A 57,671-nucleotide genomic window follows, 5' to 3' on the forward strand; every position below is an offset into this window, starting at 1 on the left:
TGGGTAAAGACATCCAGCGGTGCCAGCAATCTGTCCAGCGCCTGCACGCCCAGCTGTACAAATGAATCCAGCGTGGCTTTCAATTTACCAAATGCCAGAATACCCAACTGCGCAAAGAAATTCAGGCTCGCTTTTAATTCAATAAAAGCCCGAATTCCTATCTGGGCAAAGAGATCTAAACTGGTACTTAATTTATTCAGTGCCTGAATGCCAATCTGAACAAATACATTTAGACTGGCTCTTAATTGCACAAAAATGCTAAGCCCTAATTGAGCAAATAAATTCAGTTTTGCACTGAAATTTGCAAACGCTTGAATGCCTAATTGGGTAAATATTGCCAGACTGACTTTTAATGAATTAAATGCTTTGATACTAATATTGCCAAATATTTGTATATTATTAATTAATGTTTGGAATGTTACCTGTACAAAACCCGTCGTTAAATTCAAAACCCCATTAATTTTATTCAACATACCAAATAAAATTGTTATCTGAGGATTAATATTAATAACTAGCTTATCTAACAATTTAAAATTGTTAGTCATATTACCCGTCACACCCAGATTAAATTCACTCTTTTTACTGGATGAATTTTCTTGTCTAATATTCTGTGTAATTTGGGTGATATTGGCTGATTGGCTAGCAGCGCTGACTTGCACCACTCCAGTGGCGTTTTTCTGCGCAGAGAAAGATTGTTTAATGGTTTGATTATAGGTTTTAAGCTCGGCACGCAGACGCGCAGTTTCCTGCGCATAGCCTACAATGGGTTTTAATCCTTCAACAGTCTTATTAAGTTTTTTAAACTGGTTATAAATTTTATCAACTGAACCTACCAGTTTTTTCTGATGCTGTTGAAAAGATTTAAAGGAACTGGTCAGCTTTCCAACGGTACTCAGTACCTTGTTGAGCTGTGACTGTATATTACTCATTTTCTGCACCACTTCTTAAAATGGCCCGATGCCGCCAGTCCAATAGTTCCGAGAGTGACATTTCATCTGTGACTGTCGGTGACCAGTGAAAAACGGTGGCAATATCTGCCACCAATTCATCAACGGTTAATCGTTCTGGGAATCGGACTTGACCGACTTCGGCAACAAAAAATTGACCACCTCCACACTGAGATTAATCAGATCACCAGGTGACATCATCATCAGGTCATTTTTGGTCAATGCAGGGGTGGTCACACGCGGCAGGACAAGCAGCATAGAATCCACATCCATTTCCAGCAGTGCCTGTAAACGTGCACCGCGCAACGCACCGCTGTTAGGTTTGCGTACCACCACTTCCGTGATTTCGCCGTTACCTCGCGCCAGTGGTGCTTCCAGTTCAATGGTGCGCAGATCGTCATTTTGAGTATTCAGTGTTTCTGTCATGGTTCAACCTTGTTTATCCGATTAGAAACCTGTCTCAACAGGTATGATTCACGCCTTGAAGAGACAGGAAATAAGTTTTAAAAAAGTTAATTGCTAAAAGAAGCGATTAAAAAAGACCGATAGCGCGGCGATGTTGCTCCAGACGATCTTCCCCACCGACTTTTTCAACCATGTTGATGGTGTCGATTTCAATCAGTTCTTCACCACCCCATGTCAGTTTGAAATAAGTGTTTTTGGCGGTGATTTTGGTCTGAGTGTTATCACCCTGTTTATACGTGCCGTGATCAAACTCCTGGAAGCGACCACGCATCACAACTTCAACTGCAACTACGTCACCCGTATCTTCGCGCTCAAAAGAGCCGGCAAAGCGCAGCATGACGCCATCCGCTTTCGCTATGCCCCACTGTTTGTACAGTTGAGATTCAACACCGCCCAGAGTGAATTCAGCATCCAGTGCGCCTTCATCCAGACCCAGATCCACCATTGCACTGCCGTTCATGCCGGCGCCACGGTAGGCTTCCAGCTTGCGGCTCAATTTAGGAAGAGTCAGTTCTTCCACAATGCCCTGATAGTTGTTGCCATCGTTGAACAAATTCAGGTATTTAAGTTTGCGAGGTAAAGCCATCAGTCAGCCCCTTATTTATTAATACTTTTAGCGAAATCCATCAGGTAACTATCTGTAATGCGCTGGCGTAACATCATGTCTTCCAGTGGCGGTACAGGGGTATAGTCGTAATCGATGGTCAATTTGCCTGCTTTCAGGGTGTCTTTATCGTTGATTTTGTCGTCATACCAGCAACGACCATCAATGATGTAACCACCGGCTTTCAGCTCGCGGAACTTGGCATTGATACCTTCGATAATATCGCGTACCAACGATGGGGTCAGCGGCTTGTCGATTGCCCACATATGCGCGTCAACCATAGTGTCAGCCAGAACCTGAGCTGTACGAGTGTAGCTTTCGAACGGAAACAGTGAGTCCTCAGAATCAGAGCCAGCACAAGTGCGTGAACCCCAAAAACGAAAACCGTTTTTGCGGATCAGTGTTGTGATGTGATTCTGGTTCAGCAGATCAGCCTCAGTTCCAGTCGCCTGCAGATCCCAGAAGACATCGGCAGACAGGCCCGTTACGCCGTTAACACCTACGTTGGACAATGTTTTGTGCCAGCCGGTCTCTTCGTCAATTTTGGCGCGCAAGCCCAGTGCATAAGCAGTTGCAGGTGCGATAACTTCACCTTTATCCCATCTCAGGAAATCAGGCCAAATCAGCATTACCTCACGCTGACCGAAGTTTTCACGATATTTGATCGCTTCAATGTAGGTCTTGCAGCCATAAGCGCTCACATATGCCATTGCTTTCAATTTCTCGGCAATAGAGGCCAGTTCAATAGCCACAGCTTTTGAATCCAGACCCGGAACCCCCAGAATACGGGGCTTAACACCGAGCTGGCTTTGCGCTGCCAACAGTGCCTGCATACCGGTTTTCTTACCTTCATTAGTGACACCACCGATGATGTTAGAAGCGGTTATTTCTTCAGTTTCACCCTCTTCTACACGAACAACCACAGTCACAGGCTGAGCCTGCGCAGCGATAGCTTTCAGTGAAGCGAACAAAGTGCCTTTTTTCCCTGCTTTGCCACTGGCGCTCATAACGTCAGTAATCAGAACTGGGGTGTTTAATGGAAATGTTTTTTCGTCTGCGTCAGGGGCAGTACAAACCATACCTACGATAGCGGTGCTAACGGTAGTGATGGTGCGTGTACCTTCTTTGATTTCCTGTACACGGACGCCGTGGTGATAATCTTGTGCCATGTTAGCGTTCTCTCCTGTTAAGGTGTGGGAGTATATTGACGCAATAGGCTTTTAAAATCATGTGGTTGGCAATGTGTGGTGGATGGTACAAATGGGGTGGATGTAAGGTGTTGTTCTGGTTGGGGAACGCCGTTGGAAAGAATTAGATTTTAGTGTTTAGTGTTTAAAAAGATTTAACTGATCAATCTTGAACATGTTCTGGATTTCAGCATCTGCTACAAAAAAGTCATTATCCATAGCAATGAGTTTCTGGTATCCGCCGGAGTCTCTGTCATTGGGTATTGCAAAAAGTGGCTGGAGATCGCCGTCGATAGCTTGATCTGCATTTGCCTGTGTGGTCACAAAATTGTCTCTGCTAGCTAACTCCTCGACATGATGCTGTAAATAAAAGTCGCCGTCAAAGAATACCGGATATGGTTTTCATCTCTCTTTTTCCGGTTAGGAATTTGTTTTTTTCCGCATTATTCAAGTCAATTTTGGTGATTTTTCGGTGGGAGAAAAAGATACTGAATATGATTAAGGCCACACAATGTGTAGCCTTAACAAACTAATTCAGAATTGGATTACTTCCAAACACAGTAAAAACGCTTAGTTTCACCTACTTGCTGTAAAACTTTAATCAGTTCATCAACGGCTGGATTTTGCTCATTACTATATGTAGCCATCCATCCCAACTCTCCGTCGAAAGGAGCTGTAGTAGGCTTTCCTAAATTATAGGTAACGTTATCGACGCTTACCTGTAGAGTTTTTTCCTTTATCTCGCTGTCATACCGCAAATCATTCATTTTTTCAGAGAAGAAATGAAAGTGGATATATTGGAACTTTTGGTAAATATCAGCTATATCGCTAACATAGAATGCCGTAACGGTTTTAATATCAGTGTTATTTCGAATCATATTTAAGCTACCAAAAAGTGAGTTATTATAAGCAGGCCCCCCTTTCTCACCTCTATACCCCCAAGTTCTTTGAGCTCCCCATGAAGATATGATTATGTCTAATTTAAGATCAAAAACCAGATTTCCGCTTTCTAATCCGGGTTCAGGTTTTATCGCATCTTGCATCAACGCCCAATCGCAAGCCATTAGGTCTTCTTGCATCGGCTGCCAAGGTGCCCAATTGCCGTATTTATTGCTCTTATCAATATGGGATAAATAATCAAACTTGCCTTCGGTGTCGGTACGGCGTGGGACAAAGTTTAGCTGTTCCTTGTCAGCCCAGTCACTGCGGTGCACTTTCTTGCCCAGTTTCAATTGAATCAGCGCCCAATAGAAAGAGCCTTCTGGGGCAACAATCTGCTCGCCTTTATAATTATTGGGATCAAACGGGCATTCATGCTCAGGGTTCTGGTTTCCTGTTTTAATTGTTTCAGACATATCTTTTTCCTTATGGTTGAAAATTAATCAGAAAGCGAAACCTTGAAAATTTCGCTTTCCTCTGCGGATAAGCAGTCTGCACAGATTAATAAATGCTGGGATGGATTTTAATTGATTGACCTTGTAAGTCTCATCGTACAAATGATGACTGTGAAAGGTGTTATTTTTTTGCGGATTAACAGGGAGAGATAATATTTGTTATTCTGCTTCCAAATACCAACGTCATTATCATGTTTCGGGCAAATACATTACGTATGCGCTTAATACGTTAGCCCAGCTGTAGCTGGTCAAAAAATTTTGGGGAAGGATTAATTGAGAGTCAATATTTCGGTTCAAAATTTACCCTTTTTAGTATTATTCGAGGCAACCCTGGGTTTTGGTTATTTTTTGATGTACTAAGACGGTCTATTTTCAGTATTGAACTTTGGTTTTTAGGGTATAAGGGCCACGCTCTTGGCTAGGATCATTAAGATCCAAGATTTGTAAAAAACCACCGGTTAACCAAACATTTTTTGGATACATCAACGGGCATAACAATGGGGGCGTTTCCGGGCCAGGGGTACATTTTTCTGGATTGTACAACGCATATAACATCATGATACAGGCGAATCATCACAGTGGTGGTCGCAAATTGATATTTAGGACGCGTGATGGTGATAAGGGGATATGGAATCCGTGGTGGATGATTTGGCACACAGGTAACACCACCACAGATACGAACGGTTATCTGAAAAAAGCTAGCCCCATTATCCAAATCTACCCCGATGGCAAATTCATCACCAACAACGAATCAGAGGATGCGATTGTAGAGCGTCTATCAGAGGGCGTTTATCTCATCAAAAACGTTTTGGGATTCAATGCTGCCGCTGCATGGGGCGGTGTTGATGGCGGTGTCGAAATACCGATGTGCAAAAATAAATTGCCGCTGATTTGGGTGGATTATAGGGTTCAACCCGGCGGTTCTATCAAAATCATGACCTATCACCGTGAGCATGCAGATACACCCGCATTCGCCAGAAATGTACGCGAGGGTTACGCTGACGGTGACCCGATTGATATTCCTGGTGGCAGGTTTATTTCCGTCCGTGTCCAGATGCCAGAAAATTCTATTTGGAATCAACAGCAACAAAAATTAGCTGAATCAAAATAACAATCAGGGGCACTTCGCCCCTTTCATCATTCCGGCTGCTCCGGCCATTGGATATCAGGGGCGGTAGCGCAATCCACCCGATTGAGCAGCACCCGATATTTGCGCCATGTGGTTAATGCGGATTTTTCGGCGTCGGTTGCCATATCGAGGTCAATGGCGTCCTGTAACGGGGCAATAGCATTCGCAGCCTGCGTCATTAAATTCTGTTTTTGCTCTCCTGCCCGTTTAACATACCACCGCGTTGCCTCCTCCATATCCGCTACCCATTCGCTCCCGTTCCACGTATGAGCGGGTGTTGGGGGTTGTGCGACGGTAATCGGATAGCCGTTTGTGTCGGCAACAATCGTTTTTCCCGTAGCCTGATCCTGAAATAGCTGATTACAGAGTTCGTCAGTAATTTCAATCGCCGTGTCAGGAATAGCAGTGTTGATCTCGCTATCATAAAATGCATAGGTTGGTGCATTGAAAAATTTCATCAGTAATCTCCTACCGCGATAAATCGAATCACGTCACTATTGACCGCCCGCGATACCTCAATTTGGTTCAACCCTACCAGACTCACCCCTGCATTGACCGACGATCCACTGCCAACCCCGACGCCGCCAACAACGTACGCGAATGTTTTGAATGCCGAGGGTAGTGAATAACGTGCTGTCGTTCCTGCTGGGGCAAATACAGATCCTGCCTGAATCAGCATCCCGTTTAGAATTAATGCGGCCATACCGTCCCTACGGGTTTGTTTAATTTTTGATGATGAAACCGTCAAAACTTCCTCCCACATTGACCAGAGATTATATGAGGGATGAAACGCACGCTGATATTTCGTGCCAATACCGTACTCAATAAATTCCTGAATCACGCCCACACTGCGATAGACAATCAGCGTTCCTGCCAATGTTGATGGGTAATTTTCACCCCGTTCCTCCGCAATACTGGACGTCTGCACATAAATACCTGGTTGGGTAATATTGTTGAGGTCAATTTTATTGAGCAATTCAATCTGACTAAATACGTCCTGAGATGAAATTACAACATCCTGTGTCAGTGGTTTCCCATTGATTTTCCGGCCAGTACGCACCGTATCCGTTAAACCGAGGTTTTTTACAAACTCATCTTTGTTTGGAATATCCGCACCATTCTTGTTTTTTTCCAAGCGGGAATTAGCATTTTCGTTAGCAGCATTCACACGAGCATCTGTTTCGTCCTTGGAATAAGCACCAACTTCACCAGCAGTCGGTTTATTGGCAGTGTTATAATCCCTTCTCCAGCTCGGTAGATAATCCTTACCATGGTTTCCATAGGTAAATTGCGCATTCGGGATACAACCATTAACTGATGTAGGTGCAGTCGTCACTCGAATCGTCATAACACTTTCGATACCCATGACTTCCACAACTGCACCAGCCAAATGAATTGAACCACAGCCAGTATCAGTGATCATTCTATTATTGGCATATGCCCATGTGCTTTTACACATCCAATACGGATGGTTAAACGCTCCCTTACTCTTCAGCCATGCAATGAATTCTTCCGTTGTCCAAGTACCAGCTCCACCGATAGAAACTTCTCCGCTGAATGCTCTGCCTGAACCAATATTACGGTTAAATGCACCTTTATCAGCCACATCAGCACCGTTCTTATTTTTCTCTAGACGAGTATTTGCATTTTCATTTGCTGCCTTGGCATTATTCTCCGCCGCCTTCGCCAAATCATACGCCGCCTTTACCGCTTTCGGGGTTGCCGCATGCGTTTCGCTATTGCTGTCCACTGCGCTGCTCAGGATCACAAAACCCTTCTCATTCAGCGTCGCGTCAGGGTGGTTACGGCTGTTGGCATGTTTATTAATGGAATCATCCACATACTCACGCGTAGCCAGAATCACAGACGGGTCAACTTTCAATGTCACCGAATCCGCGCTGCTGACAATCAAAATCATGCGAATAGTCTGGGTGCGGCCGGAACCTTCCTGCAACTGGGGTTTGTAGGTTTCCGCACAGTTACCTACGGCAATCAGAATGCCGTCTTTGTCAAACAGGCCAATCTCACGGATCCACCAGCCACCTTCGTTTTCAGGAATAACCTGTTCTGCAACAATTTGGTTGGTGTTTTTGGGATCAATGCTCAGCGTGTTAATCGCTGCACGACGCTTTTCATTAATCAATTTGGTTTGTTTAGTGTCCGGCGTCGGCAGGCTGCCGCCGCCATCACCAACGGCCATATGGGTAATTTCAATTTTAGTACCCAATGCCGCAGCATTTGCTAACTTATCTGCGCCTAACTGCGTCAATAGCGCAAAATATTTGGTACTCATGATCTAATCCTCATGTCATCAATAATATGTATGCCCGCGCCCACAACTGCTGAGCCGGAGATTGTTACTTGTTCCGGGAAATAAGGATAAACCGTCAGTTCGTCACCACTGTAAGTCGCCGCCGAATAGTGATATCCACCGCGGGTATCCAGGTTGATGTCCAACCCAATCAAATGTCGGCTCACTGGCTTGGCATCAAAAATCAGGTTTTCCAGCTCCTCGAACATTTCATGGGTGATACCGCTTTCCAGTACACCGATATCCAACCGGAAGGTGCCCGGAGCATCGTTGGTCTGCCACCACTCTTTTACGCGGATGAGATAACCCAATGGCTCGACAACCCGCCGGATCGCACCAATCGTTCCTTTATGTTTATGCAGGAATAGCGAGCTTTTGATCACTTCCCTTTTGGTACTCTCAGACCAACGTTCGTCCCAGCGATCAACTGACCACGCCCAGGCCAGATAAGGCAGTAGTGATGCCGGACACGTGTCTGGGTTCCACAGTTCACGTAACGGAACCTTGACCTTCTGCAATTCAGCGCAGGCTTTGGCCGCCGCAACTTCTAGCTGAGTCGAACCCATCGGCAGAAGGCGATCACTCATCCGAACCTCCCATCGTCAGGGTAGTTTTGGTGCAGTAAGACGCCTGAGTTTTATCCAGCACGACGTCTTTCACCGGCGCTTTCAATTCCACGCGCTGGACACCTTCCACATGCAGTGCGGCATAAATCGCTGACAAACGAATGTCACGCCCCAAACGGTGCTGGGCTTCAACATAGTATTTCAGTCGCTGTTCTGCCGCCTTGCGGATCGGTTCTGATTCTGGTGTAGGGAAGATGTACAACACCGCATCAATTTCATATTCCACAATGTTCGCAGACTGGATTTTCAGGCGATCCGCCACTGGTCGCACGTTTTCGTCGTTCAGCGCTTTTTCGACTATTTCCAGCAGCGCTTTGGAAGCAACCCCCTTGTCTTCCCGCGACATAATGGTCACGGTGACGTTAGCGGGCGACGGGCTGATTGCCGAAGCGTCAGCGACACGACCATCCGCACTGCGTGCATGGTATTCATACGCCCCAACCGGACCGGCAACACTCAAACCTTCAAAAGCCTGTGGGATGCGCACGCGGTAGTCGTTGTCAGATTCCATCACCGCCGGTGTCGGTGGCACGGTAGAATTATCCGCAGGATGCAGAACCATACGGGAAACGTTGTTGTTCGCTCCCAACTGATCCAAATCGCTGCCTGTTGAATAGGCCACCATCACCGCCCGCGCCGCTTCGTTAACCCGTTGACGCAAGAGCAGCTCACGATAAACGTTCTCTTCCAACAACTTGACCAAAGGTTCAGATTCCAGCTGCAAAGTACGTGCAATGGCGTCTTGCTGATCTTCTGGATAGAGCGAGATCAAGCCTTTTTTACGCTCTTCCAGCAGTTGTTCGTAATCCAGTGGCTCAACCACATCCGGTGGTGGCAACTGGCTTAAATCGATTGTTGGCATGACTTATTACCTCACCGGGAATGGCTCACCGGAATAGAAAGTGAAAATTCCTTGGCGGATTGATGATAAGTACCCGTAATATCCACCACCATTTTGCCGTCCTGCCGGGTTTCCATCGTGATGGAGGTCAGCATCACGCGTGGCTCCCAACGGCTGATTGCGGTATAGCTGGCCGCCATAACCTGAAGCCGAAGCGCTGCGTTTTGTGGCCAGTCAATCAGTTCTGGCAGCAAAGAACCGTAGGTACGGCGCGCAATACGGCTGCCCACAGGGGTTAATAAAATATCGCTGACGGATTGCCGGATATGGGCCAAATCTGTCAGCTCTCGGCCCGTCTGCCGATTCATTCCCAGGTACATCATACGGGGCCTCCTGATGTGTCACCGCCTGACCGGATGCCGGTGTGTTTATGGGAATCCACGACCACGCCGTTGGAACTGAATGTGCCTCCGGTGTGTTCAATATTGCCCGTCATTTTGCCGCCGTTGCGCACGATCAAGTTGCCTGTGCTCATTAGCTGCGTGCAGATGACTTCCGGTGTATCCAGCGTAATTCGGGTGCTGGCGACACAGGTGATTTCCGGCGCGGTAATATGGACGGAATCCGAAGCAGTTACTGTCGCGGTTTTGATACCAGTCACAGTCAATGCGCCAGATTGCGGTTCATATTCCATCACGGCACCATCGGGAAACTTGATATGCGTCGCTTCAGGTGATGTTGATGGTGCCGGAAACTCATCTGAAAAAATCGCAGGCAATACAAAGGCGGTGGTCAGCTCTCCGCCTATGGACAGTAATAAAACCTGCTCACCGACACTGGGTGCCCACCATGTGCGGGAGTTTCCCGCTCTGGATGTCAACCAGTGCAGCCAGTTGGTTTCAAGATTGCCTGTCGCTACTCGGCACATTCCCTTTGTGGTATCCACTTGGGTAATAACGCCGGTTCGGATCAGGTTGCGCAATAAGCGCGTCAGTTCAGTGAGTTGTGTGTTCATGACGTAAGAATGCCATGAAACAGCAGGCCGGACATTAAACTGTGTTTGTAAGAAACAGCATACAAATCCAGAATAAAAATCTTTTTAAATCAATAAAATAAAAGGCCTTCTTTGGAATGAAAGAAGGCCTTGAAAGCCGCATTGCAATAAGATGCGCTCATTCCGATTGACACTGCCGAACAACATCCCGTACATACTGTTGTAAATAATCTAATTTGGCCTGGTCTTTGATGATGCCGGTTCGGATATCGTAAATAGCGTGTCCAGCGTTTGCAGTGAGTTCGACTTGGGTTCCATCGCCCATGCGGCGGGTGCCGGTATCTCGGTTTTGGGTGAGCTGACAGGTAGCAAGGTTGGCGGCGGCGATTTGCACCCGCCGATGACCAGCCATAATGTCAGCACGCAAAGCCGCATTTTTTTCGGTGACATGAGCTAATTTTCCTGAATAGTATTCATCCAATTGTGCAGCCCGGTTTTGCGCATTTTTCATTTGCCCAATAGCCGCCAACGTTTCTGAATAGGCTTTTTGGTTGATGGCAGCAAGCTGCGCAGCCTGTTGCTGTTTCAAACCCGCCACTTCGCTGAGAAACAGGGAGCGATGCCCCCACCAGCCAAGGCTTCCGCCAATGACCAGGCTCATCATTAAGGGCATCGTTTTTAGTGTATTAATTCCCAACAAACCCGTTCAACCTCCCCTTAATCCCAAAGCTGGATAATAGGTTTACTGGCGACCGGCATAAATTCTGGCATTTCAACTTTCGTTCCATGCGGCAGTACCGCGCCAAAATCAGCCAATCCCGGGTTTGCCAGCAACACACGCTCAGTCATTCCCAATGTACGACCATAATGACGCCAGCAAATGGCATCAACTGTCTCATTTTGTTGTGCGATAACTTGCATACACTCTCCTTCCTCTTTGCAAAAGTCAGTTAGTAAATCGGAGAGTTATGATCAAATAATTAGCGAAATGCCTCAATGCGGTGGGATTGTCAGGTGAGTGGTACATAAACCAAGGGGCAGGAAATCATTTCCTGCCCCTTGGCGATTATCTCTTATTACAATGACTACTATTCATTGGAGGATATTGCCCCTTTGTCAGCGTTAATCAGATAGCCAACTATCATCCTCCCAAACCTCTTGAATGAGTTCCATTATGTGGTCGTGTTCACTACTTTTTTTAGTTCCTGTCACCCTCACGGAGGTGCTGCTGCTAATTCCAACTCTAAAATTCGTATCAGGATAGTGTGGTAATATTCTTTTTTTTAGTTCACTTTCTAATGAAGATATGACTGATTCAGAAACATTAGCTCGTTTATCGAAAAGTATCTCTACTCGCATGATTTCCCCCGCTGCCAAATCTATTCTTCTATTATTGCACCCGAATTCCCTAACATTTTGTTTCTGCTCACCTCATTACCTAACAGATCGCTTTCCTGTTTACTCTGGTAACTGTTAAACCTTTTTTCATAAGGTGCAGATAGCTCTGCTATCCAAACCAGTGCCAGCTCTTTGTCTTCCGCATGATTGCATTCGCAACTTGTTGCCATTCTAGCAATGAAATTGATACGTTGTGCTACCAATGATTCTATAAGAGGTTCCACTGATCTATCTGCCTCCATATAATAAACTGTATGTATATACAGTACACGTAATAAGACTAAAATTAAAGTATTTTTTACCTGTTTTAGTCATTAAATTTAATAGTTAGTAACTATTGTTTGTTGTTTTAGCAGAAATATTTGCCAATTTGATTGATTTTTCTGCTACGACAATTCTATGGTCTGTATAACCCGCTCTCTTTCTACTTCCCTGTTCATCCGTACAGTTATTGACAGAACTCCAAGAGGAAAATTTTATGCGTCTTTTATAGACAATTCGTTCAGAGGTAGCCGTCGATTCTGATTTTGGCACGAGGGTCCATTGGTGGGTCCGCGTACAAATAAATTCGGCGTGGGACAAAAATGGTGAGGTCACACCTTGTATGGATTGAACATCCTCACCGTAAGGACTGCCAAAAGGGATATTTTTGTAAGATAAACGAATAATTAAATCACGACGTGAAACCCAAGGTCCGCCCTGTGCTTGGGTATAAGCAGCCCAATTTCCTTCATCTGCCGCTTGTAACACTGCATTTATCTTGTGGTCAGACAGGCGTACTTCCCTGAGCCGACGCAATTCGCGCCAAACCGAAACGGGAGCGCCACCGATTTGTTGAAATTGGCGAATACGCCAGCGACTCGCCCAGGCAGTCACTGATTTTGCCATATCGCGCAGGGGTTCGCCGGTTTCATGGTCTTTTTCTTCTTCCAACGCATAACCGTCAATGTTTTTGGAAATGTACTTGGCAATATAGCCTGTTGCGCTGCCTTTACTGGGATCGATCGCCCGATAATTAAAACGCGCTTTTTTGGCTTCATCGTCCTGTAATTCGCCCTGTTCTTCCTGACAGGCGTAATGCTCAAGGAGCCTTCTGACTTGCTGCAAATGCTCCGGCAACATAAACAGCACCATATGCCAATGAGGAGTACCATCATGATGTGGTTCCACCACACGGAAACCAAATAGGTTAATACCTGCCCGTGCCAACGCAGCCCGAGCTTTTGCCCAGACACCGCATAAATAACGTTGAGTATCACGTGGTGTTGCGCCATTCCAGGATTTGACAAACCCGCCCTTATGCTGGACAGCATGATATTTTGCAGGTGCCGTGATGGTATAAAATTCCCCAACACATTGCATCTTGTCGGCAATATCTTCGAAACCGCGCATTCTGACCATCAATTCACAACGTCGGATTGCCGGATTTGCGTTGCTATGAACAACGGTCTCTGCCAGTGAAATTCGCTCCCCTTTTTCATTTTCCAAATCAAAATGCTTGAAAAATTCACGATTGTGCCGTTTTTGTTCCAGCCATTCCCGTAACGCCTGGCGTGAAACATAAGGAGAAGCGACTTGCTGTACCTGCCCAACGGCAATGGCCATATGTTCAGATCGGATATCACGCAGGCGTTTTAACCGAAAATACCACCAGCGGGCAGACATCATGCGCAACATGCCAGAACAGAGTTGATCAACTGATGGCTGTTTGCGGCCATGATTGAAACGCTGCCAATAAGGCGGATGAGTACCACATTGCAAAGTCAGCTTTGCCAGTAATTGATACAACTTAGCGACACGGGAAAATGACTCATCTTTGCCACCAACAGAAGTTGATGAGTGTTTTTGGGAAACACACAAAGAATAGTGCTCATAATTATCCGCAATAAAAACGGAGATATCGTGAGCCAGTTTCAAGAGCTGTTTGCGACCATACGTTGCTACATTTTCCAATTGTTCAATAAAAGGAAAAGGTGCCATACCAGCAATATGGTGGTTAAACTGGTATCTTTCTTTTACTAACTGCAATCTTGGCAAGACCTTCTGTCCAACCGCTTTTCTCAGGAAAGAATTTGCATCACGGCGCCCTGAACGATGAAAAATATCGATATAACGGTGACTAAAATATTTCGCCAGAAAATCCGGCAGTTGTCCTATATATTGGTGACGCCATTGATGATCTTCCGCGTTAACGTCCCATAACAGGCGCTCCGCCATTGAAACACCCAGCGGTATGTTTTGTTCATAAGTGATAATGTTACTATTCATCAATTTCACCATATTCAGGACGAGTAAGAGCCTGGCGTATCCATGCCATTTGTTCAAAAAAGAGAGAGAACATATTTATACCCATCCAACTTCAAGATGCGTGTTATATTTCTCCACGCAGCGGGGAAATATAAGGCCTCGCGTCGTCTTGCGGATTGCAACCTGAAATTTATCGAGTATAGAAAGCTGTCATTAATTAGGTAATGTCAGGTACTTCGGAAATTGACTGACAACAACCTTAATATGATTCATTGCCTTGATCAGCGCCTGCTTTTCCTCTTGGGTAAAATGGTTGAATTCACTATCGTGGCGGGAGTGCGGAATATTCGCCAGATAAAAAATGGCAGATAGCGCCCGTTTATTTTGTTCGTAGTAATGGTCTCTTTTGTCACGCATATCAGCCAAAAACCGCGCCAACTCCTTTTCATTGTCACCCCAATATGTCGCCCTAATCCTCGACAGATGATTCAATCCTTCCAGCCGCTGGCCGAGGTTAATCTGGGCAAATTTTTCCTTCTCAGTATTCGCCATATTTTCCCTCAACATTTTCCTACCAAACGATCCCTCTGCTATTTCCTACGGTTCCCCCTATTCCAAGCTCTCTGACTATTCTCTGAATGGCCTTCCCGAAATATTTTGATATCAGGTATAAAGATTGAAATCTGGGCGTTCATGATGCAATATCTCTCAATGGTTTTCAGCTTAACCAATCCGGGCTTATCACAGGTCTCATATCGAGAACCTTGATGGGATACTAATAGCTATTATCTGTACTGTCAATGAAAAATACCAATATTGAGATCAAAATGGGGGCCGATAGTGGGGGGAGACCTGCTATTGAACGTCTTGTCCGCGCGTATGGATTTAAATCACGTCAGGCCCTAAGTGACCATTTGGGCGTTTCCAAAAGCACGATGGCAAACCGCTACCTTCGTGATAGCTTTCCGGCGGATTGGATCATCCAGTGCACTCTCGAAACTGGCGCTTCACTGCTGTGGCTGAGCACGGGTCAGGGGGAAATGTTCCCAGATGGAGAAAGCGGCAAAAAAGCGGAACGATTGGAAGATATCATTGCCCCATCCATTTCTCGTGTAAAATTATCGGGCGGTAAACTCAATGACGTTAGTCCCGTGATTTTGGACAGCGAATTGATTACCAGGGAACTCAAAAATCCACTGATTGTCGATGATGGTGCCTCATGGTATCTGCTGGATACGCAGGAAGATAATATTCAAGATGGTTTATGGCTGGTGGACATTGAAGGTATGCACAGTATCAAAAAGATTGCCAAAATCCCAATCAGCAAGATTCGGGTCAGCGATAGCGACGTCACTTTTGATTGTGCAATCAGCGATATCAAATTCATTGGCCGCGTCGCTCTGGTCATATCCAGACAATAACATAAGGCAATTTTCATCAAGGTTATCCCTGTCCATAAGGATAACCTTGATGACATGCAGCATTCTCATACAAAATCTGAACGCCGGAGGCGATACAGAACATGCTCCCTCAATGGGTGGTTTTCTTCCAATCCCGGATGGAGAAAGGTTTTTTCATCCCTGACCATACCCAATTTTTTCATGACATTTTCCGAGCGATAATTAGAAACTGTGGTAAAAGCGACAACCTCTTCCAGCCCGATTTCGGTAAATGCAAAGTCAAAAATTCTGTGGGCGGCTTCACACGTATAACCTTGTCCCCAAAATGGCTTGTCCAGACGCCAGCCTATCTCAACAAAAGGCGAGAATGGAAATTTGAGGTTCGGGATATTCAGCCCCACAGAGCCAATAAATTCACCATTCTGTTTTAATTCAACCGCCCATAATCCCCAACCACCCTGTGTTTCAAACTTGCGGATACAATTATCGATAAAAGTATCGCTCTGCGCTTTAGTCAGTATGTCAGGGAAAAATTTCATTACGTCAGGGTTGCTATTTAAGCGAAAGAAAGGTTCTCTGTCTGAGGCTTTCCAGGCACGGAGTCGTAACCGTTCTGTTTCCAATTCAACAATCACAACGTCTCCTTGATTATCAAGCGTTGCTTTTCACTTTTGGTTTATCACCCTGATTGTCTCTAATAGAAACAACGCGTTCTATTTCTGATTTTTTCTTATTATCAACCTGTTCAGACTGACCAAAAAACAATCCACCACGTCGAATTGACATACTGCCGCAACGGCTAATACCCCGTAACTCGCCATGTTCAAGGATATCTAATGTCTCCGCACAGCACGTGCCTTCAACATGACCATCAATGATAATTTCAGGGGCATTCAGCTCACCCTCTACTTTACCGGCATGCATAATCCGAATGGCCCCTCCTTTTACGCGAATATTGCCAATAACTTTACCCCAGATCTGGATATCCCCGTCCATTTCGACATCCCCTTTGAAGACAGAGTTTTTTGCAATAATGGTATTGGGACGGATCTCGGCTTCAGGTAATTTTTTCTCTTCAGGCTTGATGCCCATAGCGGGAGTCGCAGAACTGGCAGTCGCTGCCTCGGTTGTTTTTTTTCCAAACATAGCGTTTATTCTCAATTTCATTTTCATAAAGTAAAACACTAAGGCTAAAAAAGATAAAATTGCTGTCATAGTGCAGCTAAAATGCGCACCATACAGATACAGTCCCAATGCAATTCCCCAAAGGAGCCATACACTGCATAAAAAAGCGTTATCTGAAAAACGATACATTTTCATATTGTTCTCGTTTTTGTGGTTTTTTCTTATATTTCATCAGCAAAATATATCTATACATATGCCTTAGCAGGTAACAGCAACAGGCTGTGGAAGCACATCCTACCATTGTACAAGTATAAAAAACAATCTACGATGCTATAACAGAGTGATTTATAGCGTTATTACACGGATAAAGCTTCTATTTGAGTTTAATCCTCTGATTTGTCATTTAATTTTCTCACATTGATGAAATAAAAAAATACATAAATTTAATTTCTTATTTAATATATGCCAATCACATAAACCCACAATTTATTGACAACACATACAATGCATTAATAAAAATGCATCATGGTTAGATGCCATGAAAAACACATTATTCTCAATGGCTATTTAGTTTATGTTTAGTTATATAATGCCAGCGGTTATTTAAATAATAAAAAAACACTTCATGCACTCATCAAAAAATGATTACTCACGATACGGAAAATTAGGAGTATTAGATGAAAAGGACGACGGGCTTAAACCAAAAGAGTATTTGCACAATCCAGTTGACTATGCCGGATTTCAATATCCTGGAGCATAAACAAAGAGGGCTATATATTTTACTTGATGGCGAAATGGTGTGGAAAGATTGTATAAACACTTATCACATTAAATCGAATGAAATCCTTTTTACCCACCCCGGAAGTTATGCAGCTAAAACCCGGACAGAAAGTTGTCAGCTCTTATGGTTGCCCTTACACATGGAGTTTTTACGTCGTTTTTTACAACGTTTCGGCTCATTATTAAGTCAGTTAGAGCGACAGGAGTTCCCTGCGTCCAGATTGATTCCGTTTAATCAGTTTCCCTTGTTAACGGAAAGCATTCGCGGGCTGGCGAACGTACTGGCGCATGATTCCCCTCCGGCTTTGGTTCAGCTAAGAGTTGAAGAGTTATTGTTACTGCTTTCCCTGGGTAAACAAGGCGCATTGTTAATGTCTATTCTACGGAAATTAAGCAACCGGCCGGTAGAACGCCTGCAAACATTTATGGAGGCCCACTATCTCAAAGAATGGAAATTGAATGACTTCGCACGTGAATTCGGTATGGGGTTAACTTCTTTTAAGGAGCTTTTTAACAGTGTCTATGGCACTTCACCCAGAGCCTGGATTAGTGAACAACGCATTCTTTATGCTCATCAATTATTACTCAATAGCGAAATGAGCATCGCCGATATTTCATTGGAATCGGGTTTTTCCAGTCAGTCCTATTTCACTCAAAGCTATCGCCGACGTTTTGGCTGTACACCTAATCGTTCCAGATATGGCAAAGATTAATGATTCATTGAATAGCTAATAGTTAGTGCTATCTTCCATAAATCAAGGCTTTCCAGTTTTATATAAACTTGTTTAGGTCAAACTGAAAAGCCGCAACCACAATTAGGCTAAGATATTGCCTAAATCATGTATGATCGTTTTTATCGATCAATATCCTCTTATTGATCTGTGCAATCCATTGGACGACGCCGTCTCATCTCGCATATAGTCATGGTGACTCATCACTGTTTAGAGCTAATCCGACTAAGTGCTAAGTCACCACCAGGGACTTTTATATTTGCCGTATTTTTGGCCTGCTTCCGCGCAGGCTTTTTTTATTCTTTTTGCTTGCTATCTGCACTATAAAAGACTGTACCTAATTTAATTCTTTCACGGCCGGTAGCCAGACGATGGCGATTAGTATCCCGCAACGAGTAAATACAGCCACAATATTCCTGCTGATAGAACGCTTCTCGTTTACTGATTTCTATCATACGGGCAGATCCGCCCCCTTTACGCCAGTTATATTCCCAATACATTAAGTCAGGGTAACGGGACGCCGCACGAACCCCACATTCATTGATTTGTTGCATATTTTTCCAGCGAGAAATACCGAGTGAGCTGGTAATCACTGGGAAACCATGTTCGTAGGCATAAAGTGCTGTTCGTTCGAAACGCATATCAAAACACATTGTGCAACGAATACCGCGTTCAGGCTCATTTTCCATTCCTTTCGCGCGTTCAAACCAATTATCACGGTCGTAATCGGCGTCGATAAAAGGAATGCCCATTTCCTGCGCAAAACGGATATTTTCATCTTTACGTAACTCGTATTCTTTCAGAGGATGAATATTCGGGTTATAGAAAAATATTGTGAAATCAACGCCTGAAGCCAACATGGCTTCCATCACTTCCCCAGAACACGGCGCACAACAAGAGTGCAACAAGACTTTTTTGTTCCCATTTGGCAGTGGAAGAGGTTTACGCTCATCATTCAGTGACATAATATTTCTTACCTGATTCAGACAATAAAAAATCAGGAAGAGAACAAATCCCCCTCCCTGTGTTTACTGGATAGACATTTTACCTTCTTCTACTGTCTTACGACAATCTTTGTCACATAATCAGGCTTCCTGTACTTCTGGCAAAACCTGTCCACCATCAACGACTATTGTTTGTCCGGTAATATATTTCGCTTCATCGGAAGCCAGGAAACAGGCGGCATAGCCGATATCTTCAGGCGTACCCAAAGCCCGCATTGGCGTGATATCTTTCGCATAACTGAGGAATTCATCACCAAATGACGTTAAACCTTCCGTCATGATCATACCTGGCATAACGGCATTAATGGTGATACCTTGCCCCGCATATTCCAGCGCGGCACTGCGCATAAACCCTAGTTGCCCCGCCTTACTGGCACCATAGTGACTGTAACCCTGAATACCCGTTATCTCACCCGTTATTGATGAAGTAATCACAACGCGCCCGTAACGCTGCTTTTCCATGACATTCAATGCCGCTTGTACCAGAAAAAATGTCCCTTTAAGGTTGACGCTGTGCACTAAATCCCAATCCTCCGCAGTCATATCTTTCAGATAATGCTGTGGAAAAATACCGGCATTGGAACAGAGAATATCGAGCCGGCCGTACTTTTCAACAATCCGGGTAATCACGTTTTTACAGGCTGCTTGATCAGTCACATCAAGAGGAATGAAATCAACTTCCAGCGCTTTGGCAATGGCTTTCCCTCTCACCTCATCAGTACCGGCAATAATAGTCACCGCACCCGCTTGCTTCAATACCTTGGCAATTCCCGTGCCAATACCTTTGGTGCCACCTGAAATAAAAGCAATTTTTCCGGCTAAATTGAACATCGCTTTTCCTTTTGTATTAGTGGTTAACGTTTTTTTATTATCTAACATAGAACTCTTCGATTTATTTTTAAACCGTGACTTTATCAAGTTTAATAAATGAAAGCAGCATATTAAAAAACACAAAATAAAGTCACATTATTTACATGAAAAATAGAAATAAAGCATCTTCCTTAAATTTTTCCGACATTGCTTATTCTGCTGCCAGAGATTACTTTTAAAGTACATAACATTTTGTTAACGATAATAATATGGAGTGAAGAGTATGATCCTCGATAATTCATTCTTACATGAATATACCGGCACTGCATTATCACCGCTTTTATTTCTTAAACGGGCTGTATTGAGCAATGGTCATGATACCGCCATCATTGATGGAAAACAGCGTTGGACCTGGCACCAATATGCCAATCGCTGTGAAAGGCTTGCTATCTCTCTCCAACAAATGGGGGTGGATAAAGAAAACGTCGTTTCGGCTATTTTACCCAATATCCACGAATTGCTTGAATTACATTTTGCCGTTCCTTTGTCCGGCGGCATTCTTAATGCCTTGAGTACCCGAACAGACGCAGCCACATTAAATTTTGTTTTTGAAAAACTGCATCCAAAAATATTATTTATCGACAAAAATTACCTTTCACTATTAAATAATGTCGCTTTCAAGCAGCCAATTAAGATAATCATTGTTGATGAAAACAACTCAGCTATTCCTATATCTCCTGCCGGACATGAATTTATCTCTTACGAATCACTGGTAACCGAACACTCATCAAAGACACTCTCATTTATCCAGATTGACGAACAAGCCGCTATAAGTATCAATTGCACTTCGGGCACCAGCGGGCAACCGAAACTGGTTGTGTATTCTCACCGTGGGGCATTTTTAAATGCCATTTCCAATATTCTGGATTGGGACATGCCCAAGAACCCCATCTTTTTATGGACGCTTCCCATGTTTCACTGCAATGGCTGGTGTTTCCCCTGGACAGTTGCGGCACGGGCTGGCACACACATCTGTATAAGGAAATTTGATGCAGAAGATGCAATGCAACTCATCCAGCAACATCACGTCACCCATTATTGTGGTGCCCCGATTATTCACTACGCTTTAGGCAAGATAACGCAAAAGCATAAAAAGCATTTTAATGGTCGCGTTTATGGCCTGATTGCCGGTGCCCCACCGACAGAAATGATGTTTTCGTTGCTGAACGAAGTCGGTATCAATGCAACGCATGTTTATGGATTAACTGAAACTTATGGCCCTGTGGTCGTTTGTGAAAATAAGCATGAATGGAACGCATTGCCAGAATCAGAAAAAGTCTTAAAACGGATGCGTCAGGGAATTGTCTCTAATTTACAAGGTCAGGTAAGCGTTATTGATAAAAATAACGCGGAAGTTCCTTTTGATGGCAAAACCCTCGGTGAGATCGCAATCCGCGGTAATATCGTAGCAGCTTATGATCCGGTACGTCATGTGACACCGGAGATCACTAACCAATGGTTTTATACAGGTGATTTAGCCGTCGTCGATCCTGATGGCTATATCAAAATCATCGACAGGGAAAAAGATATCATTATTTCCGGGGGTGAGAATATTTCCAGCCTTGAACTGGAAAATGCCTTATCCAGTTACCCAAATGTATTAGCGGTTGCTGTTGTGGCGAAACCCGATCCCTATTGGGGAGAAGTTCCCCATGCTTTTATTGAACTCGATGAAAATACAACAATCACGGAGCAGGAGTTAGACGATTATATTTGTACGGTAATAGCACGCTATAAACGCCCTAAAGGATATACTTTTTTAACTTTACCGCGAAATGCCAATGGCAAAGTTGTAAAAGATCAATTGAGAAAACGTGTCAAAGACTGATATACCCCGCATAAAGACAATAACGATAAATGAGTCCCCCGGACTTAATTTATATGTTTAAAGATGGTGCGATGACGTGCGGCCTTTCTGACGCCGGTAAATTGATCCCACTACTTGCCAATTTCCCCATATGGCAATACATCGAGCAGGCTGCATCAATCAGGGACATCGCCATAGCCGCACCGCTACCCTCGCCAAGACGCAAATCTAAATGCAGGTAGGGTTGCAAATGCAAATATCGTAGCGCCAGCGCGGCACCTTTTTCTGCCGACATATGGGAAGGGATGCAATAATCCCGTGCTATGGGGGATATCTGACAGGCGGCTAATGCGGATGCATAGGACAAGAAACCATCAAGTATCACAGGTACACCAGAAGCTGCCGCTCCCAGAATCACACCAGCCATGCCGACAAGTTCAAATCCGCCCACTTTTGCCAATACATCAATGGCGTTATTGCGATCTGGCTGATTGATGGCAATAGCCTGCCGTACAATGAACTGCTTATGTGCCAGCCGCTCAGAAGGAAAATTAGCGCCTAACCCGACCACATCACAGGGATTATTTCCTGTCAGGACACAGATAACCGCAGCGGCGGCCGTCGTATTGGCAATCCCCAGCTCCCCAATACCCAATACCGTTATTCCTGCTGCAATACGCTGTTGCACCAGTTGTGCGCTTGCCAACAACAACATTTCAGCGTGTTCATAATCCATCGCAGCCCCTTTGGCAATATTGCCGCAGCCCCGTGCAATTTTAAGGGACAACATGTGTTCGATAGGCTCACAATCAATGCCAATATCCACGGGCAAAACATGCGTTCCACTGTTTTTCGCCAGCACACAAACACCGGTTAACCCTTGCAACATATTGCGTGCCTGTATGGCTGTAACGTTTTTAGGTGAAATAGCCACACCTTCGTCATAGACGCCATGATCAGCACACATGACGATAATCTCTTTTTGCAGGTTTTGTAGACCAACAATGCCCGGCATGCCCGATAATTGTATCGCCAACGCTTCAAGACGCCCCAAACTTCCCAATGGCTTGACTAAACTGTCAATGTGCTGTGCCGCTTTTTCCATATTTTCCCGATCCAGAGGTCGGATAGCATCGAGCAATGATTTTAGTGTCATGTTTATTCATCCCATGCCGAACGAGAAACAATCGCAGCTGATTATTCTCTCCTGATTGGCTTCGTTTATTGCCAAATCATCTATTGCCAGATCATTGCCAGCAAAAAAGCAATTTCCCCTACCTCAATGGAAGCGCCCAGCGTATCGCCCGTTTGTCCCCCAAGACGATAATTGAAATAGAGGGCAAGCCCATAAACCACAAGCAATGACACCATCATTGCCGACAAGGTTTGCCAATTCCCCAGTGCCATCACCAATACAACACCAACCAACACGGTCAGCGTAGTCACAGAAAAGCTAATTTGGCCAATATAACTGCTTCCCATTCCCTCGCCTTCACGAGCATCACGTTGCGCATACATTAAAAGCACCACGGCTGTTCGTCCGGCAATCGATGCACAAGTCAACAAGACAAGCAAATACAAGGGGGGATGATAAGATAATTCAACAACAGCGAATGTTTTGAGGGCAAGACAGAAAATTAACCCGACTCCGCCATACGTTCCAAGCCGGCTATCGCGCATAATTTCCAGCATTTCTTTACGCTGGCGGGAGGAAAAAAGCCCATCACACGTATCCGCCAATCCATCTAAATGTAACCCGCCCGTCAATAAAACCAACACCAGCACATAACCCACCGCACCGATATACATTCCTCCACCCGACTGGCTGATCGAAAGTGATACCAATCCAGCCAGACCACCAACAATGAACCCAATCAACGGAAAATAAGGCACACCACGCCAATATTGGCGAAAATCGACGCCGGCCGCCCACTTTTGCGGGATCGGAAGCCGTGTCATAAACTGTAGTGTGGCCCAAAAAAGGTGTCGTTTCATTTAATCTTCACTCCAATGCCCGAAACCATCAGCCAGACTTCTTTAGCCGCTTGTGCCAGCTTTTGGTTAGCACGTCCAGCAATATCGACAAAATGGCGTGCCAATCGGTTTTCAGGTGTGATACCCATCCCCAACTCGTTGGTCACCAAATATACTGGCATCGGACACATCAGGCTGGCATCAATCAGGTCATCGATCTGGTGATGGATAACCCCCTCCAATGAGGCGAAATCAAGTTCATCGGGTGAGACACCACCCGATAAGTCAAACAACACGCTGGCAATTAATGTGGTCACACATTCTAGTATAACGCCCTCTTGGGGTTGGCGGTGCTGGCGGATAACAGAGCCTAAATCTTGATGGCCTTCCCAGGTTCGCCAATGTGTCGGTCGTCCCTGTTTATGCCGCTCAATACGCGCGGCCATCTCTTCATCGGTGACCTGTGCCGTCGCGATATATAACACCTGCTCGCACTGTTTAGCGAGCAGGCGTTCAGCGTGGCTACTCTTGCCACTGCGGGCACCGCCTGTCACTAAAATCATGGCATCACTCCGCCAGATGAGTGTTCATGCATTAACTGATAAATCCGCGCGATATCCAGATGCTCACGCATACTGGCGGCCAACTTGTTGAATTGTTTTTCTTTATGCTGGCGGTAATTAAAGGCCACATTTTCCAGTGGAACATCGCCTTTTCTGATACGCAATTGATTTAATAGTGGGCGGGTAAACGTGTTTTGATCGAACAAACCATGCAGGTAACTTCCCATGACCAAACCATCTTGAGCCACTGCACCATCAAACCCGTTTTTTTCCTCACTATTTCTTTCTTCGCCGTTGCGCCAATATATTTGGGCAAAAGGCGTTGCCTGCTGACCAAGCCGAGTGGTTCCCAGATGGATTTCATAACCCGCAATCGGTTGTTCGCTGCATAATTTCAGCATACCTGACAACGCAGGCATGACTACGCCCCTAACCTGTGCGGTCTGTTTTTCACTGGCAAAGTGGGTTTCCGTATCCAATAAACCTAATCCTGTCATTTGCGTTAAGCCGGATTCCACCCCATCCACAATCTGCTTACCTAACATTTGATAACCACCACAGATCCCGATAATCGGTACATTTTTCTGATGAGCCGTGATAATTGCCGGTTCAAACCCCTGAGTTTTCAACCATACCAAATCTGCCAATGTATTTTTGCTGCCGGGAAGAATAATCAGGTCGGCTTTCTGGAGTTCAGAAGGTTTGGAGACATAATGCAAAAACACATCCGGTTGAGCTGCCAGCGCATTGAAATCGGTGAAATTGGCGATATGGGGGTATTGAATGACAGCAATATCCAGACAGTTTCCTGTTTTTTGTTGCGGCCGATCATATTTACCCACCTGCAAAGCGACGCTGTCTTCATCTTCCAGATCAAGATCCAGCCACGGTAATACCCCCAATATCGGGACTTGTGTCAAAGCTTCGATCTGATCGATCCCTGATTGCAACAAAGCGATATCACCGCGAAATTTATTGATGATCACGCCCTTAATACGGGCTTTTTCCGCCGGTTTAAGCAAGGCTAATGTGCCGTAGATGGATGCAAATACCCCGCCACGATCAATATCTGCCACCAAAATGACCGGCGCATCCACTAATTCAGCCATCCCCATATTAACAATATCGCGATCACGCAAATTGATCTCTGCCGGGCTACCCGCCCCTTCTAACACCATGATATCCGTTTCTGCTGCTAACCCGTTGTATGCCCTCAAAATCTGCTGGAGCAATTGGGGTTTATGTTCGTGATATTCCACCGCATTCATGCTGCACATCACTTTCCCCATAAAAACCACCTGAGCCTTGCGATCGCTGGTGGGTTTCAACAATACAGGATTCATCCGTACATCCGGCGCAATCCCCGCGGCTTCCGCCTGAAATATCTGTGCTCGTCCCATCTCTTTGCCATCTGCGGTAATCCCAGAATTAAGCGCCATATTTTGTGATTTAAAGGGCGTACAGCGATAGCCATCCTGGGCAAATAGCCGACAAAATCCCGCCACCAGCACACTTTTGCCAGCATCAGACGCCGTTCCCTGAACCATCAGCGATAATGTCATTCTATTTCCTCTCTTATTTCATTGTGTCCTGTTTTTCCGCCACAGCAGTGCCAATCACCACCATCGGCATACCATTATCACTCACCTTGATAATGGCCAGTTTTTATTAACCAGAATCGTTGAAAAATAGGACAATCCCTGCATTCTCTCTTTTTCGCTGGGGGGCAGTGCGGCAAGATTGCGCCAACCTTGTTCAGTCGGCAAAGTTGCATCAGCCATCATCAACGCATGTTCTAACAGATTGTGACGTTGCAGCAGGTCACGGATCAGGGGAAAACGCGAATAAACTTTCATCAGGACAATGCAGTCGTGATTGAGTAATGCTTGCTCCAGAAGCGCTTCAGAAGCGGTACAAGCAATAACAGCCAATGTTTGCTCTTCCATCGCCAGTGGCATCGCACTGGCTGCGGCAATGGCAGAAAATGAGGTGATCCCCGGCACAATTTCCAGCCATGAGGGAGAGTTCATCTGTTGCGATACCAACCGCTGCAAAAGAAATACCCATGTACTAAACAGCATCGGATCGCCCAAAGTGATAAACCCCACTTTCCTGCCATTCGCCACGTCCTCTTTCAAGGCTTGCGCCACTTCATCCCACACCGCTTGTTTTGCTGCTATGTCGGCTTTCATTAAAAAGTGATAAGTGCAAACTTGAGTGTTCGGCGAAAGGTATTCTTCAATGATGGCGTGAGCGAGACTTCTGGCGCCTTTTTTTCCCGTCGGGGTATAGATCACATCAAGTTCAGAAAGAATACGCGCAGCCCGTACAGTCACCAGATCACTGGCTCCCGGGCCAACGCCCATAACATACAGTTTTCCTGCTGTTGCTGTTTCGTTCATAACGCTTTCTCCTGATCATTTAGCGCGTAAGCAAGGTGATCAACAAACATCTGCCGAATCATCGGGTTTTCCCCCAATCCCTGTAACCAGGGGATCGCAACAATCCCCGCATTCTCCAACTGTGACTTCCAGGAGTCTTCTTCATTTGAAGCCATATCATTAGTGGCATGATCGCCGGCCACCAGCATCAATGGCATCAGATAAGCCTTGCGGATCTTTTGCTCTTTTAATCCCTTAATGATCAGAGGAAGTTCAGGATAGCTTTCGACCGCGCCTACCCGTGCCGGAAAATGGGAATGGCTCATCAGGTGATCCAGACAGGCGTAGGCAGAAAAAGCAGAGTGGGTTGTACCGTGTCCCATAAAAACGACACATTCATTCTCTGCCAACCGCGGAAGCTGGTGGCGCAGTGCCCGCATCAGTTGCAGGTAGTCATCAAAGTGGCTAAGCAGAGGCGTACCCAGCACCAACCGCTTAAAACGAGGACGAAATTTCTCAACCTCACGCCGCACTTTTTCATATTCATCGCCATTAATGATATGCAGGCATTGAACAGCAACATCGTGATAACCTGCGTGATGCAGTCTGGTCAGCGCATCGTGGGGAGTATCAATGTGAATGCCATCGCGTTGACGCAATTTGCGAATGATCATGCCAGAGGTAAAGGCCCGACAGAGTTCCCGGTCTGGAAACACCGAGGCTAATTGCTGCTCACAGGCTTCAATATTGTTTTTCAGCGTTTCGGGATAACTGGTTCCGAAACTTATCACCAATAATGCTTTTTTCATTTCGCTTTTCCTTATTGGTTTATTTACGTACCCAAATTCGCCAATAACCGTGCCATCTCGTCCAATCCGTTGACCTGCGTGATCCCCTCTCCGGCAAATTGCTGCCCCGGGCGACAGAGCACAATGCAGGGCAACCCGAGGGAAAGGCAGGGTTCCACTTTTTCCCTGAACCCGCCTTGCTCACCAGACTCTTTGGTTATGACGACCTCCGCCTGACAAAATTGGTAAAATGCCCGATTGAAATCGGCACTGAAGGGACCTTTCAGGGCAAAGATCTGATCGACCGACAAACCACAAGATTCACACAGCGCCAAAACGTCTGCAGTTGGCAATACACGAGCCAGCACCGTTTTTCCTGGCAGGTGCGCCACGTAGTCGGCCAATTGTTTACTGCCGGTGGTCAGCAAAATACGGTTTGCCAAACCGGTTGCTATTTCACACGCCTGCTTAATGGTTGCCACTTTATAGATAAGGGGATGTTCAACAGCATCAATATCGCTGGGACGGATATAACGAATGAGAGGAACACCCAACTTTTGGCAAGCGCCGACAATGTTTTGACTCAGCCGTTCAGCATAAGGATGGGACGCATCAATCACCCTTTTTGTCCCTCGCTTTTGCAAATATTCGGCCATCTCTTCGGACTCCATCCTGCCGGTAACAATTTCACCGCGGATCCCCATCGCCTGCTGTGCTCCCGCCGGCGTCGCCACTGACAAGCTATAATTTATGCTGGCAATATCCATCATCACACAAATCTGGCGGGCATCGCTCGTACCGCCAAAAATGTGAATCAATGGTTGTTTCATAGCTTGTATCCTCTCGGCGTGATCATCAGCCCATCACGTATATACGTTGACTGGTTGCCCACGATCACCAGACTGCGCATATCAACACGGGAAAAATCCATTGAGCCAAAAGTCGTCAGCCATTTATCCTCATGTTTGCGCCCGGCCGCTTTCACCACGCCAACGGGCGTTTCTGGCGATTTCCACGGTGCCATCAGGGAAAATGCCCGGGCCAGATGCTCTTCCCGTCCGCGACTGCGGGGATTATAGAAACAGACCACAAAATCGGCTTCTGCCGCAGCCTGAACCCGCTTTTCAATAACCTCCCACGGGGTGAGCAGATCGCTTAGGCTGATATGACAAAAGTCATGCATCAATGGCGCACCAAGCAAGGCGGCGCAAGCCGTACTCGCCGTCACGCCCGCTACCAGCCGGACTTCTACCTTACGCTTTTGCTGACTGACCAACGCCAGAATCAAGCCAGCCATGCCATAAATACCCGCATCCCCGCTACACACTACCGCTACATTTTTACCCTGTTCGGCCAGCTCAATGGCTGTCTGGCAGCGCTCAATCTCTTTGCACATGCCGGTTTTGATAATTTCTTTATCGCCTACCAGTGGTTTCACCAGATGGGTGTAGGTTTTGTAACCCACCACGATGTCAGCCGCTTTCAATGCCGCAATCGCCTCCTGCGTCATCATGGCTTCACTGCCGGGACCGATTCCAATGACTGTTAACATGGATGCAATACTCCTAATGTGATGGTGACGCCCTGCTCACGCAGGGTATGACCAACCAGATGCCCCTGACTCATTAGCCAGGCCACGGGTTGGGAGACACAGCCTATACCCACCGTTTTTCGCACAAATTCAGAAACCGGAAATGCCTGTTCACACTGGGCAAGCTGATTAACAGAGAAGATTTGGTAGGGAATTTTCCGCTCTTGGGCCAATTGGATTAACGCCGGTTCGTTTTTTTTCAGTTCAACACTGCCGACGGCTTTTAGCGCCAAAGATTCAAGGTGATGTTCCGCCAGATGGCGATCTAATAATTCTACGAGCCGTTCCGCTTCCACTCCCCGCCGACAACCGATGCCTGCAACGATACGGCGCGGGATTAATTTAAAAGTCGGGATTGCCAGTGCCAGATTTGTCCGTTCATAGCTGATGTATACCAGGGCATCCAATTCCGGCCGATCTTCCAGAGAGTCAACGGGAATGAACCCACGCGTGTCATAGCGATCTTTTTCATCACTCAAGTCGGGATGCCACCAAATACCGACCCGCTTGCCATTGACCAGCATTTGATTAACGGTTTTGACATTGGCACGGAAATTTTCCATTTTTCCATCAATTTCTTGCGATAACAGATCCAATGCGGCGACTTGGTTAACATCGGTTGCAGTGGTGATCACCGCCTGACCATCAAGAATATCTGCGATCTGTTGTGCCAGCTTATTCGCGCCTCCCATATGCCCCGACAATAAACTGATCGCAAACTGCCCTTTTTCATCCAGTACGACAACCGCCGGATCGGTCATTTTGTCCTTGAGCAACGGAGCGATAACCCGAATGGCGATCCCCGTCGCGCCAATCATGATCAACGCCTCATATTGGGTGAATGCCCTGCGTACCGTATTGGCAAAACCGCCTTCAAATGCCATAAATTCACTCGCCACCCATTCAGGAGAAGTGAAACAATCCATCGCTAAATGGATCCGCAAACGACGAGCCAACGCCATACCCCCTTCTGTCAGGCAAAACAAGGCATATTCTTTGTTAGATGGCATTTTTCCAGGTAACCCAGCTTTAGAGGCTGTTACGTCAGGTGATATTAAGTCAGGCGCTACGGTATTCATGGCTGAACCTCGCATCGTACAGTTTCGAGTAGTGATACTCTTCGCCAAGAAAAGCGCCTACCAGGATCAAGGCCGTTTTACGAATGCCGGCGCTGTGTACCTGTTCAGCAATTGTCGCCAATGTCCCCCGCACTATCTGGCAATCCGGCCAGGTTGCCTTATAAACCACCGCAGCAGGGGTTTCCTGTCCATAACCGCCCTGAACCAACCGAGCCACAACCTCCGTCATGTTCTGTACCGAAAGGAAGATCGCCATTGAAGTTTGGTGAGCGGCAAAGGCCTCCAGCGTTTCCCGGGGCGGCATCGGCGTTCTGCCTTCCATGCGGGTGATAATCAAACTTTGCGCGACTTCGGGCACGGTGTACTCCACGCCCAACTGCGCAGCCGCCCCAAGAAACGAACTCACCCCGGGCACAGAGACAAAACCAATAGCATGATTTGCCAGTTCTTCGGCCTGCTCACGTATGGAGCCAAACAGCGATAAATCTCCCGTTTGCAGGCGAACCACCAATTTGCCCGCTTGCACGCCATTCACCATCAATTCCGTGATTTCCGCTAACGTCAATCTCGCGCTGTCATGGCATTCGGCATCTGCACGGCAATAATCCAGTAACGCCCGATTAACCAGCGAACCGGCATAAATCACCACGTGCGCCTGACGTAATAATTGATAGCCTTTCAGGGTAATCAGGCTCTTATCCCCTGGTCCCGCCCCCACAAACCAGACTTTTTCAGTATCAAAACTGAGGTTATCTGTCGGTTCAGCGTTAATAGATTCAGGCATCATTCCGCTCCTCTTGACCGGGTTCTTTCTGGCAGGACAACAAATAAGTGGGATTGTTGGGTTTGAAATAATGTCCCTGCCCGAGTGCCGTCAGTTCTCCCACCTGAATTTCACGCCCATCAAGCGCGGTCACCCGACAGGATTTCAGGTGCGATAATGCTTGCGTGAAGTTTTCCAGCAGGATAAAAGTCATGACTAAACGTCCACCTGAGTTCAGGTGCAGCAACGCCCAATCAATGATTTCTGTCAGATGTCCCCCCGTTCCGCCAATGAAAATAGCCTCTGCGGTGCTGTCCAATGGCACAGGGGCAATACCAGACTGGATACGAACCCTCTGGCAGCCAAAATGCCGAACATTTTCAGCAAGCAGTGACAAGGCATCTTCCTTGCGTTCAATGGCGAGAATATCCAATGCCGGATAGCGCAATGCCGCTTCAATACTGACGCTGCCCGTACCCGCACCAACATCGATAAAACGGCAGGCGTTTTCCAGTTCCAGTCGTTCCAATGCCAGCGCCCTAACCGCTTCTTTGGTCATGGGGATGCGATGACCACGCAAAAACAGTTCATCTTTCATTCAGGTTCACCCTTTAAAATCACCACAACATTCAAGCCATAATCAATGTTGCCGCGTTGCACGACCTGTTCCGCGTACAAACAAATTATTTGCTCATGTTCATGGGATAAATTTTTGCCGATCACCATGCGACGTTGCTGCCCGCGCACCAGAATTTCTTGCGCAATCTGGTAAGGGCCAATGGCGTCATCCGTTACCATAGCGATTTTTTCGTGTTGCAATAGCCAGTCAAAATCCGGTTTGCGCCCGTGGCTGCTGGTGAGATAAATGTCGTTCATATCCAGCAAAATCCGGGCGCATAAATATTGGATTGAACTGATGCCAGAGATAATGCGGGTATTTTGTCCAGAAAAATGCTCAATGATTCGTTTGCCGATGCCATAAAAGAGGGGATCACCCGAAGCCAGCACAATAATTTGCCGATGCTGATTCTGTGCAAGCCACTGCATCAATCCATCCACATCAGCATCCAAACGGCGGGTTTCCCCGTTGAAATGGGAAAATTCGGCGAGATGGCGCTTTCCGCCGACCAACACTTCCGCCTGTCTGATCGCTTCCAACGCAGCCAATGTTTGGTTTGCAGCGGCGCCGGGACCAATACCAATAACGGTGATCATCGGCAATCCTCCATAAAATCCTTCACTATCGCGTCCACAGGCCGGTTGCAGCCCAAAACCTGGTTATCAAAAGAGAAGAGAATGGCATCACACTGCGGCTTACCACGGGCGAAACGTAGCATTTGGTCGATACGCCCGCAGATTTTCCGGGCAATTTGTTGGTACACGGCCTGCCAGCCCTGTTCTGCAATCAACTCAATGGCTGCTTCAGTGGTATCACATTGATCCACGGCCTGAATCAGTTCGAAAGGTGCCCCTATTAAGGCCAGATTGGCAATCAGCGTTTCCATGCGACCATCAGCAATATGGCTGTGGGTATGAAAGATACCGGCCGCGATTTTCACCAACTTGCCGACATGCCCTACCAGAACGATATGACGGAACTCCAGACGCACGGCTTCCTGCAACATATAACCGACAAAGTTACTCATTGTGACGACATAATTCGCATCAATACCCAACTGCTGACTGACAAAACGTTCACCGTGATTTCCCGGCACAAAAATAATGCGATCCAGCCCATCGGCACGTTTGGCTTCTAATTCCAATGCCAGAGAACGTTTCCAGCTCTCTTCCGACATCGGTGTCACAATGCCTGTCGTGCCAATAACCGAAATACCTCCCTTAATCCCCAATCTGTCGTTATAGGTTTTCTTCGCCCGTTCCTCGCCTTCAGGGGCAAAGAGGATGATATCTGCCCCACGCTGCGGACCGATGACCTCCCGTACCGCTTCTTCAATGGTATGCCGTGGGGTTTTATTAATGGCTGCCCAGCCAATCGGCAAACCTACCCCCACCCGCGTTACCCTGCCAATGCCTTCATCGCCATCCAGTGTGATCACACCGCTGTCATTCAGGCAGACACGGGCAAAAATCAACATACCGTGGGTTGCATCCACATCATCGCCACCATCTTTACGGATAGCGGCAACCGCCTGCTGTCCCTCAATCAAGGGCTGTTCAACATTCAAGACCAAGGTGACACCCGAAGGCGTGACAATCGAAACCTGATGAATAATCTGCTGACGCAAGATCATCAATGCAGCAACCCTGGCAGCGGCTGTGGCACAAGACCCCGTGGTGTAGCCCTTGCGATACTGCTTGCCCCGATGCCAAACCGTTCCGAGGCTATTGGCTTGTGTATCACTGATTTCATTCATGCCTGACCTCCGGCATCCGGTACAGAATGGCGTTGATAATGGCGGCGGCAATATTGCTGCCTCCCTTGCGCCCTTTTGCTGCAATACAACTTAATCCGCGATTGATCAGGGCATTTTTTGATTCCTCTGCGCCAACAAACCCAACAGGCACACCAACGACTGCAATGGGTGCAAATGGGTGTTCCATCAAACGAAACAGCGCAGTCGGGGCGTTGCCAAAGACAAAAATCTTCTCCCCTGCTTCTTGCAGGGCCAGATCGACGGCGGCCATTGAACGTGTGATTTGCTGGGCTTTTGCCATTTGAACGGCGCGGGGATCGCTGACATAACAACGGCATTCGCTGCCATACTGAGCCAGGCGCGTTTTATTGATGCCAGATAGCACCATTGTTGTATCGGTATATAACGTACAGCCACGCAAGATACCGTCACGAATGTGGCGCAAAACATGCGGGGAAAAATAGAGAATATCAAGCCAGTCAAAATCAGCGGTGGTATGGATCACCCGTTTGATCACGGCTTCTTGATCCGCGTCCACAAAACGATAATCAGGCCGCGATTCAAAAATAAGCTGACTGATAATGTCAAAGCTATTTCTTTCGATCTGTTGGGGTTGTCGGATGTAATCGCTCATGCTGTTCCCTCCTTATATCATCACACTGACCAGGCTATGCAGCAGCGCAAACAGCAACAGCGCCATCACTGATGCCACCACCATCATCTGAACAGACTGTGGGATATCATCAGGCGTGACTTCACGCCTGGCATCACCCATCCACGGTTTTTCGACAAGCTGATTAAAGTAGACATTCGGTCCGCCAAGACGGATACCCAATGCCCCTGCTACAGTGGCTTCCGGCCAGCCACTGTTGGGGCTACTGTGTTGGTAGCGATCACGCCAGCCAATGTGTAACGCCTGCCGAAAATCCAATCCCTGCCATTTCGCGGCCATTGCCAGCAGAATCCAGCCCAAACGGGCAGGCAGCCAATTCGCCACATCATCCATACGTGCCGAAAACATCCCCAATGCCCGATAGTGAGGCGTTTTATAGCCCACCATGGAATCAAGGGTATTGATTGCTTTATAAACCAGGGCAAGTGGAGCACCGCCAAGCATTAAGAAGAACAATGGAGCAATCACGCCATCCACGCTGTTTTCTGCCACGGTTTCAATCGCGGCACGGCTGATTTGGGGGGGGTGCAATTGGCCGGTGTCCCGACCGACAATTTTGCCAAGCTGTTGACGGCTGGCAGCTAAATCTCCCTGACGCAATGCCTGATAAACAACATTTGCCGCCTCGCCTAAGCCACGTCCTGCCAACACGGTATAAATCAGCCAAATTTCAACCAAACATCCCAGCCAGAACGTCACACCATAAACCAATTGTAAAACCCAATAGCTCGCCAGCCAGACACTCCCCACGACCACCAGCCATAACAGTACGCCGCCCCATTTCAAGTCGGTTTCAGTTTGGCTAATCCGGCGAATAAGCTGCTCAGTTTGGTTAGTCAGCTGCCCCATCCAGCGCACAGGGTGCGGCCAATGAGGAGGATCACCCAATTTCCTGTCCAGAATAAAAGCTGTAACCCACAATAAGACGGTCATAACAGCCTCCGTGCCATCATCAGCCAACGATGGAGCAAATGGGGGCGTTGGGCAAAATGAATATGCAGATAGCTCGCCAGGGTATTGCCATTCTGGTAGCCTCCCTGCCAGCTTTTCTGCACGGTTTTTAATGTTTCTTTTGGATCACACCATTTAACACACTGAAAAACGGGGGGGTTGGTCGTGATAAAATCCGAGTAATGGAATTCATGCCCGCGCAACGTTTCCCCTTTTGCCACGAAAGGCGTATCACACATTGCCGTAGCTTCGCAGTAACCAAAGCGTTGCAGGTGATCTCCCATCTGACTTTCACCGGCAATCAACCCTACCATGTCATGGCGTACACCATCGGCATCAATCAGGGTATCGCCGAGATACATCAAGCCACCGCATTCCGCATAAATGGGGATCCCTTTGTGCTGCGCCTGACGTAATGCCAAATGCATGGCGTGGTTGGAAGAGAGGGATTGGGCATAAATCTCAGGGTATCCACCCCCCAAATAGATCATCTGGCATTCAGGTAACCGATGATCATGCAGGGGACTGAACCGTTTGATAGTCACACCGGCTTTTTCCAGCAACAACAGGTTATCAGGGTAATAGAAGTGGAATGCCTCATCTGCTGCCAGAGCCAGTGTTAAACCTTGCCCCATCGCGGGATCAATGAGGGAATCGATATTGCCTTTTGGCAAGGAAGATAGCTGGGTTAATGCCAGCAACTTATCTAAATCCACCAAGGCTTCGATTTGTTGAGCAAGACGAGTCCAGCACTCTTCGCGTTGGCTGACTTGTTCTTGCGCAGGGATCAACCCAAGATGGCGGGAAGGAAGGGTAATCTCTGGCATCACCGGCAACCGCCCCAAAACAGGAATACCACAATAACCTTCAATGGCCTGTTTTAATAACTGAAAATGGCTATCCCGATTGACGCGATTGAGCAGCACTCCCACAATATTGACCGTTGGATCAAATTGCTGAAACCCCATCACGGTAGCCGCAATCGAGGTGGAAACCGCCTTACCGTCCACCAATAAAACTACCGGACAGCCAAGTTGCTTTGCCATTGCCGCACTACTGCAATAGTTGGGATCTGTACCATAGCCATCATATAACCCCATTACCCCTTCAATGACGCCAATCTCTTTATCAGCCATAGCGTGGTTAAATAAACCATTCAGGATCGGTTCGGGGAGCATAAAGGCATCAAGATTACGTGAAGCGACGCCCGTCACAGCACGATGCCAGCCACCATCCAGATAATCAGGCCCGATTTTAAACGGCTGTACCCGTAATGAACGGTTCATCAAGGCGCGCAGGATGCCTAACGTAACGGTGGTCTTACCACATCCGCTACCTGTACCGGCAATGACAAAAGTATGTTTCTGTTGCATGTGCTTACCCCAAAACATTTAAATTCTGTATTGGTGTTAAAATTGGCATTCGTTTTAAATCTGCAACGCAGATTCCCATTCATTGATATTTATCAAATAAACGTCTTTTAGTTCATTTTCGACAAAACAATTAATATTCAATGAATAATATGGATATCCACAAATCTTTTATTTTGCAACAAATAAGCAACTTAACAAAAAGCATTATCACAATATTAATTGTGCATGAAAAATAAAACAGAGAAACGAATCCACTCCAAAATACACACTTTTAAATTTTAATAAAAACACCCTTTATTACTTTTGTGATCTTGTTCATGATTATTGATTTTTAAATACTATTTTTATTTAAAGCGAAACAAAAACTAATACACAACCACTAAGCCATCAATTAAAAACAAAACTTAACTCATTGAATTTACAATAAAAATATTAATACAATAAAGAAGCATTCATATGGATATATATTTTCAATAAACAAGGAAATTCAATATTAAAATAATTTATATTTAAGGATAAAAATATTGATATAAATCAACTTTACTTATCCTGCATTAAAGTAATAATGATAAAAATATGAAATAAATATAACATCACGCATAAGAATAAGAAAAATAATACATAAAGTGATAAATAAAAAACAGAACCTCACTACCCTGATGAAAATATAGCTCTCCCTTTGATAATTTATATTTTAATTCCATAGAGGTAACCCAATGAATAAAGGCAATGTATGGTTAGTGGGAGCCGGCCCTGGTGATGCAGGTTTAATCACGGTCAAAGGATTGCGCTGTATTCAATCTGCGGATGTCATTGTTCATGACCGTCTTGTCAATTCTGAACTTATAGCCCAAGTATCAGATCACTGTGAAATTATTAATGTTGGCAAAGAACATGATTACCATCCCATCCCACAAGAAGAGATTAATCAAATTCTGGTCAGGCATGCACAGGCGGGAAAACGGGTTGTTCGCTTAAAAGGCGGCGATCCCTATGTTTTCGGCCGTGGAGGGGAAGAAGCGGAAGTGCTGGCACAACATGGCATTAAATTTGAAATCATTCCGGGGATCAGTGCCTCAATTGGTGGACTGGCCTATGCCGGCATTCCCGTTACCCACCGCAATTATGCATCGAGTTTCCACGTTGTGACCGGGCACACTTCTCAAGGTAACGAACAACAGAATTGGGAGATACTTGCCCAATTGGAAGGAACATTGGTTATTCTCATGGGGATGACCCGCCTGATGGAGATCTGCCAACAGTTGATGCTATATGGCAAATCCCCCACAACCCCTGCGGCGGTGATCATGTACGCCAGCCATCCCAAACAAAAGAGTGTTATAGGCACACTGGAAACGCTGGCTGCAAAAGCGGAAGAGAAGAACTTACATGCACCCGCACTGATTGTGGTTGGTGATGTCGTCAATTTAGGGACCATACTCACCTTCTCTCCCACTGACGGAGCAATCCATGAGTGAACATGGCGGCAATATCATCGGCATTGCCCAACAATATGGCCTTCCAGCCAATGAGCTGATTGATTTCAGTGCCAATATCAATCCGTTAGGTGCGCCAGAACGGGTTAAGGCGTTGATCAAAAATAGTCTTGCTGACATCGAAAAGTACCCAGATGTGGAATATCGCCACTTGCATCAGGCGATCGCAGAGACCCATCAATGCGATTACAACTCAGTAATAGCCGGCAATGGTGCAACAGAACTGATCTATGCCATCACCCGTTATCTCAATCCCAAACGGGCCTTGCTGCTTATCCCGGGATTTGCTGAATATCGACAAGCCTTGCAGCAAATTGGCACAGAAATTATCGACTACCCATTAACAGAGGACGCCGGATTTCAACCTGATTTACGCCTGTTGGATACACTTTCCACAATTCAACCCGATTGTGTTTTTATCGCTACGCCCAATAATCCCACCGGATTAATGCCGGACAACCCGTTTATGCAATCACTGGTGGAATATTGTGAACAACAAGGAATTTCGCTGATTGTCGATGAATCCTTTATTGATTTTCTCCCTGAGAATCGCGGGTTGATTCCGCAAGTTACGGTCACCAGACATCTTTATGTATTGCGTTCAATGACCAAATTCTTTGCCATTCCCGGATTACGCTTAGGCTATTTAGTCAGCGGAAATATGGCCGGGATTGCAGAGATGAAAAATCGACGTGAACCGTGGTCAATTAATGCCTTTGCGGCACGGGTTGGTGAGATTTTATTTGATGAACATGACTATATTGCTGCAACACATCAATGGCTGACATCGCAGCAACATTATCTAGGGTCTCAGCTTTCAACTTTCCCTGAACTGACTGTCTGGCCGCCATCCGCTAATTTTCTGTTCTTTCGCTGTGATAAACCCAATCTGGATTTATGGCATGCTTTACTTAAACGCCGGTTGTTAATTCGCCATTGTGAAAATTATGCCGGATTAGACAAGCGTTACTATCGTATAGCCGTGCGCAGTGAGTGGGAAAATCAGCGCCTAATCGCAGCGATGCAACAGGTTTTTGCCTATGGCTGAAGCCGCTTGTCCCGCTTCCTGCGGAGAACTGCTACAAGGATGGTTGTTTGGGGGGGAAAAGTTAATCTCCTGCCCGATTAATTGGTTCAGTTGTGTTGCTGTCAGTGAAGGTATTCCCATCCCCCAGGAACGGCCACGTATGCGCCAGATGGTCAATGTACTGCTGGATTACTGGCAGGAGCCACCAGAATTAACTGCTGGCTTGCGGATTGAATATCAATCGACCATTCCGATCGCCAAAGGCATGGCCAGTAGCACAGCGGATATTGCCGCTACCGCCCAGGCCACTGCCAGATTATTGGGCAAGTCACTGGAAAGCACCGAGCTTGCACAACTCTGTGTCAAACTGGAACCCACTGACAGCACGATCTTCAAACCATTAACCTTGTTTGACCATCTCACCGCCCAAACTCAAATTCCCTTCGACTGGCAACCGGATATCGATATTTTACTATTGGAAAGCCCACAAACTATTTTGACAGAAGAATATCACCAACAGGATCATCACGCACAATGGCGGGATAATGCCCCTTTATTCCAACAAGCCTGGTGGCAATTTCATACAGCGAACCAACGGCATGACTATTATCGCCTGGGGGAAGCTTGCACATTAAGCGCTATTGCCAGCCAATCGATATTACCGAAACCCTGTTTTGATCAACTGCGGGATTTGGTCGAGCAAACGGGTATCTATGGTCTGAACGTTGCCCATAGCGGCAGTGTCGTTGGCCTGTTATTCGATTCACATCGCCATGACGTCAATTACCTGCGCTGGTGGCTGCGTCAAAAGAAGATTTCTGAGCACTATCCGAAAATTCACCAGGTTAAACTGATTGCGGGGGGTATTCGCTGAAATCTATACCAATCCAACTTCAAGATGCGTGTTATATTTCCCCTCGCTACGGGGGAATATAATGCTTCGCGTCGTCTTGCGGATGGCAACTTAAAGTTTATCGAGTATACCTTGAATTACATTAATACTTATTTATAGCAGTAAACTGATATTATCAATAAGATCACTAGTTATATCTTACATCAACAACCTTATCAGCCTTATTTAAAATAGGCATACTATTACTTATCCACTCCCATTAATAAATATTAATCATACCCACATACTAATAACATTATTTTAATGAGTAGTATAATTTTTAAATCAAACTTACATTTTTTATATTTTATCCTGCCATACCAATATGTTTAGAATAGCCGCAGTCATCATATATATGACTCATGCCAAATAACAACAAATTTCAACCACAAGGAGAAAATCCCCACAATTATATTGTGGATCATAGAAAAAACCAAAAATAAACAAATTAACCCTTTAAAAACAAACACAAAATTAAACTTTAACCAACATTTAAAACAGGATAATACCTTATGAGCACAATCAATATAAATATAAGTGGCAGTAGTGACATTACAATCATAAACAATACCCCATCTAACCCAGAACCACTCATTTACAATACAGACACACCCGCATCAGAACCTCTTACCGTCAATCCTTATAGGGATATGACAATAGAACCACACTCTTCTATTGAGGCAATAAGAATTGATACGCCAATTATTCCCGAAACACGCCCCAATTATTACGTAGCCAATTCTGGCCCCGCATCATCAGTTAGAGCCGTTTTTTATTGGTCTCACTCTTTCACATCAGAATGGTTCGAATATTCCGCTATCACAGTGAAAGCCGGGGAAGACGGCATATTACAATCACCGAGCAACTCTGTGTATTACAGCAAGGTCGTCATTTATAACGAAACCGATAAACGCGCCTTTGTTACTGGATATAATAAGTAAAAATATGAAAAAACATTTATAACTCATAGAGTTTAATTTAATTATTCTTTAACTAAAGCACTATTTAACTAAAGCACTATTTAACTAAGGAACTAAGGTAAAATACAATTATGAATACCACACCGATTAATGTATCTGAAAATGACACATTGCCTGTACTCACTGACGTCATGCTTATCGTGCCTTATACCACCTCTACCCCCGATTATGAATGGGATATGTCATCAATAATAAAGGATGCCATTATTGGCGGCGTAGGGTTTATTCCAGGAGCGGGTCCCGCAATGTCTTTCCTGTTAGGGCTATTTTGGCCGCAACAGAAAGATAATACCTGGGAGCAAATCCTCCAAAAAGTAGAGCAAATGATAGAGAATGCTGCTCTACAAACGATTAAAGGAATACTTAATGGAGATATACAAGAGATCAAAGGAAAGATGGAACATGTGCAATACATGCTGGAAACCTCACCTGGCAGCCAGGAAAGCCATGACGCATATATGTTCCTGGCTAGATATCTGGTGAGTATCGATGAAAGATTCAAGTCTTTTGATAATAAAACAAACTACCAGATCCTGCCGATGTACACTAACACGGTTATGTTACAGATCCCTTATTGGAAAATGGGGATAGAGAAGAAAAATGATATTGGGCTGACCGATATTGAAGTCAATGAGTTAAAACAACTTATCGACACATTGGTTGACAGAGCCAGAAACTATATTCATACGATGTATACTGATGAATATAATAATGCCATAAACACATCAACAGCAGAGAGTGTCACTAATAATTTATTGTCTGTAAGAGGGTATTGTTTATTACACGGTTTAGAGTGTATTGAGTTAATTGAACATCTACAAAATAATAGCCTGGAAAGTGGTTTTAATCCTAAAACTATCAGTTATTCAACCGTATTTGATCGTCCTACTAACAAAACGAGAATTCAGGCTCTGACAGAAGACGATCAAATGCAGGAACCCTTCAAGCCCTCTTTAATCGACGGTAAATACAATAAAATAAAATCATTGCTTGGCTATGTACGAAGAATCGGCAATGCCCCCAGAGTGGGTGGTATTAAAATCACGTTTGCCAACGATTCATCCTATACACTCGGCACCGTAACATCAGAAACGAGTTCTATTGAACTCAATGATAGTGTTATCGAAAGGTTGGAAGTATGGGGCAATGGCGCGGTTGATGAGGCGTTATTTACGTTAAGTGATGGGCGTCAACTCAGAGTCGGCGAGCGCTACGCGACAAAATACAGAAAATACGCTGTTGATGGCCACTATATTGCAGGGCTGTACTTAGCCAGCGATGAACCTTCACTTGCTGGTCAGGCCGCAGGTATTGCCGTTTCATACCATATGTTAGCTGATAAAAAATAATACCGGCTAATAGAATTTGAGTTGTAAATAAGCCCCTGGTTACATAGCTAATTATGTCGCCGGGGCCGTTTTTTCTCATCATATATTCCAGTTTCACCTTGCCATGAAAATCAACAAATCATAAAAACCAAACATATGTTTGCAGTTTCCATAAATCAATCCAACGCACTGTTTTAAAAGAGATTCTAACAGAATAAAATATAGTTGACTCACTTGATGTATTTAGTCACCTGATTTTCATCAATTTTTCAGCATAATATTCGAGACAAACATCACATTTTTATGTTATTTACTGGCTTTACCAATCTTACGATCATATTCTCATAACGAGAAAGAAATATAAAAATAGCCTTTACTGTCTGTCAGATATGGCATAAAACATCAGTGCAAAAAAATAACTAAAGGTATGATATGTCAAAAAGGGAAAACCAGATATTGCAACTTCTAAAGCGTGATCCTTTCATTCAGCAACAAGAAATTGCTGATATTCTCGGAATCAGTCGCTCATGTGTTGCAGGGCATATTATGAACCTAAGTAAAAAAGGTTATATTAAAGGCAAAGGGTATATTTTATCTAACGATGTTTATACTGTGACTATTGGTGCAGCGAATATAGACTTAACAAGCTATACCTCAGCCAAATTAATTTATGAAGATTCCAACCCAGGGAAAATTATTTCTACACCAGGGGGTGTAGGAAGAAATATCGCTCAAAATATTGCGTTATTAAAAAATGAAAGTTATTTAATTTCCGTTATCGGTAACGATTCAAACGGCAACGCACTGTTTGATCATACAAAATCGGCCGGTGTTAATGTTAACTATTTCTATAAATTAGATGGCGAAAAAACCTCAATCTGCAATTCTGTTATAGATGAAAATGGAAAGTGTGTCGTTACTGTTAATGATATGGGCATTCTGGAAAAATTAACACCTACGTTATTATCTCAAGCTAAATCTTTAATTCAGCATGCTAACGTGTTAGTTATTGACTGTAATTTAACTGAAGAAGCCCTAAAATGGCTATTTAATCATTCCGGTAATGTCCCAATTTTTGTTGACACGGTTTCAAGATCCAAAGCATCCAAAATTCGCCATTTCCTATCGCATATTCATACTTTAAAACCCAATCGAACTGAAGCTGAAATCCTTAGTGGCATAAAAATTGAAACCCAAAAAGATGCCGCTGATACGGCACACTGGTTTCATCAGCATGGCGTCCAGCGCTTAATTTTGAGTATGGATACAGAAGGTGTTTATTACAGTGAAATGGATAATACATCAGGATGTTCAAGTGCAATCAATACCAATATTGTTAATGCCAATGGCGCGGGTGATGCCATGATGGCTGGCCTTGTACATTGCTGGTTAGAAGGCATGGAACTGAAAGAAAGTATCCGCTTTGCACAGCAATGTTCAGCATTAACACTCTCTTCGGAACATATTGAGATACTGCCTAAGAACCGTATATATTTTTGAATGACAAAATTAGAACCACTTGATATATACCAATCCAACTTTAGGATGCGTGTTATATTTCTCCGCGCAGCGGGGAAATATAAGGCCTCGCGTCGTCTTGCGGATAGCAACTTGACGTTTATCGAGTAGATGAAACTGGATCCATCATTCCTATCACGCCTGTCAGGCCGAAATTAAAGAGCAAGTTGTTGATCTCTCCATGAATAACTCATTCTCCCTGGTATTACATATCAACATTAATGCGACTTCCTGCTAGAATTCACGGCGTGAAATAGGCATTATCGTAATGAATTAACAACAAATAACACCAACAGGTTAATTAAATGGAAAGTATGTGCAAGAAACTGAATGTCTTGCGTCAAGTTGATAATTTCTTAATGGCTCATAAGCCCAATAACAGCACAGGTATTAAGCGATTTATTTTAGAATTTCTTTTCTTTGGATTGATTAATGCACGCTCGTGCTTATTTGCTGGTTTCTTCTTTTTGGCTGTATTTTTGGTTCCAGCTAAAGGCATCGTGGGCATACCACGTTATGATGTACTATTAGTATTTGCGTTGACCTTTCAAGCATTACTAATACGGTTAAAACTCGAAACATGGGATGAATTGAAAGCGATCTGCGTCTTCCACTTAGTTGGTTTTATAATGGAGTTATTTAAAACATCAGCATCTATTAGTTCATGGCAATATCCTGATGCTGCGTTGACTAAACTTTGGGGAGTCCCGCTATTTACAGGTTTTATGTATGCGGCCGTGGGGAGTTACATTATACAGTCATGGCGCTTTTTTAAGGTACGCATTGAGCATTACCCACCGTACTGGATAGCAACACTCGTGGCACTGGCAATTTATATCAACTTCTTTAGTCATCATTATATTGATGATTATCGCTGGTACTTAACGGCTTTTATTTTCGGTTTGTATGCCCGTGGTACTGTTTTTTATACACCGTTGGATAAAGAACGCAGAATGCCACTACTCCTTGCTTTTATACTGATTGGTTTTTTTATTTGGTTAGCGGAAAACTTCGGGACTTTCTTTGGGATCTGGCAATACCCGAATCAATTAGGTGCCTGGTCTGTTGTTCATGCAGGAAAATGGGGGGCATGGTCATTATTGGTGGTTGTGACCTTCACGATTGTTGTTCACCTTAAACATATCAAAGCGAATGTGGCAATTGCCCGTTAAAAAACGCGCTGTCCGGTTAGCCGGACAGCGCGTTTGACTGGTTTTAATCAAGAAATGATTATTTATGCGTATGCGGACGCATTGCCGGGAACAGGATAACATCACGGATAGTATGGCTGTCAGTAAACAACATCACCATACGGTCGATACCAATCCCCAAGCCTGCTGTTGGCGGCAAGCCGTGCTCCAACGCAGTAATATAGTCTTCATCGTAGAACATCGCTTCGTCATCACCCTGATCTTTCTGGCGAACCTGCTCTGCAAAGCGCTCGGCCTGATCTTCCGCGTCGTTCAGCTCCGAGAAGCCATTACCAATTTCACGACCACCAATGAAGAATTCAAAACGATCCGTAATGAATGGGTTGTCATCGTTACGGCGTGCCAGCGGAGAAACTTCTGCCGGATATTCTGTAATGAATGTCGGCTGGATCAGGTGGCTTTCCGCGGTTTCTTCAAAGATTTCACACTGAACACGGCCTAAGCCCCAGCCCTTTTCAACATCAATGCCCAAGGATTTCGCTATAGCAACCGCTTTGTCCATATCATCCAGATCGGCCATGTTGGTTTCCGGACGATATTTGCAAATCGCTTCTTTCATGGTCATCTTGGTAAAAGGCTGACCAAAATCGAATGCCTGTTCGCCGTATTTCACCGATGTTGTACCCAGTACTTCTTGAGTCAGGGTACGGAACAGTTCTTCGGTCAGTACGATCAGATCCTGATAATCCGCGTAAGCCATGTAGAGTTCCATCATGGTGAACTCTGGGTTGTGGCGCGGGGAAACACCTTCATTACGGAAGTTGCGGTTGATTTCGAAAACGCGCTCAAAACCACCGACCACCAAACGTTTCAGGTACAGTTCTGGCGCAATACGCAGGTACATGTCAATATCCAGCGCGTTATGGTGCGTAATGAATGGACGCGCACTTGCCCCTCCGGGGATCGATTGCATCATCGGCGTTTCAACTTCCATAAAGCCTTTTTGGATCATGAAGCTGCGTAATGCCGACATCACGCGGGAACGGATCTGGAATGCCTTGCGTGATTCATCGTTCGAGATCAGATCCAAATAACGCTGACGATAGCGAGTTTCCTGATCCGCCAAGCCGTGGAATTTATCCGGCAGTGGACGCAATGCCTTAGTCAGCAAGCGCAACTCAGTACAATGGATAGAAAGCTCACCCGTTTGAGTTTTGAACAGCTTACCGCGTGCGCCTAAAATGTCACCCAAATCCCATTTCTTGAACTGCGTGTTGTAAATACCCTCCGGCAGATCATCACGGGAAACGTAGATCTGAATGCGTCCCCCCATGTCTTGCAGGGTGGCAAAAGAGGCCTTACCCATGATGCGACGAGTCATCATACGACCAGCAACGGTCACTTCGATGTCAAGCTCTTCCAGTTCTTCCTTAGTCTTGTCATCGTATTTGGCATGCAGATCTGCGGAAATGTTTTCACGACGAAAATCATTTGGGAAAGCAATGCCATTGCTGCGCAGGGCAACCAGTTTTTCACGGCGCGTTTTCAGTTCGTTATTTAAATCAGGAGCCTGTTCAGCGCCTTGTTGTTGTTGTGACATTTGAGTTCCTCATAGGCCAGCTTTTAAGCTTGCTTCAATGAATTTGTCCAGATCCCCATCCAGCACAGATTGTGTATTGCGGGTTTCTACACCAGTACGCAAATCTTTAATGCGGGAATCATCCAAAACGTAAGAGCGAATCTGACTGCCCCAACCGATGTCCGATTTGTTATCTTCCATTACTTGTTTATCAGCATTCTTCTTCTGCATTTCCAGTTCGTACAGTTTCGCTTTCAACTGTTTCATCGCCTGGTCTTTGTTTTTATGCTGAGAACGGTCTGTCTGACATTGGGTGACAACACCCGTCGGTACGTGGGTGATACGTACTGCAGATTCGGTTTTGTTAACGTGCTGACCACCCGCACCAGAGGCACGATATACATCAATGCGTAGATCAGCCGGATTGATCTCGATATCAATATCATCATCCACTTCTGGATAGATAAAGGCAGAGCTAAATGATGTATGGCGGCGACCACCTGAATCAAAAGGACTTTTACGTACTAAACGATGGACGCCCGTTTCTGTACGCAACCAACCGTAAGCATATTCACCCATGATCTTGATGGTGGCAGATTTCAGACCAGCAACATCACCATCAGACTCTTCAATAATCTCTGTCTTGAAGCCCCTGGATTCTGCCCAACGCAGGTACATACGCATCAACATGCTGGCCCAATCCTGTGCTTCTGTGCCGCCAGATCCCGCCTGAAGATCCAGATAGCAGTTTGCGCTGTCATATTGACCAGAAAACATGCGCCGGAATTCAAGTTGGCCTAACTTCTCTTCCAGCTGTTCCAACTCAACGACGGCTTCATTGAAGGTTTCTTCGTCATCAGCTTCAACGGCTAATTCCAGCAGGCCGTTCACATCTTCCAATCCCTGGGTCAGCTGATCAATAGTTTCTACGATGCTTTCCAGTGATGAACGCTCTTTACCCAACGCCTGTGCCCGTTCCGGTTCATTCCAGACATCAGGCTGTTCGAGTTCAGCATTGACTTCTTCTAAACGTTCTTTCTTGGCATCATAGTCAAAGATACCCCCTCAGAACTGCTGTCCGCTCAGACAGGTCCTGAATGTGATTTTTTACCGGATTAATTTCAAACATATTTCGTGTCTTATACGTTGTGTATTATGAATAAATGATGGTCGCATGGATATTTTCGAACCGTGTATTGTAACGGATCTATCAAGGGGTTTATAGCTTTCATCTTTTAAATGCAACTGGAAAACCGAAGTTCATTCACCAGGGCCAAATATGCTGGATCAAAAGCTGAACATCACGTTTACCACGAAATTCGTTAATATCCAGTTTATAAGCCAATTCTACCGTTTTGATACTGTTATCCGGCCAGCGACTGACATCAATATTAAATGCAATGCCATCTAACATTGGCCCACCATTTAATGGTTCAAGCATGACTTTCAAGTGCTTTCCACCCACAATACGCTGTTGCAGTAGCTTGAATTTGCCGTCAAAAACCGGTTCCGCAAATGCCTGCCCCCACGGGCCGCCATCACGCAGAATTTCAGCAATTTCCAGCGATAATTCTTCCAATGCTAATTCACCGTCGCTCCAGATTACCCCTTCAAGTTGGGCGATATCCATCCAGTCTGCGACCAGTTCGGAAAAAGAGCGCTGAAAGAGGTCAAATTTGTCTTGTTCAATCGACAATCCCGCGGCCATCGCATGACCACCAAATTTCAACATCAGTCCTGGGTACAGAGTATCAAGGCGTTCAAGTGCATCCCTCATATGTAAGCCATTGACGGAACGCCCAGAGCCTTTCAAAGTGCCATCGCCCGCCGGAGCAAAAGCAATAACCGGACGATGAAAACGCTCTTTAATACGTGAGGCCAAAATACCCACAACCCCCTGATGCCATTCGGGATGGTAAATGGCTAATCCGTAAGGTAACTGGGTATGGGTTCGCTCGATTTTATCGCAAATCAGCAAGGCCTCTTGCTGCATACCTTGTTCGATTTCTCGGCGGGTTTGGTTTAAGCCATCCAGTTCACAAGCAATCTGACGGGCTTGTGCCATGTCATCGGCCAGTAATAACGCCACCCCAACGGACATATCATCCAGACGTCCGGCGGCATTTAATCGTGGTCCCAACGCGAACCCCAAATCACTGGCGGCCAATTTTGTCGCTTCCCGTTTGGAAACTTCGAGCAGCGCCCGTATTCCCGAACAGCAACGCCCTGCCCGAATGCGATTGAGTCCTTGATATACCAGAATGCGGTTATTGGTATCGAGGGGAACCACATCAGCCACTGTACCCAATGCCACTAAATCCAGCAGCTCTGCCAAATTAGGTAATGGAATACCTTGTTGCTCAAACCATGCCAAGTTGCGCAATTCAGCCCTGAGTGCAGACATCAGATAAAATGCCACACCAACCCCTGCTAGCGCCTTAGAAGGAAAAGCGCAGTCAACTAAATTGGGATTAATCATGGCATCTGCGGCTGGCAGTATTTCGCCCGGTAAATGGTGATCAGTGACGATCACCTTGATGCCATGTTGATGTGCCGCAGCGACACCATCATGGGATGAGATCCCATTATCCACGGTGATAATCAGATCTGCGCTTCTTTTGACAACTTCATCAACCACCTGAACGCTTAATCCATAACCATCTTCAAAACGGTTTGGCACAAGATAATCAAGGTTACGATATCCCATGGCACGCAAGGCGCGGATACTCAAAGCGGTACTGGTTGCCCCATCTGCATCAAAATCGCCAACAATGACGATACGCCAATGTTCATATAATGCAGTGATCAACAAGGCAACTGCCTGCTCAATGCCATTGAGAGACTGGTAATTGAGAAGGCCCTTTGCACTACGCTCCAGTTCATCAGCTTGAAGTATGCCACGCATAGCATATAAACGGCGCAATAATGGATGGATATCCTTGGGAAGATGGTTAGGATCCGCCACCGGTCGGCGGCGGAGTTGTATTTCTCTACTCACAGTTTCTTATTCACTGATTTTTTATTCACGCGTTTTTGTATTCACTGAATGGAATGCCTGAACGATTTCGATCATTCGCCATCATGCTCTAATTCAGCCTGCAAATCTTTGGGTGACAAGTACCCACCGAGTACTTTGCCATTTTTTAGGACAATCGCGGGTGTACCCTGGACGCCAAACTGTAAGCCCAGCTGATATTGTTTTTCGATGTCGGTCTTACATGTCTTAATTGGGGAGACATTTTCGCCTTTAAAAGCAGCGTTCAGTGACTTATTCGGGGTTGCACTGCACCAAATAGACTGCATATCTTTAGCTGATTGGTGTTGCAAGCCATGACGAGGAAACGCCAGGTAACGGACAGTAATCCCCAATTCGTTGTATTCTTGCATACTCTCATGCAATTTACGGCAATAACCACAGGTAATATCAGTAAAAACAGTAACAACATGTTTTTCTTTTGGCGCTTTGTAAATAATCATTTGATTTTTCAAAGCTTCCAATTTTTTAACCAGAACCTGGTTGCTGATATTTTTGGGTATTTTGCCACTAATATCATAAAGTGGCCCTTGTAACAGGTACTTACCATCATCAGATATATAAATAGTGCCATGCTCAGTTAAAATTGAACTCACACTTGGTAGTGGGGATGGCGTGATACTTTCAGCCTTAATTCCCATTTTAGACAGTGTGTTATTGATAGCACTCTCATCAGCAAAAGCATTGCTGGCAACAGCCATCAACAGTAATGAAAGGCAAAACGAGATCTTCTTCATTATTCGTTCCTTTATTTTTTCACCTAATTCGCAGCTACCCACGAGGGTGATGTTGTTGATGCAGCACTTTGAGACGTTCGGTGGCTACATAGGTATAAATCTGGGTTGTGGAGAGGTCACTATGGCCTAATAACATCTGCACAACACGTAAGTCTGCACCATGATTAAGTAAATGTGTTGCAAAAGCATGGCGTAAGACATGGGGTGACAAGCGTTCAACATCAATGCTTGCCAATATGGCATAGTGTTTGATTCGATGCCAGAACGTCTGACGTGTCATCTGCGTTCCCCGCTTACTGGGAAAAAACACATCAGATACAGAACCATTCAATAACCACGGGCGTCCATATTCCAGGTATTTTTCCAGCCAATAAACAGCCTCTTCTCCCAAAGGAACCAACCTTTCCTTATTTCCCTTACCCACAATTCTGACCACGCCCTGACGTAAGCTCACAGCAGATAAGGTCAGGCCAACCAGTTCTGAAACTCGCAATCCGCAAGCATAAAGCACTTCCAGCATGGCTTTATCCCGCAATTCAAGGGGTTGGTCAACCAAAGGCGCATTAAGCAAATTTTCAACTTGTTTTTCGCTTAAATCCTTGGGCAGACGTTTAGGCAACTTAGGCGCAGATAATAGTGCTGTTGGATCATCTGCCCGCATTCTTTCACGATATAGATACTGAAACAACCGCCGCATGGCACTCAGCAAGCGGGCTGAACTACTGGCTTTATAACCGCCATCTACTCGTTCAGCCAAAAATGATTGTAATTCTATCGACTGCACTGAAAGTAAATCATGACCATAATGCACCAACCAATTGTTCAAGGCTTGTAAATCATGCCGATAAGAGGCCAAGGTGTTTTCGGCCAGATCTTTTTCCAGCCAGATGGTATCGAGAAATTGCTCTATCAGGGGATTAACCGGTGGATGTGGTTCCGGTGGATGCTGTTTAATTACATCATCTTCCGATGAATGATTGTCTGATAGGTTATGTTTTTTTGGCACAACACCTCCTGTCTGCCTATCTGCACCTTCCAATCGGCTATTATGCCTGAAAAAGCAATTATTCTGTTACAATACCGATCCTGATATTCGAAATTCCCTGATAAATAATGATGAAAATTGGTCTCTTTTACGGCTCCAGTACCTGCTATACAGAAATAGTAGCAGAAAAAATACGCGATATACTCGGTGAAGATCTGATCGAACTACATGATGTCAAGGATTGTGATCCCCGCTTGATGGAAGAATATTCTGTCCTGATCCTCGGTATCCCTACCTGGGACTTCGGCGAATTACAGGAGGATTGGCTGACTATCTGGGATCAACTTCCTTCGTTAGATCTGGCAGGAAAAATCGTTGCCATGTATGGAATGGGCGATCAGATCGATTATGGCGAGTGGTTTCTGGATGCATTGGGAATGCTGTATCACCATCTGTTACCAACGGGTGTACAGTTTATCGGGTTTTGGCCAACCGATGGTTATGAATTTACCAGCCCGAAACCGCTGTTCGAAGATGGCAAACATTTTGTCGGGCTGGCTCTGGATGATGTGAACCAATTCGAACAAACAGATGAACGTTTAAGCGAATGGTGCATGCAGATATTAGCGGAAATGGACGCGTTGTTTTAGTAATCCTCACTGTCCAGGATATTGGCGCATCAATTGATTCAAATGACGCCAGGCCGCGGGCGACATACTATCTGATGCTATCCATAACCGAACTGGCGGTGAGTAGCGCATATTTTCTGCCTGACTAAATGCATGGAGCATAACGACCATACCATAGCGATGGAACCACTGTGGTTGAGCGATACGCCAGGCAGCTTTTTGCCAATGCACTTTGTTGCCTTCGAACAGTACCAACTGGCCCTGACACTGCCGGATATTTCTCTGGCTCCATGCCCAACTGCTTATAATAATGGCAAACAGTGAAAACCAGAAAAACGGAAGCCAAAAATAAGCACTGTTAATCGGCCAGGGTGCCACCAAAGCAGCAATTGCGACTACACCATGCACGCCCGTGGAAAACAGGCGGGTATGGCGAGACTCCCTTAATTTATTGTTCCACAGGACCACGGGCTTGGTTTCTGCTCTGGATCAATTTCACCATATGGTAAAGCTCATCATCTTCGGGCCGTCCATGATTCATAAGCCAATTAAAAAGGTCGGGATCTGGGCACTCCAGCAAACGAACGAAAATCCGTTTGTCATCATTACCCAATGAATCATATTCATATTCAAAAAATGGCATGATAGAAATATCCAGTTCACGCATTCCACGACGACATGCCCAGTGAATACGTGCTTTATTATCAATGTCCATGTTTAAAAAGCCTCTTTATCATTTTCATTTTCATTCGTGCCATTGAGACGGTAATAAGATTATTAACGATTCTGGCCTGTTTTTCATCATCTGCATCAGTGAAATCACGAGATATATCGACAAGATGCGAAGCCTATCGCAACAAATTGACCATGTATGCCTTATCGATAAATAACAAGAATAACCCCTTTGCATTAAACCGCATCTCTTTTACCATTAGCGTTATTTCTTAGTTAGTTTACTGGCAGGAGCTGCTATGACTTACCAAACTCCGTTTTCTGCACAAGATCCATCTCCTTCTGCAACACTACCACTGACTTTAATTTCCCTTGATGACTGGGGGATCGTGACAGCCATTGGCGCTGATGCGAAAAAGTATCTGCAAGGTCAGATTACAGCCGATCTTACTTCCCTGAATGATAACCAGCATGTGTTAACTGCCCATTGTGACGCCAAAGGCAAGATGTGGAGTAACTTACGACTGTTTCAGCGTGGTGAAGGTTTTGCCTATATTGAACGCCGTTCATTATTAGAAACCCAATTAACTGAATTGAAAAAGTATGCGGTATTTTCCAAGGTGGCGTTTGCCAAAGATGAGGAAAATATCTTGCTCGGCATCGCCGGCACAGGAAGTCGGAGAGCGCTGAAAACCCGCTTCCCAACTCTGCCTGATACCGAATCCCCTGTTATCCAGCACGAAACCACAACCCTTCTCCACTTAGCGCTTCCCGCAGAACGTTTCCTTATCGTCACAGACAAAACAACTGCCGCTAAATTAACCGAAACGTTAGTCGAAGAGTTTCAATCGCAGCTGAATGACAGCCAGCAATGGTTGGCGCTGGAGATTGAAGCGGGGTTCCCAGTAATTGATGCCGCCAGCAGCGCACAATTTATTCCACAAGCAACCAACCTCCAGGCAATCGAAAACGGTATCAGCTTCAAGAAAGGCTGTTATACCGGTCAGGAAATGGTAGCCAGAGCCAAATATCGTGGGGCAAACAAGCGAGCCATGTACTGGCTGGCAGGTATTGCTGCTTCCCTGCCTGCCGTTGGTGATGATTTGGAATGGCAATTGGGTGATAAATGGCGGCGAACCGGTTCAGTATTGGCGGCGGTCAAACTGGCTGATGGTTCAATCTGGGTCCAAGTGGTCATGAATAATGATATGGAAACAGGGAGTGTATTCCGTATCCGTGAAGTTGAGGGCAGTGTTCTCACCATTCAAACATTGCCTTATTCACTAGACGAAGAAAAATAACTATTGAGGTTTTTGTATGTCATTAGCTATACCTCCTGTTGATTTCGGCCCTTTCACCGATGTCATCGCGTTTATTATGGAACTGGATCAATTAAAATATGTCCATCGCAAGACGAAGTTATTGAATAATACGCGCCATGAAAACTCCGCTGAACATAGCTGGCACTTTGCTGTTGCTGTCATTGGCTTTGCGCCTTATGCCGGAGATGTGGATATTAGCCGCGTTGTACAGATGGCTTTGATTCATGACATTGTTGAGATCGATGCGGGTGATGTTATTGCGTTTGATCTGGCTGCCCGTGCAGCCATTCACGAACATGAAGTGAAAGCAGCCAACCGTATTTTTGGCTTACTGCCGGAAACCCAGGGAAAATATTTTCTGGAACTGTGGCACGAATACGAAGATGCCATCACGCCGGAAGCGCGTTTTGCTAAAACCCTCGATAGAATTATGCCGGTATTTATGAACCTGCATAATCAGGGACAGAGCTGGGTTGAGAATAATATTCGCTTTGAGCAAGTTTACGACCTGCTCCACTTTGTTGCCGAAAGTTATCCTGAACTATGGAAATACCTGCTGCCACAATTGGAAGCAGCAAAAGAAAAAGGCTGGTTGCAATAATTTTCCGCCTTTTCTCCTCTAATCTTCTCAATCAGGCTGTCAGGTACAACTGGCAGCTTTAAAATTCTTTCTTACTCTCCTTTCTTAAGCAAAGCTGACGTTAGTCAGATTTCCCTGTTGAGTATTTTAGGTCACGTATTCAATCCGTTGATGATTGTGTATAATCACCATTTTTTCGGAGAGATTAAATGGCAACGGCTGAGGTAAAATGTCGATTTTGTCAACAAGTTGAATTCGTCAAAAAACACGGTAAAGGCGACGCAGGGCATCAACGCTATCGCTGTTTCTCTTGCAAACGAACCTTTCAACTTGAATACGCCTATCGGGCGTGCCAAGCGGGCATAAAAGAACACGTTGTTGATCTTGCTATGAACAACGCAGGTATCCGTGATACTGCCCGTGCATTACATATCAGTATTAATGCCGTTGTCCGCGTTTTAAAAAACTCCAACCGCGATGCGTAACGACACTCCCTTTGGATAATGTCGAAGCCCAGCTTATCTGCGAAGTGGACGAAATGGGGTCGTTTGTCGGGAATAAAAAAGCAGTGTCAGACATATTTCCTGACACTGCTTTCGTTTAGTCTCGTTAATTTATTTATGACTAACGATAATCTTCAATCGGTGCACAAGAGCAATGTAAATTGCGATCACCGTAAACATCATCAAGGCGTTTAACCGTCGGCCAGTATTTATTGGCTTTTGTTTCCGCTGTTGGGAAAACGGCAATTTCACGGCTATATGCATGATCCCAATCAGAAACCAGTTCAGCCTGAACGTGTGGCGCATTAACCAATGGGTTGTCTCCCAAAGGCCATTCTCCGCTTGCCACTTTGCTGATTTCCTGCCGAATTGCCAGCATTGCGTCAATAAACCGATCAATTTCAACTTTGCTCTCTGATTCCGTTGGTTCAACCATCAAGGTTCCCGCAACCGGGAATGACATGGTTGGTGCATGGAAACCATAGTCAATCAGACGCTTGGCGATATCCATCTCATTGATGCCGAATTCTTCTTTCAGTGGGCGAATGTCCAGAATACATTCATGGGCAACATAGCCATTACGTCCGGTATAGAGGATCTCATAAGCACCTTTCAGGCGGCTTGCAATGTAGTTGGCATTCAGGATCGCAACCTGGCTGGCTTGTTTCAGCCCTTGTGCCCCCATCATGCGAATATACATCCAGCTAATCGGCAGGATAGAGGCACTGCCAAATGGCGCTGCGGATACTGCACCTAATGTCGTCACTTCATCCATTTCCACTACGGAATGACCCGGCACAAATGGGGCAAGGTGTTTTTTCACGCCAATCGGTCCCATGCCTGGACCACCACCACCGTGTGGGATACAGAAGGTTTTATGCAGGTTCAGGTGCGAAACATCGGCACCAATAAAGCCAGGTGTCGTAATCCCCACTTGGGCGTTCATGTTCGCACCATCAAGGTAAACCTGACCCCCGTTTTGATGAATAATGTCACAAATCTCACGGATGGTTTCTTCATAAACACCGTGAGTTGATGGGTAAGTCACCATGATACAAGCAAGATTGTCACTGTGTTTTGCTGCTTTTTCACGCAAATCAGCCAGATCGATGTTGCCTTCTTTATCACAGTTCACAACAATAACCGTCATACCCGCCATATGAGCAGAAGCCGGGTTTGTGCCATGCGCAGAGCTTGGGATTAGGCAAATATGGCGATGTTGTTCTCCACGGCTGGCGTAATAGCGACGAATTGCCAGCAAGCCAGCATATTCTCCTTGTGCGCCAGAATTAGGCTGCATACAGAATGCGTCATATCCGGTCAGCAACACCAGCCAATGGGAAAGCTGGCTGATCATCTGGTGATAACCCTGCGCTTGTTCTGGCGGACAGAAAGGATGCATATCGGTAAATTCAGGCCAGGTAATCGGCATGATCTCCGCGGCTGCATTCAGCTTCATGGTACATGAACCTAGCGGGATCATGGCTTGATTCAGCGCCAGATCTTTACGCTCCAGACTGTGCATATAACGCATCATGTCGGTTTCACTGTGGTAACGACGGAAATTATCATGGGTTAAAATGTCGTCATTACGCAACATGGAGGCTGGGATAGATTGGCTGCCTGTCGCAACTTCACGATCAAGAGCATCAATATCCAGGACTGAATCAGAACCTGTTATCACTTGATACAAGGTTAACAAATCATCACGGCGGGTTTTTTCACTCAAGGATACACCGACAGCACCAAGAATATCAGTACGTAAGTTAATCTGTGCTTTAGCCGCTCTTGCCAGTACCTGAGCCTTATCTGACACTTCAATCGCTAATGTATCAAACCATGTCTTATGACGTAGTGTGATACCCGCCTTTTGCAAACCCGCAGCCAGAATATCTGTCAGTCGGTGAATACGATTAGCAATGCGCTTCAAACCTTCAGAACCGTGATAAACCGCGTACATGCCCGCAATATTGGCCAGTAAAACTTGCGAAGTACAAATATTGGAATTCGCTTTTTCACGGCGAATATGCTGTTCACGGGTTTGCATCGCCATGCGCAATGCCCGGTTACCCGCAGCATCACGGGAAACACCGATAATACGGCCCGGCATGGAGCGTTTGAACTCATCTCTGCATGCAAAGAAGGCGGCATGAGGGCCACCATATCCCATCGGTACACCAAAACGCTGGGCAGAACCAAAGACAATATCAGCACCTTGTTTACCCGGGGCGGCCAAGATGACCAATGCCATGAAATCTGCGGCAACGCTGACAATGATTTTACGCTCTTTCAGTGTTGCAATCAGGTCACTGTAATCATAGATTTCACCCGTCGTGCCTGTTTGTTGCAGCAAAACACCAAAGATCCCTTCCAGTTCCAGTACTTTTTCTGCTTTATCAACAATGACTTCAAATCCAAATGTTTCGGCACGGGTAAGTACGACATCCAACGTTTGTGGATGAATATCATCGGCCACAAAGAAACGTTCAGCCTTTTTCAGCTTGCTGATCCGTTTTGCCATTGCCATCGCTTCTGCGGCTGCTGTGGCTTCATCCAGTAGTGAAGCAGAGGCCAGATCTAAACCTGTCAGATCAATGGTGACTTGCTGAAAGTTCAGCAAGGCTTCTAATCGGCCTTGAGAAACTTCCGGTTGATAAGGGGTATATGCAGTATACCAGCCCGGATTTTCCAGCAAATTACGCAAAATAACGGGGGGAAGAATGGCGGGTGAGTAACCCATACCAATATACGACTGATAACGCTGGTTCTGGCTCGCTATCGCTTTCAATTCAGCCAAAGCCTGTTGTTCAGTCACGCCTTCACCAACCGCAGGAACCGCTGATAATGCGATATCACGGGGAACGATT

General features: G+C 45.5%; 60 protein-coding genes and 2 pseudogenes (1 of these 62 running past the window's edge). 15 read left to right on the forward strand and 47 right to left on the reverse strand.

Going from position 1 to position 57,671, the window contains the following annotated elements; translation table 11 throughout:
• The 7 genes and pseudogenes from ABLA76_RS01165 to ABLA76_RS01195 form a co-directional block, all read right to left on the reverse strand.
• A pseudogene (locus ABLA76_RS01165) lies at window positions 1-929 on the reverse strand (phage tail protein); the annotation flags it as partial.
• Entirely contained in the window at window positions 922-1,041 is a 120-nt protein-coding gene (locus ABLA76_RS01170) for a GpE family phage tail protein (RefSeq protein WP_071827277.1), read from the reverse strand. The pseudogene ABLA76_RS01165 and the gene ABLA76_RS01170, both read right to left, overlap by 8 nt.
• 14 nt (window positions 1,042-1,055) lie before the next feature.
• Window positions 1,056-1,373 (reverse strand): phage tail assembly protein, encoded by a 318-nt coding sequence (locus tag ABLA76_RS01175; RefSeq protein ID WP_047767823.1) that lies wholly within the window; start codon window positions 1,371-1,373, stop codon window positions 1,056-1,058.
• 106 nt (window positions 1,374-1,479) lie between these two features.
• Window positions 1,480-1,998, reverse strand: coding sequence for a phage major tail tube protein (locus tag ABLA76_RS01180; RefSeq protein WP_047767821.1), 519 nt, complete (start codon window positions 1,996-1,998; stop codon window positions 1,480-1,482).
• Between the two features lie 11 nt (window positions 1,999-2,009).
• Window positions 2,010-3,185: a phage tail sheath protein gene (locus ABLA76_RS01185; RefSeq protein ID WP_348986551.1), complete on the reverse strand. Its 1,176-nt coding sequence runs from the start codon at window positions 3,183-3,185 to the stop codon at window positions 2,010-2,012.
• A gap of 156 nt (window positions 3,186-3,341) precedes the next feature.
• Window positions 3,342-3,527 carry a hypothetical protein gene (locus tag ABLA76_RS01190; protein ID WP_348986552.1) on the reverse strand — a complete coding sequence of 62 codons (186 nt, stop codon included), beginning with the start codon at window positions 3,525-3,527 and terminating at the stop codon, window positions 3,342-3,344.
• A 221-nt stretch (window positions 3,528-3,748) separates the two neighbouring features.
• A complete protein-coding gene (locus ABLA76_RS01195; protein WP_348986553.1) occupies window positions 3,749-4,558 on the reverse strand; it encodes a DUF2829 domain-containing protein in 810 nt (269 codons plus the stop codon).
• Between the two features lie 574 nt (window positions 4,559-5,132).
• Here ABLA76_RS01195 and ABLA76_RS01200 point away from each other — a divergent pair.
• Window positions 5,133-5,708: a hypothetical protein gene (locus ABLA76_RS01200; RefSeq protein WP_348986554.1), complete on the forward strand. Its 576-nt coding sequence runs from the start codon at window positions 5,133-5,135 to the stop codon at window positions 5,706-5,708.
• Between the two features lie 26 nt (window positions 5,709-5,734).
• Here ABLA76_RS01200 and ABLA76_RS01205 read toward each other — a convergent pair whose 3' ends face one another.
• The 12 genes from ABLA76_RS01205 to ABLA76_RS01260 form a co-directional block, all read right to left on the reverse strand.
• Window positions 5,735-6,184, reverse strand: a complete 450-nt coding sequence (locus ABLA76_RS01205) for a tail fiber assembly protein (RefSeq protein WP_348986555.1) — start codon at window positions 6,182-6,184, stop codon at window positions 5,735-5,737.
• Entirely contained in the window at window positions 6,184-8,019 is a 1,836-nt protein-coding gene (locus ABLA76_RS01210) for a phage tail protein (RefSeq protein WP_348986556.1), read from the reverse strand. Before ABLA76_RS01210 ends, ABLA76_RS01205 begins: the two co-directional genes overlap by 1 nt.
• Window positions 8,016-8,624 (reverse strand): phage tail protein I, encoded by a 609-nt coding sequence (locus ABLA76_RS01215; protein ID WP_348986557.1) that lies wholly within the window; start codon window positions 8,622-8,624, stop codon window positions 8,016-8,018. Before ABLA76_RS01215 ends, ABLA76_RS01210 begins: the two co-directional genes overlap by 4 nt.
• Window positions 8,617-9,525 (reverse strand): baseplate assembly protein, encoded by a 909-nt coding sequence (locus ABLA76_RS01220; RefSeq protein ID WP_348986558.1) that lies wholly within the window; start codon window positions 9,523-9,525, stop codon window positions 8,617-8,619. Before ABLA76_RS01220 ends, ABLA76_RS01215 begins: the two co-directional genes overlap by 8 nt.
• A gap of 11 nt (window positions 9,526-9,536) precedes the next feature.
• Window positions 9,537-9,887, reverse strand: coding sequence for a GPW/gp25 family protein (locus ABLA76_RS01225; RefSeq protein WP_099131696.1), 351 nt, complete (start codon window positions 9,885-9,887; stop codon window positions 9,537-9,539).
• Complete coding sequence (locus ABLA76_RS01230) at window positions 9,884-10,519, reverse strand: phage baseplate assembly protein V (RefSeq protein ID WP_047767811.1); 636 nt, start codon at window positions 10,517-10,519, stop codon at window positions 9,884-9,886. Before ABLA76_RS01230 ends, ABLA76_RS01225 begins: the two co-directional genes overlap by 4 nt.
• A gap of 157 nt (window positions 10,520-10,676) precedes the next feature.
• Window positions 10,677-11,162, reverse strand: a complete 486-nt coding sequence (locus tag ABLA76_RS01235) for a lysis system i-spanin subunit Rz (protein WP_348986559.1) — start codon at window positions 11,160-11,162, stop codon at window positions 10,677-10,679.
• A 53-nt stretch (window positions 11,163-11,215) separates the two neighbouring features.
• Window positions 11,216-11,419: a tail protein X gene (locus ABLA76_RS01240; protein WP_047767809.1), complete on the reverse strand. Its 204-nt coding sequence runs from the start codon at window positions 11,417-11,419 to the stop codon at window positions 11,216-11,218.
• Window positions 11,420-11,620: 201 nt separating this feature from the next.
• Entirely contained in the window at window positions 11,621-11,857 is a 237-nt protein-coding gene (locus ABLA76_RS01245; RefSeq protein ID WP_348986560.1) for a DinI-like family protein, read from the reverse strand.
• A gap of 20 nt (window positions 11,858-11,877) precedes the next feature.
• On the reverse strand, window positions 11,878-12,120 hold the full coding sequence (locus tag ABLA76_RS01250) for a hypothetical protein (RefSeq protein ID WP_348986561.1): 243 nt from the start codon (window positions 12,118-12,120) through the stop codon (window positions 11,878-11,880).
• Between the two features lie 103 nt (window positions 12,121-12,223).
• A complete protein-coding gene (locus tag ABLA76_RS01255) occupies window positions 12,224-14,164 on the reverse strand; it encodes a replication endonuclease (protein ID WP_348986562.1) in 1,941 nt (646 codons plus the stop codon).
• 192 nt (window positions 14,165-14,356) lie between these two features.
• Window positions 14,357-14,695 (reverse strand): DUF5347 family protein, encoded by a 339-nt coding sequence (locus ABLA76_RS01260; protein ID WP_348986563.1) that lies wholly within the window; start codon window positions 14,693-14,695, stop codon window positions 14,357-14,359.
• Window positions 14,696-14,943: 248 nt separating this feature from the next.
• Here ABLA76_RS01260 and ABLA76_RS01265 point away from each other — a divergent pair, with 248 nt between their 5' ends.
• The gene (locus ABLA76_RS01265; RefSeq protein ID WP_047767805.1) at window positions 14,944-15,564 is read left to right on the forward strand and encodes a phage repressor protein CI; all 621 of its coding nucleotides are present in this window, start codon (window positions 14,944-14,946) and stop codon (window positions 15,562-15,564) included.
• A 65-nt stretch (window positions 15,565-15,629) separates the two neighbouring features.
• On the opposite strand, the gene ABLA76_RS01270 is transcribed toward ABLA76_RS01265, so the two are convergent.
• Together ABLA76_RS01270 and ABLA76_RS01275 are read right to left on the reverse strand one after the other, a co-directional pair.
• Window positions 15,630-16,178, reverse strand: a complete 549-nt coding sequence (locus ABLA76_RS01270) for a GNAT family N-acetyltransferase (RefSeq protein ID WP_348986564.1) — start codon at window positions 16,176-16,178, stop codon at window positions 15,630-15,632.
• A gap of 16 nt (window positions 16,179-16,194) precedes the next feature.
• Entirely contained in the window at window positions 16,195-16,689 is a 495-nt protein-coding gene (locus ABLA76_RS01275; protein ID WP_348986565.1) for a polymer-forming cytoskeletal protein, read from the reverse strand.
• A gap of 656 nt (window positions 16,690-17,345) precedes the next feature.
• On the opposite strand from ABLA76_RS01275, the gene ABLA76_RS01280 reads away from it, so the two are divergent.
• Entirely contained in the window at window positions 17,346-18,161 is an 816-nt protein-coding gene (locus ABLA76_RS01280; RefSeq protein WP_348986566.1) for an AraC family transcriptional regulator, read from the forward strand.
• 314 nt (window positions 18,162-18,475) lie between these two features.
• Here the strand turns inward: ABLA76_RS01280 and ABLA76_RS01285 are convergent, their stop codons facing one another.
• On the reverse strand, window positions 18,476-19,144 hold the full coding sequence (locus tag ABLA76_RS01285) for an epoxyqueuosine reductase QueH (protein ID WP_047767801.1): 669 nt from the start codon (window positions 19,142-19,144) through the stop codon (window positions 18,476-18,478).
• Window positions 19,145-19,264: 120 nt separating this feature from the next.
• A complete protein-coding gene (locus tag ABLA76_RS01290) occupies window positions 19,265-20,014 on the reverse strand; it encodes an SDR family oxidoreductase (RefSeq protein ID WP_047767843.1) in 750 nt (249 codons plus the stop codon).
• Window positions 20,015-20,276: 262 nt separating this feature from the next.
• Between ABLA76_RS01290 and ABLA76_RS01295 the strand changes: the two genes are divergently transcribed.
• The gene (locus ABLA76_RS01295; RefSeq protein WP_348986567.1) at window positions 20,277-21,881 is read left to right on the forward strand and encodes an AMP-binding protein; all 1,605 of its coding nucleotides are present in this window, start codon (window positions 20,277-20,279) and stop codon (window positions 21,879-21,881) included.
• Between the two features lie 49 nt (window positions 21,882-21,930).
• On the opposite strand, the gene cobT is transcribed toward ABLA76_RS01295, so the two are convergent.
• From cobT to ABLA76_RS01375, 16 genes are all read right to left on the reverse strand, one after another.
• Window positions 21,931-23,016 carry a nicotinate-nucleotide--dimethylbenzimidazole phosphoribosyltransferase gene (gene cobT / locus ABLA76_RS01300; protein WP_348986568.1) on the reverse strand — a complete coding sequence of 362 codons (1,086 nt, stop codon included), beginning with the start codon at window positions 23,014-23,016 and terminating at the stop codon, window positions 21,931-21,933.
• A gap of 80 nt (window positions 23,017-23,096) precedes the next feature.
• Entirely contained in the window at window positions 23,097-23,855 is a 759-nt protein-coding gene (gene cobS, locus ABLA76_RS01305) for an adenosylcobinamide-GDP ribazoletransferase (protein WP_348986569.1), read from the reverse strand.
• A complete protein-coding gene (cobU, locus tag ABLA76_RS01310; RefSeq protein WP_348986570.1) occupies window positions 23,852-24,397 on the reverse strand; it encodes a bifunctional adenosylcobinamide kinase/adenosylcobinamide-phosphate guanylyltransferase in 546 nt (181 codons plus the stop codon). The genes cobS and cobU overlap by 4 nt, the downstream gene beginning before the upstream one ends.
• Complete coding sequence (locus ABLA76_RS01315; protein WP_348986571.1) at window positions 24,394-25,959, reverse strand: cobyric acid synthase; 1,566 nt, start codon at window positions 25,957-25,959, stop codon at window positions 24,394-24,396. Before ABLA76_RS01315 ends, cobU begins: the two co-directional genes overlap by 4 nt.
• 81 nt (window positions 25,960-26,040) lie before the next feature.
• Complete coding sequence (locus ABLA76_RS01320; RefSeq protein WP_348986572.1) at window positions 26,041-26,799, reverse strand: cobalt-factor II C(20)-methyltransferase; 759 nt, start codon at window positions 26,797-26,799, stop codon at window positions 26,041-26,043.
• Complete coding sequence (locus ABLA76_RS01325; RefSeq protein WP_348986573.1) at window positions 26,796-27,587, reverse strand: sirohydrochlorin cobaltochelatase; 792 nt, start codon at window positions 27,585-27,587, stop codon at window positions 26,796-26,798. Before ABLA76_RS01325 ends, ABLA76_RS01320 begins: the two co-directional genes overlap by 4 nt.
• 23 nt (window positions 27,588-27,610) lie before the next feature.
• Window positions 27,611-28,396, reverse strand: coding sequence for a cobalt-precorrin-6A reductase (locus ABLA76_RS01330; RefSeq protein ID WP_348986574.1), 786 nt, complete (start codon window positions 28,394-28,396; stop codon window positions 27,611-27,613).
• Window positions 28,393-29,118: a precorrin-3B C(17)-methyltransferase gene (locus ABLA76_RS01335; RefSeq protein ID WP_348986575.1), complete on the reverse strand. Its 726-nt coding sequence runs from the start codon at window positions 29,116-29,118 to the stop codon at window positions 28,393-28,395. The genes ABLA76_RS01330 and ABLA76_RS01335 overlap by 4 nt, the downstream gene beginning before the upstream one ends.
• A complete protein-coding gene (cbiG, locus tag ABLA76_RS01340) occupies window positions 29,112-30,167 on the reverse strand; it encodes a cobalt-precorrin 5A hydrolase (RefSeq protein WP_348986658.1) in 1,056 nt (351 codons plus the stop codon). Before cbiG ends, ABLA76_RS01335 begins: the two co-directional genes overlap by 7 nt.
• A 49-nt stretch (window positions 30,168-30,216) precedes the next feature.
• Entirely contained in the window at window positions 30,217-31,020 is an 804-nt protein-coding gene (locus ABLA76_RS01345) for a cobalt-precorrin-4 methyltransferase (protein ID WP_348986659.1), read from the reverse strand.
• Window positions 31,013-31,597 carry a decarboxylating cobalt-precorrin-6B (C(15))-methyltransferase gene (locus tag ABLA76_RS01350; protein WP_348986576.1) on the reverse strand — a complete coding sequence of 195 codons (585 nt, stop codon included), beginning with the start codon at window positions 31,595-31,597 and terminating at the stop codon, window positions 31,013-31,015. Before ABLA76_RS01350 ends, ABLA76_RS01345 begins: the two co-directional genes overlap by 8 nt.
• Window positions 31,594-32,214, reverse strand: a complete 621-nt coding sequence (locus tag ABLA76_RS01355; RefSeq protein ID WP_348986577.1) for a cobalt-precorrin-7 (C(5))-methyltransferase — start codon at window positions 32,212-32,214, stop codon at window positions 31,594-31,596. Before ABLA76_RS01355 ends, ABLA76_RS01350 begins: the two co-directional genes overlap by 4 nt.
• A complete protein-coding gene (gene cbiD, locus ABLA76_RS01360; RefSeq protein ID WP_348986578.1) occupies window positions 32,211-33,374 on the reverse strand; it encodes a cobalt-precorrin-5B (C(1))-methyltransferase CbiD in 1,164 nt (387 codons plus the stop codon). The genes ABLA76_RS01355 and cbiD overlap by 4 nt, the downstream gene beginning before the upstream one ends.
• A complete protein-coding gene (locus tag ABLA76_RS01365; protein WP_348986579.1) occupies window positions 33,367-34,008 on the reverse strand; it encodes a cobalt-precorrin-8 methylmutase in 642 nt (213 codons plus the stop codon). The genes cbiD and ABLA76_RS01365 overlap by 8 nt, the downstream gene beginning before the upstream one ends.
• A gap of 12 nt (window positions 34,009-34,020) precedes the next feature.
• The gene (cbiB, locus tag ABLA76_RS01370; RefSeq protein ID WP_348986580.1) at window positions 34,021-34,980 is read right to left on the reverse strand and encodes an adenosylcobinamide-phosphate synthase CbiB; all 960 of its coding nucleotides are present in this window, start codon (window positions 34,978-34,980) and stop codon (window positions 34,021-34,023) included.
• Window positions 34,977-36,371: a cobyrinate a,c-diamide synthase gene (locus ABLA76_RS01375; protein ID WP_348986581.1), complete on the reverse strand. Its 1,395-nt coding sequence runs from the start codon at window positions 36,369-36,371 to the stop codon at window positions 34,977-34,979. The genes cbiB and ABLA76_RS01375 overlap by 4 nt, the downstream gene beginning before the upstream one ends.
• Window positions 36,372-37,087: 716 nt before the next feature.
• Between ABLA76_RS01375 and cobA the strand changes: the two genes are divergently transcribed.
• From cobA to ABLA76_RS01410, 7 genes are all read left to right on the forward strand, one after another.
• Window positions 37,088-37,849, forward strand: coding sequence for a uroporphyrinogen-III C-methyltransferase (gene cobA, locus ABLA76_RS01380; protein WP_348986582.1), 762 nt, complete (start codon window positions 37,088-37,090; stop codon window positions 37,847-37,849).
• Window positions 37,842-38,915 carry a threonine-phosphate decarboxylase CobD gene (gene cobD / locus ABLA76_RS01385; RefSeq protein ID WP_348986583.1) on the forward strand — a complete coding sequence of 358 codons (1,074 nt, stop codon included), beginning with the start codon at window positions 37,842-37,844 and terminating at the stop codon, window positions 38,913-38,915. Before cobA ends, cobD begins: the two co-directional genes overlap by 8 nt.
• Window positions 38,908-39,768: a GHMP kinase gene (locus ABLA76_RS01390; RefSeq protein ID WP_348986584.1), complete on the forward strand. Its 861-nt coding sequence runs from the start codon at window positions 38,908-38,910 to the stop codon at window positions 39,766-39,768. Before cobD ends, ABLA76_RS01390 begins: the two co-directional genes overlap by 8 nt.
• A gap of 530 nt (window positions 39,769-40,298) precedes the next feature.
• A complete protein-coding gene (locus ABLA76_RS01395) occupies window positions 40,299-40,727 on the forward strand; it encodes a JHE-like toxin PirA (RefSeq protein WP_348986585.1) in 429 nt (142 codons plus the stop codon).
• 110 nt (window positions 40,728-40,837) lie between these two features.
• Window positions 40,838-42,115 (forward strand): insecticidal delta-endotoxin Cry8Ea1 family protein, encoded by a 1,278-nt coding sequence (locus ABLA76_RS01400; RefSeq protein ID WP_348986586.1) that lies wholly within the window; start codon window positions 40,838-40,840, stop codon window positions 42,113-42,115.
• A 411-nt stretch (window positions 42,116-42,526) separates the two neighbouring features.
• On the forward strand, window positions 42,527-43,594 hold the full coding sequence (locus ABLA76_RS01405; protein WP_047767758.1) for a PfkB family carbohydrate kinase: 1,068 nt from the start codon (window positions 42,527-42,529) through the stop codon (window positions 43,592-43,594).
• A 323-nt stretch (window positions 43,595-43,917) separates the two neighbouring features.
• Complete coding sequence (locus ABLA76_RS01410) at window positions 43,918-44,784, forward strand: DUF817 domain-containing protein (protein WP_348986587.1); 867 nt, start codon at window positions 43,918-43,920, stop codon at window positions 44,782-44,784.
• A gap of 58 nt (window positions 44,785-44,842) precedes the next feature.
• Here the strand turns inward: ABLA76_RS01410 and lysS are convergent, their stop codons facing one another.
• The 5 genes from lysS to xerD all read right to left on the reverse strand — a co-directional run bounded on the left by lysS (window position 44,843) and on the right by xerD (window position 51,068).
• Window positions 44,843-46,363: a lysine--tRNA ligase gene (gene lysS / locus ABLA76_RS01415; protein WP_348986588.1), complete on the reverse strand. Its 1,521-nt coding sequence runs from the start codon at window positions 46,361-46,363 to the stop codon at window positions 44,843-44,845.
• 9 nt (window positions 46,364-46,372) lie between these two features.
• Window positions 46,373-47,471 (reverse strand): peptide chain release factor 2 gene (prfB, locus tag ABLA76_RS01420; RefSeq protein WP_152669769.1). Its coding sequence is split into 2 segments (ribosomal slippage): window positions 46,373-47,395 and window positions 47,397-47,471, totalling 1,098 coding nucleotides; the frame shifts between segments, so codons are not numbered across the junction.
• Between the two features lie 135 nt (window positions 47,472-47,606).
• Window positions 47,607-49,340, reverse strand: a complete 1,734-nt coding sequence (gene recJ / locus ABLA76_RS01425; RefSeq protein WP_348986589.1) for a single-stranded-DNA-specific exonuclease RecJ — start codon at window positions 49,338-49,340, stop codon at window positions 47,607-47,609.
• Window positions 49,341-49,411: 71 nt separating this feature from the next.
• On the reverse strand, window positions 49,412-50,113 hold the full coding sequence (gene dsbC / locus ABLA76_RS01430) for a bifunctional protein-disulfide isomerase/oxidoreductase DsbC (RefSeq protein WP_348986590.1): 702 nt from the start codon (window positions 50,111-50,113) through the stop codon (window positions 49,412-49,414).
• Between the two features lie 34 nt (window positions 50,114-50,147).
• The gene (xerD, locus tag ABLA76_RS01435; RefSeq protein WP_348986660.1) at window positions 50,148-51,068 is read right to left on the reverse strand and encodes a site-specific tyrosine recombinase XerD; all 921 of its coding nucleotides are present in this window, start codon (window positions 51,066-51,068) and stop codon (window positions 50,148-50,150) included.
• A 161-nt stretch (window positions 51,069-51,229) separates the two neighbouring features.
• Between xerD and fldB the strand changes: the two genes are divergently transcribed.
• Window positions 51,230-51,748 (forward strand): flavodoxin FldB, encoded by a 519-nt coding sequence (gene fldB, locus ABLA76_RS01440; protein ID WP_348986661.1) that lies wholly within the window; start codon window positions 51,230-51,232, stop codon window positions 51,746-51,748.
• A gap of 6 nt (window positions 51,749-51,754) precedes the next feature.
• Here fldB and ABLA76_RS01445 read toward each other — a convergent pair whose 3' ends face one another.
• Together ABLA76_RS01445 and sdhE are read right to left on the reverse strand one after the other, a co-directional pair.
• On the reverse strand, window positions 51,755-52,195 hold the full coding sequence (locus tag ABLA76_RS01445; RefSeq protein ID WP_348986591.1) for a protein YgfX: 441 nt from the start codon (window positions 52,193-52,195) through the stop codon (window positions 51,755-51,757).
• The gene (sdhE, locus tag ABLA76_RS01450; protein ID WP_285808328.1) at window positions 52,176-52,442 is read right to left on the reverse strand and encodes an FAD assembly factor SdhE; all 267 of its coding nucleotides are present in this window, start codon (window positions 52,440-52,442) and stop codon (window positions 52,176-52,178) included. Before sdhE ends, ABLA76_RS01445 begins: the two co-directional genes overlap by 20 nt.
• A gap of 256 nt (window positions 52,443-52,698) precedes the next feature.
• Between sdhE and ygfZ the strand changes: the two genes are divergently transcribed.
• The 3 genes and pseudogenes from ygfZ to ABLA76_RS01465 all read left to right on the forward strand — a co-directional run.
• Window positions 52,699-53,700 carry a tRNA-modifying protein YgfZ gene (gene ygfZ / locus ABLA76_RS01455; RefSeq protein ID WP_348986592.1) on the forward strand — a complete coding sequence of 334 codons (1,002 nt, stop codon included), beginning with the start codon at window positions 52,699-52,701 and terminating at the stop codon, window positions 53,698-53,700.
• Window positions 53,701-53,716: 16 nt separating this feature from the next.
• On the forward strand, window positions 53,717-54,322 hold the full coding sequence (locus ABLA76_RS01460) for an HD domain-containing protein (RefSeq protein WP_348986593.1): 606 nt from the start codon (window positions 53,717-53,719) through the stop codon (window positions 54,320-54,322).
• A 188-nt stretch (window positions 54,323-54,510) separates the two neighbouring features.
• Window positions 54,511-54,866 (forward strand): annotated as a pseudogene (locus ABLA76_RS01465) (IS1 family transposase); the annotation flags it as partial.
• A 59-nt stretch (window positions 54,867-54,925) separates the two neighbouring features.
• Here the strand turns inward: ABLA76_RS01465 and gcvP are convergent.
• On the reverse strand, window positions 54,926-57,671 hold the 3' portion of the coding sequence (gene gcvP / locus ABLA76_RS01470) for an aminomethyl-transferring glycine dehydrogenase (RefSeq protein ID WP_348986594.1). It continues 131 nt past the right edge of the window; only the last 2,746 of its 2,877 coding nucleotides appear in the window; the start codon falls outside the window, past its right edge; the stop codon is at window positions 54,926-54,928.

Source organism: Xenorhabdus sp. SGI240 (assembly GCF_040081915.1).
Classification (GTDB): Bacteria; Pseudomonadota; Gammaproteobacteria; order Enterobacterales; family Enterobacteriaceae; genus Xenorhabdus; species Xenorhabdus bakwenae.

Coding starts and splice junctions, on each gene's coding strand:
- ABLA76_RS01175 (WP_047767823.1), bottom strand. CDS start 1,373: ATGACAGAAACACTGAATACTCAAAATGACGATCTGCGCACCATTGAA.
- ABLA76_RS01180 (WP_047767821.1), bottom strand. CDS start 1,998: ATGGCTTTACCTCGCAAACTTAAATACCTGAATTTGTTCAACGATGGC.
- ABLA76_RS01185 (WP_348986551.1), bottom strand. CDS start 3,185: ATGGCACAAGATTATCACCACGGCGTCCGTGTACAGGAAATCAAAGAA.
- ABLA76_RS01195 (WP_348986553.1), bottom strand. CDS start 4,558: ATGTCTGAAACAATTAAAACAGGAAACCAGAACCCTGAGCATGAATGC.
- ABLA76_RS01205 (WP_348986555.1), bottom strand. CDS start 6,184: ATGAAATTTTTCAATGCACCAACCTATGCATTTTATGATAGCGAGATC.
- ABLA76_RS01210 (WP_348986556.1), bottom strand. CDS start 8,019: ATGAGTACCAAATATTTTGCGCTATTGACGCAGTTAGGCGCAGATAAG.
- ABLA76_RS01215 (WP_348986557.1), bottom strand. CDS start 8,624: ATGAGTGATCGCCTTCTGCCGATGGGTTCGACTCAGCTAGAAGTTGCG.
- ABLA76_RS01220 (WP_348986558.1), bottom strand. CDS start 9,525: ATGCCAACAATCGATTTAAGCCAGTTGCCACCACCGGATGTGGTTGAG.
- ABLA76_RS01225 (WP_099131696.1), bottom strand. CDS start 9,887: ATGATGTACCTGGGAATGAATCGGCAGACGGGCCGAGAGCTGACAGAT.
- ABLA76_RS01230 (WP_047767811.1), bottom strand. CDS start 10,519: ATGAACACACAACTCACTGAACTGACGCGCTTATTGCGCAACCTGATC.
- ABLA76_RS01235 (WP_348986559.1), bottom strand. CDS start 11,162: ATGATGAGCCTGGTCATTGGCGGAAGCCTTGGCTGGTGGGGGCATCGC.
- ABLA76_RS01240 (WP_047767809.1), bottom strand. CDS start 11,419: ATGCAAGTTATCGCACAACAAAATGAGACAGTTGATGCCATTTGCTGG.
- ABLA76_RS01245 (WP_348986560.1), bottom strand. CDS start 11,857: ATGCGAGTAGAGATACTTTTCGATAAACGAGCTAATGTTTCTGAATCA.
- ABLA76_RS01255 (WP_348986562.1), bottom strand. CDS start 14,164: ATGAATAGTAACATTATCACTTATGAACAAAACATACCGCTGGGTGTT.
- ABLA76_RS01260 (WP_348986563.1), bottom strand. CDS start 14,695: ATGGCGAATACTGAGAAGGAAAAATTTGCCCAGATTAACCTCGGCCAG.
- ABLA76_RS01265 (WP_047767805.1), top strand. CDS start 14,944: ATGAAAAATACCAATATTGAGATCAAAATGGGGGCCGATAGTGGGGGG.
- ABLA76_RS01275 (WP_348986565.1), bottom strand. CDS start 16,689: ATGTTTGGAAAAAAAACAACCGAGGCAGCGACTGCCAGTTCTGCGACT.
- ABLA76_RS01280 (WP_348986566.1), top strand. CDS start 17,346: ATGAAAAGGACGACGGGCTTAAACCAAAAGAGTATTTGCACAATCCAG.
- ABLA76_RS01285 (WP_047767801.1), bottom strand. CDS start 19,144: ATGTCACTGAATGATGAGCGTAAACCTCTTCCACTGCCAAATGGGAAC.
- ABLA76_RS01290 (WP_047767843.1), bottom strand. CDS start 20,014: ATGTTCAATTTAGCCGGAAAAATTGCTTTTATTTCAGGTGGCACCAAA.
- ABLA76_RS01295 (WP_348986567.1), top strand. CDS start 20,277: ATGATCCTCGATAATTCATTCTTACATGAATATACCGGCACTGCATTA.
- cobT (WP_348986568.1), bottom strand. CDS start 23,016: ATGACACTAAAATCATTGCTCGATGCTATCCGACCTCTGGATCGGGAA.
- cobS (WP_348986569.1), bottom strand. CDS start 23,855: ATGAAACGACACCTTTTTTGGGCCACACTACAGTTTATGACACGGCTT.
- cobU (WP_348986570.1), bottom strand. CDS start 24,397: ATGATTTTAGTGACAGGCGGTGCCCGCAGTGGCAAGAGTAGCCACGCT.
- ABLA76_RS01315 (WP_348986571.1), bottom strand. CDS start 25,959: ATGACATTATCGCTGATGGTTCAGGGAACGGCGTCTGATGCTGGCAAA.
- ABLA76_RS01320 (WP_348986572.1), bottom strand. CDS start 26,799: ATGAACGAAACAGCAACAGCAGGAAAACTGTATGTTATGGGCGTTGGC.
- ABLA76_RS01325 (WP_348986573.1), bottom strand. CDS start 27,587: ATGAAAAAAGCATTATTGGTGATAAGTTTCGGAACCAGTTATCCCGAA.
- ABLA76_RS01330 (WP_348986574.1), bottom strand. CDS start 28,396: ATGAAACAACCATTGATTCACATTTTTGGCGGTACGAGCGATGCCCGC.
- ABLA76_RS01335 (WP_348986575.1), bottom strand. CDS start 29,118: ATGTTAACAGTCATTGGAATCGGTCCCGGCAGTGAAGCCATGATGACG.
- cbiG (WP_348986658.1), bottom strand. CDS start 30,167: ATGCCATCTAACAAAGAATATGCCTTGTTTTGCCTGACAGAAGGGGGT.
- ABLA76_RS01345 (WP_348986659.1), bottom strand. CDS start 31,020: ATGCCTGAATCTATTAACGCTGAACCGACAGATAACCTCAGTTTTGAT.
- ABLA76_RS01350 (WP_348986576.1), bottom strand. CDS start 31,597: ATGAAAGATGAACTGTTTTTGCGTGGTCATCGCATCCCCATGACCAAA.
- ABLA76_RS01355 (WP_348986577.1), bottom strand. CDS start 32,214: ATGATCACCGTTATTGGTATTGGTCCCGGCGCCGCTGCAAACCAAACA.
- cbiD (WP_348986578.1), bottom strand. CDS start 33,374: ATGAATGAAATCAGTGATACACAAGCCAATAGCCTCGGAACGGTTTGG.
- ABLA76_RS01365 (WP_348986579.1), bottom strand. CDS start 34,008: ATGAGCGATTACATCCGACAACCCCAACAGATCGAAAGAAATAGCTTT.
- cbiB (WP_348986580.1), bottom strand. CDS start 34,980: ATGACCGTCTTATTGTGGGTTACAGCTTTTATTCTGGACAGGAAATTG.
- ABLA76_RS01375 (WP_348986581.1), bottom strand. CDS start 36,371: ATGCAACAGAAACATACTTTTGTCATTGCCGGTACAGGTAGCGGATGT.
- cobA (WP_348986582.1), top strand. CDS start 37,088: ATGAATAAAGGCAATGTATGGTTAGTGGGAGCCGGCCCTGGTGATGCA.
- cobD (WP_348986583.1), top strand. CDS start 37,842: ATGAGTGAACATGGCGGCAATATCATCGGCATTGCCCAACAATATGGC.
- ABLA76_RS01390 (WP_348986584.1), top strand. CDS start 38,908: ATGGCTGAAGCCGCTTGTCCCGCTTCCTGCGGAGAACTGCTACAAGGA.
- ABLA76_RS01395 (WP_348986585.1), top strand. CDS start 40,299: ATGAGCACAATCAATATAAATATAAGTGGCAGTAGTGACATTACAATC.
- ABLA76_RS01400 (WP_348986586.1), top strand. CDS start 40,838: ATGAATACCACACCGATTAATGTATCTGAAAATGACACATTGCCTGTA.
- ABLA76_RS01405 (WP_047767758.1), top strand. CDS start 42,527: ATGTCAAAAAGGGAAAACCAGATATTGCAACTTCTAAAGCGTGATCCT.
- ABLA76_RS01410 (WP_348986587.1), top strand. CDS start 43,918: ATGGAAAGTATGTGCAAGAAACTGAATGTCTTGCGTCAAGTTGATAAT.
- lysS (WP_348986588.1), bottom strand. CDS start 46,363: ATGTCACAACAACAACAAGGCGCTGAACAGGCTCCTGATTTAAATAAC.
- dsbC (WP_348986590.1), bottom strand. CDS start 50,113: ATGAAGAAGATCTCGTTTTGCCTTTCATTACTGTTGATGGCTGTTGCC.
- fldB (WP_348986661.1), top strand. CDS start 51,230: ATGAAAATTGGTCTCTTTTACGGCTCCAGTACCTGCTATACAGAAATA.
- sdhE (WP_285808328.1), bottom strand. CDS start 52,442: ATGGACATTGATAATAAAGCACGTATTCACTGGGCATGTCGTCGTGGA.
- ygfZ (WP_348986592.1), top strand. CDS start 52,699: ATGACTTACCAAACTCCGTTTTCTGCACAAGATCCATCTCCTTCTGCA.
- ABLA76_RS01460 (WP_348986593.1), top strand. CDS start 53,717: ATGTCATTAGCTATACCTCCTGTTGATTTCGGCCCTTTCACCGATGTC.